General features: G+C 62.8%; 56 protein-coding genes (2 of these 56 only partly in view). 33 read left to right on the plus strand and 23 right to left on the minus strand.

The annotated features are described in order from the left end of the window. Both ACBG85_RS12145 and ACBG85_RS12150 read right to left on the minus strand, forming a co-directional pair. Positions 1–1,035 carry the 5' portion of an amidohydrolase gene (locus tag ACBG85_RS12145; protein WP_372027569.1) on the minus strand. Its footprint begins 180 nt before the window's first position, so the window shows 1,035 of its 1,215 coding nt (coding positions 1–1,035); the start codon lies at positions 1,033–1,035; its stop codon lies beyond the left edge, outside the window. 52 nt (positions 1,036–1,087) lie between these two features. Then, positions 1,088–2,431, minus strand: a complete 1,344-nt coding sequence (locus ACBG85_RS12150) for a DUF3100 domain-containing protein (protein ID WP_047271328.1) — start codon at positions 2,429–2,431, stop codon at positions 1,088–1,090. Positions 2,432–2,579: 148 nt separating this feature from the next. Here ACBG85_RS12150 and ACBG85_RS12155 point away from each other — a divergent pair, with 148 nt between their 5' ends. After that, entirely contained in the window at positions 2,580–3,566 is a 987-nt protein-coding gene (locus ACBG85_RS12155; RefSeq protein ID WP_042924454.1) for an Lrp/AsnC family transcriptional regulator, read from the plus strand. Between the two features lie 36 nt (positions 3,567–3,602). On the opposite strand, the gene ACBG85_RS12160 is transcribed toward ACBG85_RS12155, so the two are convergent. From ACBG85_RS12160 to ppk2, 4 genes are read right to left on the minus strand one after another with little or no spacing between them, the layout of a single operon-like run. Continuing rightward, a complete protein-coding gene (locus ACBG85_RS12160; RefSeq protein ID WP_372027571.1) occupies positions 3,603–4,568 on the minus strand; it encodes an endonuclease/exonuclease/phosphatase family protein in 966 nt (321 codons plus the stop codon). Between the two features lie 48 nt (positions 4,569–4,616). Continuing rightward, complete coding sequence (locus ACBG85_RS12165) at positions 4,617–6,311, minus strand: SulP family inorganic anion transporter (protein ID WP_003942720.1); 1,695 nt, start codon at positions 6,309–6,311, stop codon at positions 4,617–4,619. A gap of 17 nt (positions 6,312–6,328) precedes the next feature. Beyond that, positions 6,329–9,070: a cation-translocating P-type ATPase gene (locus ACBG85_RS12170; protein ID WP_372027573.1), complete on the minus strand. Its 2,742-nt coding sequence runs from the start codon at positions 9,068–9,070 to the stop codon at positions 6,329–6,331. Between the two features lie 27 nt (positions 9,071–9,097). Further along, a complete protein-coding gene (gene ppk2 / locus ACBG85_RS12175; protein WP_372027847.1) occupies positions 9,098–9,928 on the minus strand; it encodes a polyphosphate kinase 2 in 831 nt (276 codons plus the stop codon). A gap of 191 nt (positions 9,929–10,119) precedes the next feature. Here ppk2 and ACBG85_RS12180 point away from each other — a divergent pair, with 191 nt between their 5' ends. Further along, a complete protein-coding gene (locus ACBG85_RS12180) occupies positions 10,120–10,371 on the plus strand; it encodes a three-helix bundle dimerization domain-containing protein (protein WP_007734945.1) in 252 nt (83 codons plus the stop codon). Between the two features lie 133 nt (positions 10,372–10,504). Beyond that, positions 10,505–10,882, plus strand: coding sequence for an SHOCT domain-containing protein (locus tag ACBG85_RS12185; RefSeq protein WP_007734948.1), 378 nt, complete (start codon positions 10,505–10,507; stop codon positions 10,880–10,882). Here ACBG85_RS12185 and ACBG85_RS12190 read toward each other — a convergent pair. Together ACBG85_RS12190 and ACBG85_RS12195 are read right to left on the minus strand one after the other, a co-directional pair. Continuing rightward, positions 10,860–12,305, minus strand: coding sequence for a hypothetical protein (locus ACBG85_RS12190; RefSeq protein ID WP_070161885.1), 1,446 nt, complete (start codon positions 12,303–12,305; stop codon positions 10,860–10,862). The genes ACBG85_RS12185 and ACBG85_RS12190 overlap by 23 nt on opposite strands. 75 nt (positions 12,306–12,380) lie before the next feature. Then, entirely contained in the window at positions 12,381–12,779 is a 399-nt protein-coding gene (locus ACBG85_RS12195) for a membrane protein (protein WP_003942678.1), read from the minus strand. A gap of 162 nt (positions 12,780–12,941) precedes the next feature. Here ACBG85_RS12195 and ACBG85_RS12200 point away from each other — a divergent pair, with 162 nt between their 5' ends. Beyond that, complete coding sequence (locus ACBG85_RS12200) at positions 12,942–13,535, plus strand: GNAT family N-acetyltransferase (protein ID WP_372027576.1); 594 nt, start codon at positions 12,942–12,944, stop codon at positions 13,533–13,535. A gap of 17 nt (positions 13,536–13,552) precedes the next feature. Here the strand turns inward: ACBG85_RS12200 and ACBG85_RS12205 are convergent, their stop codons facing one another. The 4 genes from ACBG85_RS12205 to ACBG85_RS12220 form a co-directional block, all read right to left on the minus strand. After that, complete coding sequence (locus tag ACBG85_RS12205; protein ID WP_232508949.1) at positions 13,553–14,629, minus strand: ABC transporter substrate-binding protein; 1,077 nt, start codon at positions 14,627–14,629, stop codon at positions 13,553–13,555. A gap of 142 nt (positions 14,630–14,771) precedes the next feature. Further along, complete coding sequence (locus tag ACBG85_RS12210; RefSeq protein WP_372027578.1) at positions 14,772–15,608, minus strand: AraC family transcriptional regulator; 837 nt, start codon at positions 15,606–15,608, stop codon at positions 14,772–14,774. A gap of 55 nt (positions 15,609–15,663) precedes the next feature. After that, entirely contained in the window at positions 15,664–15,990 is a 327-nt protein-coding gene (locus ACBG85_RS12215; protein WP_003942819.1) for a multidrug efflux SMR transporter, read from the minus strand. After that, positions 15,987–16,337: a multidrug efflux SMR transporter gene (locus tag ACBG85_RS12220; protein ID WP_116058157.1), complete on the minus strand. Its 351-nt coding sequence runs from the start codon at positions 16,335–16,337 to the stop codon at positions 15,987–15,989. Before ACBG85_RS12220 ends, ACBG85_RS12215 begins: the two co-directional genes overlap by 4 nt. A 53-nt stretch (positions 16,338–16,390) precedes the next feature. Between ACBG85_RS12220 and ACBG85_RS12225 the strand changes: the two genes are divergently transcribed. From ACBG85_RS12225 to ACBG85_RS12245, 5 genes are all read left to right on the plus strand, one after another. Continuing rightward, positions 16,391–17,110, plus strand: a complete 720-nt coding sequence (locus ACBG85_RS12225; RefSeq protein WP_372027580.1) for a transglutaminase domain-containing protein — start codon at positions 16,391–16,393, stop codon at positions 17,108–17,110. A 29-nt stretch (positions 17,111–17,139) separates the two neighbouring features. Then, positions 17,140–17,997 (plus strand): type I methionyl aminopeptidase, encoded by an 858-nt coding sequence (map, locus tag ACBG85_RS12230; protein WP_007734970.1) that lies wholly within the window; start codon positions 17,140–17,142, stop codon positions 17,995–17,997. 8 nt (positions 17,998–18,005) lie between these two features. Further along, positions 18,006–19,517 carry a cobyric acid synthase gene (locus ACBG85_RS12235; RefSeq protein WP_030535634.1) on the plus strand — a complete coding sequence of 504 codons (1,512 nt, stop codon included), beginning with the start codon at positions 18,006–18,008 and terminating at the stop codon, positions 19,515–19,517. 84 nt (positions 19,518–19,601) lie between these two features. Beyond that, entirely contained in the window at positions 19,602–20,171 is a 570-nt protein-coding gene (locus ACBG85_RS12240) for an RNA polymerase sigma factor (protein WP_075832990.1), read from the plus strand. Positions 20,172–20,247: 76 nt separating this feature from the next. Continuing rightward, a complete protein-coding gene (locus ACBG85_RS12245) occupies positions 20,248–21,081 on the plus strand; it encodes a GAF and ANTAR domain-containing protein (RefSeq protein ID WP_054188597.1) in 834 nt (277 codons plus the stop codon). On the opposite strand, the gene ACBG85_RS12250 is transcribed toward ACBG85_RS12245, so the two are convergent. Beyond that, positions 21,078–21,503, minus strand: coding sequence for a DUF6069 family protein (locus ACBG85_RS12250; protein ID WP_372027583.1), 426 nt, complete (start codon positions 21,501–21,503; stop codon positions 21,078–21,080). The genes ACBG85_RS12245 and ACBG85_RS12250 overlap by 4 nt on opposite strands. An 88-nt stretch (positions 21,504–21,591) precedes the next feature. Next, complete coding sequence (locus ACBG85_RS12255; RefSeq protein WP_251014480.1) at positions 21,592–22,461, minus strand: PhzF family phenazine biosynthesis protein; 870 nt, start codon at positions 22,459–22,461, stop codon at positions 21,592–21,594. Between the two features lie 121 nt (positions 22,462–22,582). Between ACBG85_RS12255 and ACBG85_RS12260 the strand changes: the two genes are divergently transcribed. Both ACBG85_RS12260 and ACBG85_RS12265 read left to right on the plus strand, forming a co-directional pair. Beyond that, complete coding sequence (locus ACBG85_RS12260; protein ID WP_372027585.1) at positions 22,583–23,044, plus strand: PPOX class F420-dependent oxidoreductase; 462 nt, start codon at positions 22,583–22,585, stop codon at positions 23,042–23,044. Positions 23,045–23,253: 209 nt separating this feature from the next. Next, positions 23,254–23,799 (plus strand): alpha/beta fold hydrolase, encoded by a 546-nt coding sequence (locus ACBG85_RS12265; RefSeq protein ID WP_003942671.1) that lies wholly within the window; start codon positions 23,254–23,256, stop codon positions 23,797–23,799. Positions 23,800–23,876: 77 nt separating this feature from the next. Here the strand turns inward: ACBG85_RS12265 and mtr are convergent, their stop codons facing one another. Together mtr and ACBG85_RS12275 are read right to left on the minus strand one after the other, a co-directional pair. Then, entirely contained in the window at positions 23,877–25,253 is a 1,377-nt protein-coding gene (gene mtr, locus ACBG85_RS12270) for a mycothione reductase (protein WP_042925811.1), read from the minus strand. Next, complete coding sequence (locus ACBG85_RS12275; RefSeq protein WP_003942674.1) at positions 25,250–26,299, minus strand: alpha/beta hydrolase; 1,050 nt, start codon at positions 26,297–26,299, stop codon at positions 25,250–25,252. The genes mtr and ACBG85_RS12275 overlap by 4 nt, the downstream gene beginning before the upstream one ends. Positions 26,300–26,445: 146 nt before the next feature. Here ACBG85_RS12275 and mqo point away from each other — a divergent pair, with 146 nt between their 5' ends. The 10 genes from mqo to ACBG85_RS12325 all read left to right on the plus strand — a co-directional run bounded on the left by mqo (position 26,446) and on the right by ACBG85_RS12325 (position 37,845). After that, positions 26,446–27,984, plus strand: a complete 1,539-nt coding sequence (mqo, locus tag ACBG85_RS12280; protein WP_003942820.1) for a malate dehydrogenase (quinone) — start codon at positions 26,446–26,448, stop codon at positions 27,982–27,984. An 11-nt stretch (positions 27,985–27,995) separates the two neighbouring features. Beyond that, complete coding sequence (locus tag ACBG85_RS12285) at positions 27,996–28,472, plus strand: GNAT family N-acetyltransferase (protein WP_003942808.1); 477 nt, start codon at positions 27,996–27,998, stop codon at positions 28,470–28,472. A 224-nt stretch (positions 28,473–28,696) separates the two neighbouring features. Next, complete coding sequence (locus ACBG85_RS12290) at positions 28,697–30,658, plus strand: magnesium chelatase subunit D family protein (protein WP_372027588.1); 1,962 nt, start codon at positions 28,697–28,699, stop codon at positions 30,656–30,658. Between the two features lie 21 nt (positions 30,659–30,679). Beyond that, on the plus strand, positions 30,680–31,294 hold the full coding sequence (gene cobO / locus ACBG85_RS12295; protein WP_003942784.1) for a cob(I)yrinic acid a,c-diamide adenosyltransferase: 615 nt from the start codon (positions 30,680–30,682) through the stop codon (positions 31,292–31,294). Next, positions 31,288–32,664, plus strand: coding sequence for a cobyrinate a,c-diamide synthase (locus ACBG85_RS12300; protein WP_064444481.1), 1,377 nt, complete (start codon positions 31,288–31,290; stop codon positions 32,662–32,664). Before cobO ends, ACBG85_RS12300 begins: the two co-directional genes overlap by 7 nt. A 13-nt stretch (positions 32,665–32,677) precedes the next feature. Then, positions 32,678–33,061: a cobalamin biosynthesis protein gene (locus ACBG85_RS12305; protein WP_372027591.1), complete on the plus strand. Its 384-nt coding sequence runs from the start codon at positions 32,678–32,680 to the stop codon at positions 33,059–33,061. Then, complete coding sequence (gene cobA, locus ACBG85_RS12310; RefSeq protein ID WP_372027593.1) at positions 33,058–34,284, plus strand: uroporphyrinogen-III C-methyltransferase; 1,227 nt, start codon at positions 33,058–33,060, stop codon at positions 34,282–34,284. The genes ACBG85_RS12305 and cobA overlap by 4 nt, the downstream gene beginning before the upstream one ends. 11 nt (positions 34,285–34,295) lie before the next feature. Beyond that, positions 34,296–35,792, plus strand: coding sequence for an MFS transporter (locus ACBG85_RS12315; RefSeq protein WP_372027595.1), 1,497 nt, complete (start codon positions 34,296–34,298; stop codon positions 35,790–35,792). 80 nt (positions 35,793–35,872) lie between these two features. Continuing rightward, positions 35,873–36,301 (plus strand): CBS domain-containing protein, encoded by a 429-nt coding sequence (locus tag ACBG85_RS12320; RefSeq protein ID WP_007735005.1) that lies wholly within the window; start codon positions 35,873–35,875, stop codon positions 36,299–36,301. Between the two features lie 35 nt (positions 36,302–36,336). Then, positions 36,337–37,845: a YdiU family protein gene (locus tag ACBG85_RS12325; protein ID WP_270007936.1), complete on the plus strand. Its 1,509-nt coding sequence runs from the start codon at positions 36,337–36,339 to the stop codon at positions 37,843–37,845. A 12-nt stretch (positions 37,846–37,857) separates the two neighbouring features. Here ACBG85_RS12325 and yaaA read toward each other — a convergent pair whose 3' ends face one another. Continuing rightward, positions 37,858–38,601: a peroxide stress protein YaaA gene (yaaA, locus tag ACBG85_RS12330; RefSeq protein WP_081557746.1), complete on the minus strand. Its 744-nt coding sequence runs from the start codon at positions 38,599–38,601 to the stop codon at positions 37,858–37,860. A 55-nt stretch (positions 38,602–38,656) separates the two neighbouring features. On the opposite strand from yaaA, the gene ACBG85_RS12335 reads away from it, so the two are divergent. The 5 genes from ACBG85_RS12335 to ACBG85_RS12355 all read left to right on the plus strand — a co-directional run bounded on the left by ACBG85_RS12335 (position 38,657) and on the right by ACBG85_RS12355 (position 44,400). After that, the gene (locus ACBG85_RS12335; protein ID WP_030535623.1) at positions 38,657–40,402 is read left to right on the plus strand and encodes a proline--tRNA ligase; all 1,746 of its coding nucleotides are present in this window, start codon (positions 38,657–38,659) and stop codon (positions 40,400–40,402) included. Positions 40,403–40,481: 79 nt separating this feature from the next. Further along, positions 40,482–41,153: an O-methyltransferase gene (locus ACBG85_RS12340; RefSeq protein ID WP_020969392.1), complete on the plus strand. Its 672-nt coding sequence runs from the start codon at positions 40,482–40,484 to the stop codon at positions 41,151–41,153. 22 nt (positions 41,154–41,175) lie between these two features. Continuing rightward, entirely contained in the window at positions 41,176–41,835 is a 660-nt protein-coding gene (locus ACBG85_RS12345) for a rhomboid-like protein (protein ID WP_208690654.1), read from the plus strand. Between the two features lie 58 nt (positions 41,836–41,893). Further along, entirely contained in the window at positions 41,894–43,624 is a 1,731-nt protein-coding gene (locus tag ACBG85_RS12350; RefSeq protein ID WP_063316560.1) for an acyl-CoA dehydrogenase family protein, read from the plus strand. After that, the gene (locus ACBG85_RS12355) at positions 43,621–44,400 is read left to right on the plus strand and encodes a nuclear transport factor 2 family protein (protein ID WP_372027597.1); all 780 of its coding nucleotides are present in this window, start codon (positions 43,621–43,623) and stop codon (positions 44,398–44,400) included. The genes ACBG85_RS12350 and ACBG85_RS12355 overlap by 4 nt, the downstream gene beginning before the upstream one ends. A gap of 75 nt (positions 44,401–44,475) precedes the next feature. Here the strand turns inward: ACBG85_RS12355 and ACBG85_RS12360 are convergent, their stop codons facing one another. After that, positions 44,476–44,901: a pyridoxamine 5'-phosphate oxidase family protein gene (locus ACBG85_RS12360; protein WP_003942732.1), complete on the minus strand. Its 426-nt coding sequence runs from the start codon at positions 44,899–44,901 to the stop codon at positions 44,476–44,478. Positions 44,902–45,060: 159 nt separating this feature from the next. Between ACBG85_RS12360 and ACBG85_RS12365 the strand changes: the two genes are divergently transcribed. Together ACBG85_RS12365 and ACBG85_RS12370 are read left to right on the plus strand one after the other, a co-directional pair. Continuing rightward, entirely contained in the window at positions 45,061–46,356 is a 1,296-nt protein-coding gene (locus tag ACBG85_RS12365; protein WP_372027599.1) for an MFS transporter, read from the plus strand. 91 nt (positions 46,357–46,447) lie between these two features. Next, positions 46,448–47,404 (plus strand): DMT family transporter, encoded by a 957-nt coding sequence (locus tag ACBG85_RS12370; protein WP_372027850.1) that lies wholly within the window; start codon positions 46,448–46,450, stop codon positions 47,402–47,404. On the opposite strand, the gene ACBG85_RS12375 is transcribed toward ACBG85_RS12370, so the two are convergent. The 3 genes from ACBG85_RS12375 to ACBG85_RS12385 form a co-directional block, all read right to left on the minus strand. Further along, positions 47,366–48,199: an SDR family NAD(P)-dependent oxidoreductase gene (locus ACBG85_RS12375; RefSeq protein WP_003942723.1), complete on the minus strand. Its 834-nt coding sequence runs from the start codon at positions 48,197–48,199 to the stop codon at positions 47,366–47,368. The two genes, ACBG85_RS12370 and ACBG85_RS12375, sit on opposite strands and share 39 nt — an antisense overlap. After that, positions 48,196–48,693, minus strand: a complete 498-nt coding sequence (locus tag ACBG85_RS12380) for a nuclear transport factor 2 family protein (RefSeq protein WP_081557749.1) — start codon at positions 48,691–48,693, stop codon at positions 48,196–48,198. Before ACBG85_RS12380 ends, ACBG85_RS12375 begins: the two co-directional genes overlap by 4 nt. Positions 48,694–48,786: 93 nt before the next feature. Next, complete coding sequence (locus tag ACBG85_RS12385; protein WP_372027601.1) at positions 48,787–49,422, minus strand: TetR/AcrR family transcriptional regulator; 636 nt, start codon at positions 49,420–49,422, stop codon at positions 48,787–48,789. 83 nt (positions 49,423–49,505) lie between these two features. Between ACBG85_RS12385 and ACBG85_RS12390 the strand changes: the two genes are divergently transcribed. Continuing rightward, entirely contained in the window at positions 49,506–50,930 is a 1,425-nt protein-coding gene (locus tag ACBG85_RS12390) for an MFS transporter (RefSeq protein ID WP_372027603.1), read from the plus strand. Between the two features lie 51 nt (positions 50,931–50,981). Here ACBG85_RS12390 and ACBG85_RS12395 read toward each other — a convergent pair whose 3' ends face one another. Both ACBG85_RS12395 and ACBG85_RS12400 read right to left on the minus strand, forming a co-directional pair. After that, on the minus strand, positions 50,982–51,437 hold the full coding sequence (locus ACBG85_RS12395; RefSeq protein WP_058226297.1) for a ferritin-like domain-containing protein: 456 nt from the start codon (positions 51,435–51,437) through the stop codon (positions 50,982–50,984). Next, positions 51,434–51,883, minus strand: a complete 450-nt coding sequence (locus ACBG85_RS12400; RefSeq protein WP_058226296.1) for a hypothetical protein — start codon at positions 51,881–51,883, stop codon at positions 51,434–51,436. Before ACBG85_RS12400 ends, ACBG85_RS12395 begins: the two co-directional genes overlap by 4 nt. A gap of 271 nt (positions 51,884–52,154) precedes the next feature. On the opposite strand from ACBG85_RS12400, the gene rimP reads away from it, so the two are divergent. The 4 genes from rimP to infB form a co-directional block, all read left to right on the plus strand. Further along, positions 52,155–52,775: a ribosome maturation factor RimP gene (gene rimP / locus ACBG85_RS12405; RefSeq protein ID WP_003942795.1), complete on the plus strand. Its 621-nt coding sequence runs from the start codon at positions 52,155–52,157 to the stop codon at positions 52,773–52,775. Continuing rightward, positions 52,772–53,803 (plus strand): transcription termination factor NusA, encoded by a 1,032-nt coding sequence (gene nusA, locus ACBG85_RS12410; protein ID WP_003942738.1) that lies wholly within the window; start codon positions 52,772–52,774, stop codon positions 53,801–53,803. The genes rimP and nusA overlap by 4 nt, the downstream gene beginning before the upstream one ends. A gap of 44 nt (positions 53,804–53,847) precedes the next feature. Continuing rightward, positions 53,848–54,198 (plus strand): YlxR family protein, encoded by a 351-nt coding sequence (locus ACBG85_RS12415; RefSeq protein ID WP_019748063.1) that lies wholly within the window; start codon positions 53,848–53,850, stop codon positions 54,196–54,198. Between the two features lie 108 nt (positions 54,199–54,306). Beyond that, positions 54,307–57,228, plus strand: the 5' portion of a protein-coding gene (gene infB / locus ACBG85_RS12420; protein ID WP_058038656.1) for a translation initiation factor IF-2. The gene runs 33 nt beyond the window's last position; the window shows 2,922 of its 2,955 coding nt (coding positions 1–2,922); its start codon is at positions 54,307–54,309; its stop codon lies off the right edge, out of view.

Here is a 57,228-nt window from a genome sequence, read left to right on the forward strand (position 1 = left end):
AGGAACTCCGGTAACGCCGCGTAACGCGATCATCGGGTGGATCGAGGGAACCACCTTCGACACATTGCCCATGTCTGTCGAGCCGCCGGTCAGGGGAGTTCGGGCGGCCGCGGTGCGGCCCAGGCTCGCGATCTCCTCGTCCCAGATCGTCGCCAGCACGCGATGTTGAACAAGCTCCTCGTAGCGCGGTTCGGCGCGTTCGGTCGACCAGGAGCAGTCGCTGGCCACAGCTGCGCCCTCGAAGCAGGAGAGCATACGACGCTTGGCGTCCAACAGCACGTCGAGTTCTGCGGCCCGAACTTCCGCTCGCACCAACGTCGAGGCCGGAATGATGTTTGTTGCTTCGCCGCCGTGCTCGACATAGGCGTTGAGCCTGACGTCGGACGGAAGTTGTTGACGGAGAAGTCCGATGGCGACCAAGGCGATCGTGGCGGCGTCGCCTGCGTTGATGCCCTTGTGTGGCGCAGCGGCCGCGTGTGCGGCTCTTCCGGTGTAGGTCACGTCGAACCGGTCGACTGCCTGCGTTCCGGTGACGGTGCAGCTGACGTCTTCACCTGCAGCGCCGTGGACCATGATCGACATCGTCGCGCCCTCCCATGCGCCACGTTCGAGCAGCAAGACTTTCCCGCCGCCATGTTCTTCGGCCGGCGTACCGAGAAGGACGACGGTCAGACCGTGTTCCTCCGCGACCTCTCCGAGCGCGATCGCTGCTCCCAGTCCGGCAGCGGCGATGACATTGTGTCCACACGCATGACCGATGTCGGGAAGGGCGTCGTACTCGGCGCAGACGACGACGCGGAAGGGGCCGGAGCCCCGCACCGCTTCGAATGCCGTCTCGAGGCCGTAGGCGGCGCGAGTAACCGTGAAGCCGGCTTCCTGTGCGGCGTCCGCCAAGAGGGCGGATGCCCGATGCTCTTCGAATGCCAGCTCTGGGTGAGCATGGATCGTGTGGCTGACATCGATGAGGCGTGATGCCCACTTCTCGATCGTGCTCGAAACCGAGTCTGTGCGGGTGCGGGTGTCAGCGATGGACATGGGTATTGGTTCCTTTCAACATCTTTGGTTCTCAGCGTTTTCGGGTGCAGTTCTAGTGCCAGAGGCCCAGCGCGAACTCCGCGACGACCACGGAAAGTAGGTAAGAGGCGAGGATCGCGACGATTCCGACGGGCACGATCTTCCAGCCGATCGTCTTGAGCAAGGGAAGGTCCTTGCCGAGGCTGAGACCTGCGACAGTCAAGGTGAGGGTGCAGATCGAGAGAAAGTCGACAGTCCCGACGGTGCTCGAGACGAAATCACCGATGGGGGACCACGGTGTTGTCGCCAAGGCACCGATGGTGATGATTGCGATCATTGCCGCGATCTTGCCGCGGGTCAGGCGGGCCACGCCGACGCCCAGGAGCAACAATCCGGTGAGGATCAAGTAACCGACGATGATCGATCGAGATACGCCACCCGCTGCGATCGAAGAGACGATGACCCCACCGACGAACAGAATCGGAACGATGGTGGTCAGCGGCACGGTGACGCTCGGCGCAACCGCTCGTGGGGCAGTGTCGGCTTTCCGTTCGCTGGTCGTCTTCGAGCGCTTGGTGAGTGCGCCGTAGATTCGATCAGCAAGGGGGAGTGCGACATACATGCCGACATACACGCCGAGGAGGCCGGTGATGATGTTGGATGTGGCCGCCACGGCGAGTACCTGGTCGGCCATCTCGGGGTGCGCCGAAACGACGCTGGCGGCAGCGGCAGCCATCATCGAGCCGGATCCGACGCCGGCACCCATCGCCAACGCGAGGGGGTCGAAGATGTTGAAGGATGTAGCCAGTGACGCAATCAGGCTGATCAGCACGGCACCGAACAGAGTGCCGAAGACGTACATCGACAGGACTCCACGGTACTGGTCGGAATCGGGGCCGTAGCGTTCGCTGACCATCGCGAAGGAACCCTCGCGGTCGATGGAGAAGGTTGCTCCGACGGTGGCCGGCCCCATCCGAAGGAGTACCGCCAGCGGGAGTGCGAGAGCGATAGTGCCGAACAAGTGCCCCAATTCCTGCAGTAGCAGTGCGGGGCCCGCCTCGAACAACAATTGGATGTTCGGGCCGATGGTGAAAGACAACCTTGCACAAAGCAAGAGAACAGCCAGGCCCATGATTGCCGAGGCTGCAGCCTGAAGGTCGAGGCCGAGTGGTTTCCACTTCTGGCTCGAGACGACACCGCCGACAATCAGTCCCCACACCATGGGCAGGATCGTGATGGCGGCAGCGCCGACGGGAATCACTGCGGGGCCGATCAGTTGCGCGCCTGCCGCAAGCCCGAGGAGCAGAATCACCACGATCCACAGGCGTGGCGACCGCATGGCAAAAACGACTTTTTGCGTCGCGGTTTGATCGCTGACTGGGGAATCGTCATGCGAGACAGGGAATGCTTCGGTCATGTCGGTGTCTTTCTCGAGGGGGCGAACGAACGCAAGAAGTAAGGGTTCTCGAGGCTCAGGATTTGGTGGACTATTGATGTGATGAAGTTAGGATCGACGCGTTTCGATCCTGTTTCGGTGCAGCATTCTTTTGAAAGTGAGGTCCTCGGTGCAGGATCAGATGCTCAAGGACGACGATCTTCGGCTGTTGAACGCACTGCAGATCAGGCCGCGAGCGTCGTGGTCCGAGCTTTCACGCGCGATCGGTTCCGACCCGGTCACCCTGACCAGGCGTTGGGAGCGTCTGCACTCGCAAGGCATAGCGTGGATCGCTGCGTACCGTGGTGGACCCATCGTGTCGGCGACCGCACTTCTCGAGATCGAATGCGCACCGGCACAGACCATGAGCGTTGCCGAACAGATCGCGCACGATCCCGAAGTTCTCACAGTCGATCTCACAACCGGCAATCGGGATCTGCTCGTCACGCTCACCTGCACTGACCTCGATCAATTGTCCAGGTACGTGTTGGAGCGAACACAATCCCTGCCGATGATCACCGCGATGCGAACTCAGATCGTGTCCTCGGCGAACTCCGACGCGAGGAACTGGCGTCTACGTGCTCTCGATGCGGAAGAAATTGCCGCGCTCGAGTCGGCCCCGGCGGGAAAGATTCGTGGTGTACGCGCCGGCGAAGAGGAACAGTCGCAGCTGTTCGACATTCTTTCTCGCGAACCACGTGTCACCGTCTCGGCACTCGCTGCGGCCCTCGGAGTCACGCCGGCTCGCGCTGGGGCGCTCCTTTCTCACGAGCTGTCGACGGGGCGACTGGTCGTCCGCACGGAGATTGCTCGGCCCTACTCCGGTTGGCCGGTCTACGCCTGGTACTTCTTACGTCTCGACGGGCGAAAGGAGGCAATTGCTCAGCGTCTTTCGCACCTGCGTGAGGCGAGGCTTGTTGCTTCTACGATCGGCAGCTACGACATCGCATTGGCGGTGTGGCTGCGCTCGATCGACGACGTGCAGCGTCTGGAAGGTTATCTCGCCGAGCAGTTTCCGGGCGTATCCGTGGTGGACCGGTCGATCGTCCTGCGTACGCCGCATCACCTGCATCGGACGATCGATGTGTCGGGTCGAAGCATGCCGAAGCACGGGTGATCCGCAACTCGTTCGCTCGGGTCGGGTGCTCTCCGACTAGTTGGGGATCGCCACGTCGACGATCAAGCCGAAGTGATCGGAACCTTCGATCTCGATCCGCTCGAGTGACTTCGCCTGTCCGCCCCGCAGAAGTACATGGTCGATGCCGACGATCGCGGGAAATTTCTTGTCCGCCGGATAGGTGCGCACGATGCCTACTCCCAATTGGTCTGCGGCATCGGAGTAGCCGACATCGAGGAGGTCACGGAATTGCTTGTGCGTGAATGTGGTGTTGAAGTCGCCACTGACGATGACGGTTTCCTCGGCGGCAGCAGCGTCGAGCGCGTTTCGCAAAGTGCTCAGCTCGGCAGTCCACACGTCGGGCGGGGTCACGTACGCCGGTCCGGGGTGAACCGCCAGGAGGGTGAACGGAGTCGAGAAGCCGACTTCGGCAACAAGATTGGTCGGTCCGAATCCGTTCAATTCCCGAGTTTCCGTCAGCGGATAACGGCTGTAAATACCGGCGCCACCCCCGCCGGCCTCGTCCGGTACCAAGTAGTGATGCGGCAGCAGTTGCTCGAGTCCTTGATCTCTGAGAGAGCCTTCGAGTGATGTGGTCAGTTCCTGAACCGTCAGGACGTCGACTGCCTTCTCGCGCACCGTCGCAGTCAAACTGGCGGGATCTGCCTGCCCGAAGAGAAGGTTTGCTTGCATTACGCGCAGAGTCGGCCCGTCGATTTCGGAACTGTTTGCCACATACAGTGGACTGATCACCGACGCGCCCACCGCAATCAGTACCACCGAGATCGCCAGCAGGATCCAGCGGCGAAAGACCAGGCATATCAGGGACGCTGCGAGTGTGACCGCAAGCAGTATCGGGACGAAGGAGGCCACGGCGATCAACGGGTTGATCGGCTTGGTGGAGTACAACGCGATCAGCGAGACAACGCCGACGGCGATACCGCCCACGCCGGCGACCTGAGCGATACGGCGTGCCGGAACATTGTCCGTCGTGAGTCCCATACCAAACGGTACCCAATGCAGCCACGGCTCCCGACTGCCTGGAGTTTGTCAGTCGCCGGTTCGGGTGCGGAATGCGTTCACGGCGGCTTCGACGGTCGGGTAGAAGTGCGTCGAATCGAATCGATCCCCGACTCCGAATCGGATGAGTCGATCCTTGATCGGACCTTTCATCTCTGCGAATGCCAACCGAATTCCTTTGCCTTCGAGGAATGTATCCAGATCGACGAGTTCGTCGACTGCCGTTGTGTCGAGTCCGGTGATCGGTTCGGCGGCTATAACCACCCAGTCGACCGGATCTGGCGCCTTGGCGACGACGGAGCGAACGTACTCGTCGAAGATCTCGCCGTTCGCGAAAAACAGTGGCGCGTCAAACCTCACCAACACCAGGCCGGGGATGCGATGCCCATCTGGATGGCGTTCGATGTCGTGGAATCCGGCGGGTTCGCCCGTCTCGACGAGTTCGGTTCGATGTGGCTGCCATACCTGCGCGATGACCGCTGCGAAGGACAGTCCGATCGCTACAAGGATGCCTTGTAGCACACCGACCAGGGCGACGCCCAGAAACGCCGCGACGGCGAGGCCGAATTCCACGGTGCTCATGCGCCACATGCGGACCATGCCGCCCACGTCGATCAGTGCACACGCGGCGACGATGACGACGGCGGCCAGTGTTGCATCGGGCAGATATGCCGTGAGTCCGGGAGCGACGAGGACGAACACCAGGACCGCGAGCGCCCCGACGACGCCGGCCAATTGTGTGTGCGCCCCACTCTGTTCGGCTACCGGAGTTCGTGACCCGCTCGCCGAGATCGGAAACCCGCCGAACAGCCCGCCGGCCACGTTCGCGACACCGATCGCCTTCATTTCGGTACTGCCGTTCACGTCCTCGCCGTGGCGGGCGGCGAAGGTGCGCGAGAGAACGCCGGTGTCGGCGAAGGCAATCAATGCGATACCGGCGGCGGGCCCGATCAGATGGCCGACGTCCTGCCAGGTGACTCCACCGACGGAAGGGAGGGGGAGTCCTTCCGGTAGTGCGCCGACCATGCCGATGTCATCGGTGAGACCGGCGGCAGCGGACAAGACTATGGCCGCGACAACGGCCACCAGAACGCCGGGAACAACAGGTACCCAGAGCCGGAAGGCGACTATGACGACTAGCGAACCGACACCGATGGCGGCAGCGAGGGGGTCGACGTCGCCACCCACCAGGGCCTTTGAGATCCCGCCAATTTCACCGAGTAGACCGGACGCGTCGACGGAGAATCCGAGCAGCTTGGGAATCTGACCAACTACGACGACGAGTGCAATGGCGTTGAGGTAGCCGAGGCGGATCGGTTTCGAGAGGAGTTCGGTCACGAAGCCGAGACGAAGGAATCCGCCGATCACGAGGATGAGTCCGACAAGAATGGCGAGAACACCGGCTAGTGCAAGCGCATTCTCCGAATCGCCGACCACTGCCAGCGGTATGACCGCGGCGGCAATCAGCGGCGCCAGTGACGAATCAGGTCCGAGTACAAGGATTTTCGAGGGCCCGACTACCGCGTAGGCGAGCAAAGGCACGATGGTGGCGTACAGCCCGGCGTACGCAGGCAACCCGGCGGCCTCGGCGTAGCCCATGCCTGCCGGGATGAGCAGGGCAGTCAAGACGAGTCCGGCAGTGACGTCTGTTCGCAACCACTCGCGGCGATACCCACGGGCAGTCGCGACGCCCGGTAGCCGACCTAGACTCTCCGCCCACATCATCGTTTGATTGTCCTCCCTCAGTGGAGCGAACGGGCGCGCTCGGGGGCAACCGCGGTGGTCGCAGGGAGGGGCGCAGGTGCCTGTGCGAGGCGGCGGCGTCGAATTGCCTTGTCCAACTCGACGACAACCGGGATGATCAGCGACCAACCCAGGCAGGCGAGCCACTGGGCGCCGGTCAGTGAGGTTGTCATGAGGAGGTCCTGGAGGACGCCCGCCTCGACGGCGAATACGGTCACGACCGTGGGGATCGTCAAGATCTTGATGGCACCGAGAACCGGTGGAACCACGCCGGACTCGGGATCACGCCGCATGGTAAGCCCCGCGAGAATCGAACCGAGAGAGAGCACTACGAATGCTGTGGTCATGGGAACATTCGCCTCGGAAGTACTCATTTCACCGGGTGCGAGAAGCATCGCCGCGAGTGTCACGGCAAATTGCAGGACACCGTACGCGAGCCACTGAGCGACTGCGCTTCGATGTGCGATCGGCATCTTGGGATCGCGCGGAGGCTTGTTCATCAGATCCGGTGGCGGCGGGTCGAGCATGATCACGGCGACGGGGAACAGTGTGATGAAGAAGTGCTGGAACAGCACCATCAGTGGCGTCAGTGCCACACCCTCGTTGATGTTGAAGATGCTCGCAGCGAGGAAGAGGAGAACCAAGGAGAAGAGTTTCGACATCTGGTAGCGGATGTACGAGACGATTTTTCCGTAGATGTTGCGGCCCAGAGTGATCGCGGTGATGAGGGTGCCGAAGTTGTCGTCGGTGAGCACCATCTTGCCCGCCTGTTTGGTCACCTCACTGCCCGAGCCCATGGCGACGCCGATGTCTGCCTTCTTCAACGCGGCGGCGTCGTTGACCGCGTCTCCGGTCATCGCGACGACGGCGCCACCGCTCTGCATGACATCGACCAAGCGAAGTTTGTCCTGCGGAGTGACGCGGCCGAACACGTGCAGGTTCGGCAACGCGGTCGACAGTTCTTCATCGGTCATCGCTTGCAACTCGCCGCCGCCCACCGAGCCCGGGCCGAGTCCGAGTTCGGCACCGATCGCTGCGGCGGTGATGGCATGGTCGCCGGTGATCATGCGGACCTCGATGCCGGCCCGGTGTGCGGTTCGCACCGAATCGACCGCCTCCGGACGCAGCGGGTCGATGATGCCTGCCATACCGACAAACGTCAGGTCCTCGACAAAGGACATGGGGTCGGCCACGACAGCGTCTTCCCGTCCGTCGAGGCGTCTGACCGCGAATGCCAGCACCCGAAGACCCTTTTCGGACATCGACTGATTTGCTGCCGTGAGTTCGTCTCGGACTTCCTCGATCGGGACCTGCCGACGGCCGGGGAGAAAGGCCGAAGAACACCGAGCGAGGACGACATCGGGTCCGCCCTTGACCAATCCGACGAACTGACTTACGCCGTCGACTTCGAGATGGTGGTACGTGGCCATGAACTTGTACGCGGAATCGAACGGAACCGTCGCCACCCGCGGGTAGGTCCGTCTGGTCAGTGGGGCGTCGGCACCGATCTTTGCCGCGAGCACCACGAGCGCGGCCTCGGTCGGGTCGCCGACAACTTCCCCGGAATCGGAAACCGTTGCATCGCTGTCGAGACACAGTCCGTATGCGAGAAGGGTGAAGTCGGGCGGCGCCTCGCCGGCAACCTGCGTGATCCTTCCCGCTTTGGCGTAGCCTTCGCCGTCGACCGTGTACCAACGGCCGTGGACGTACAGCGATCGGACGGTCATCTGGTTCATGGTCAGCGTGCCGGTCTTGTCCGAGTTGATTGCACTGGTCGCGCCGAGTGTTTCGACGTCGGTCAGGTTCTTCACGACGGCCTTGGCGTCGGCCAGTTGACGGGCACCGTAGGCCAGCATCGCCTGGACGAATGTTGGCAGGCCGGTCGGAATCGCGGACACTCCCATTGCGATACCAAGGAGCAGAAGCGTAGTCAGATCCTGCCCACGAAGGAGCCCGATGACGACGATGACGATCACTGCCGTCCACGCGATGATTCCGAGAAGTTTGGTGAGAGAGTCCAATTCACGTTGAAGTGGCGACTTGCCAGGGGCGACCGCCGACAACATCGACGCGATCCGGCCTATCTGCGTCTGCATCCCGGTCTCGGTGACCACCATGGTCGCCGTGCCGCGGGTGACCGAGGTGTTCTGGAAGACCAGATTGCTGCGGTCTCCGAGCGGAATATCCGCGTTGTTCAGCGTATTCGGGTCCTTCGGTATCGGCGCGCTTTCCCCGGTCAATGCGGCTTCCTGCGTCTCCAGGGTGGTGGTGGCGAGCAACCGTCCGTCGGCAGCGATGATGTCTCCTGCCTCGACTTGGACGATGTCACCCGGCACCAGTTCGGTAGCGTCGAGTTGAATCAGGTTCCCGTCACGAATGACCCGTGCTTGGGGCGTCTGCATCTTGGCGAGGGCGTCGACGCTGGCCCGTGCCTTCAACTCCTGTCGAGTTCCGAGGACGATGTTGAGCACGACGAGCACCGCCACCACGATTGCTGTCGGCACTTCACCGATGGCGATGCTGACCGCGGCCACGGCGACGAGCATCAAGTTCATCGGATCTTTCAGCTGCAACAGCGCGATCGACCACGTCGACGGCGGTGGCGTCGAGGTGATTTCGTTCGACCCGTAGCGTCGTCGCCGTTGGTCGGCCTCATCCGACTGCAGTCCGCGCTCCGGGTCCGACTGCAGTACGGACACGACTGATTCGCCACTCTGCGCATGCCACGGCGTGGGGCTCATGACCGCACATCCTTTCCTTGGCGATCGTCAATACCGGGTCGGAATCCAGTGCAGCGGTTGTTTGGGAGTCTGGTAGCCGTGAGCCTTCTGCCGTTTCGGCAGGGTGATGTCCGTGGATTGCACGGGCTCGTAGGGGATCTGACTCAGAATGTGGCTGATGATGTTGAGTCGTCCGCGTTTCTTGTCATTGTTGTTTGCGACATACCATGGCGCCCAGCCGGTGTCGGTGAAGCGAAACATCTCGTCGCGGGCACGCGAGTAGTCGTACCAATGACTGAACGACTTCAGATCGAGATTCGACAGCTTCCAGATCTTTCGAGGGTCGTCGATCCGGCTCTGCAGACGTAAGAGCTGCTGTTCTTCGCTGACCTCGAGCCAGTACTTGAGCAGAATGACTCCCGATTCGACGATCGCGCGTTCGACGGTCGGAATGAGCTGGAGAAATTGATGTGCTTGTTCTTCGGTGCAAAAGCCCATTACTCGTTCTACACCGGCACGGTTGTACCAACTTCGGTCGAAGATGACGATCTCACCGCCAGCCGGAAGATGCGGGACGTAGCGCTGGACATACATCTGCGAATGCTCTCGCTCGGTCGGGGCGGGTAACGCAACGACCCGGAACACTCGCGGACTCACTCGCTCGGTGATGGCTTTGATGACACCGCCCTTCCCCGCGGTATCTCGACCTTCGAATACGATGCAGACCTTGGCTCCAGACGATTTGACCCACTCCTGCAAAGCCACGAGTTCGCCGTGCAACGGCTTGAGTTTGCGGCGGTACACCTTGTTCTTCATCGGCTTTTCTGCCACGGGCGGCGCGTCGTCGGTAAGGGTTGACGGGGTGCCGTCGTGAAGAATCCGAGCGTTCTTTCCCACTTCCACTCCCTGGCATCATGAGTGCAACGCGAGCGCGCGGGGAACCGTCCGCCCTTATGTGTATGCCCCATATTCGGTGAACCTATTCTCTTCGCAATCGAGACCCGAATCGTGTTGTTTTCGAACCCTTTCCGAGTCTTGACGTGCTCGGCTGGACGGACGACCATTAATGGATGACTGGCGACGAAGAGTTGCTCCACGTCGAGCGGGTGATCACTCGCCTCATTTCCCGCTATCCCGCCGTTCCTCCACCGGAGATCGAAAACAGAGTGCGAACAATTCACCAGCGTTTTGCGGGATGTCGGATCCGCGACTTCGTGCCTCTTCTGGTCGAAAAAGCGGCCAGACAAGAGATCTCGGATCGGAGAATCGTGATTCCGATAATGGATGAGCGGTCGGCGAGTCTGAACTCTCTCGAGCTGTAGCCGGAACGGGGATCGTCGGCGCATACTGAAATGACCTTGGACCAGGGAGTTCTGGCCGAATGCAGGAGCTCAGGCGCGGAACGTCAGCCTCCCGAACTCCTGATGTGTAAAATCGAGTACAGGGAGCGTTGACATGGAAGGCTTCTGGGAATTCTTCTGGTTCATCTTCGTCTGCTTTGCCTTTGTGGCGTACTTGAGCGTGTTGTTCTCGATCATCACCGACTTGTTCCGTGATCACGAGACTTCGGGCTGGGCCAAGGCGTTGTGGATGATATTCCTCTTCGTCATTCCATTCCTGTCCGCGATGATCTACGTGGTCGTCAAGAATGACGGAATGACGAGGCGGTCGATGGAAGCCGCTCAAGAGCACATACACGCGCAGAGTGATTACATTCGAAAGGTCGCCGGGAAATCGCCGACTCAGCAGATCGCCGACGCCAGAGAGCTTCTCGACTCAGGCGCGATCAACGAAGAGGAATTCCAGGCCATCAAGGCAAAGGCGCTGGCGTAGTTTTCGTATCTTCTGCCCCGGGCCTGGCGTCGTCGGTTCCGCCGTCGCCAGGCCCGGCGTCCTGCGCGGCGGCGCGTGCGGGACGAACCAATACTTCCAGTGCGACGAGAGCAACGAGCGCAATGACGACGATCCAACCAACGACCAATCCGGTGGGGTAGCGCCAGAAGAGCAGCAACAGGGCGGCGATGCCGATGATGGCACAGCGCAGTGGGACACGAAGCTGATTGGCCCACCGCTCCACCTGATTCGGCGTTCGGCCGCTTGCAGAATGCCGGACGAAGTCCAACGCCTGCCCGTAGCCTCGACGAACGGCGATCGCCGACGACGACCCACCGATCAGGTAGGCGCCGAGCCCCACCACCACACCGAGGACCGCAACCGCGCGAAGGCTCGTCCGAAGCGGAACCAGAACTGTGTCGATGACAGCGGTGGCGGCGTCTGGCGAGAGGATATCGGTAGGGACACTGTCGAGGTAGATTGCGCGCCCGATCAGAATTCCGATCGCAAGAACAAGCATTCCCAACGCAATCGACAGTCCGACCAGGGACAGCGTACGAAGCCTGCGACCGGTTGGCGCAACGGCGACAGCGGCTGCTGCGCAAGCAATTCCCAACCACGGCAGCACCGCCGAGACCTTGTCGAGTGCCGAGACGGCTCGCTGCGCCTTCACCAGCTCGGGGGACTGGAAGAGAACAAACTCCTTGTCCACGGACGGGATTTTGTCTGCGAAAGCGAAGCCGCGGTCGGTCAGCGCCGTTTTCACCCGGTCGATGATCGTGCTCAGTGAAATGCTGACCGTTCCGCTCTGGTCGACCTCGACCGAGTCGGGTCCGTAGTTTCCGGTCATGACGGCGACGAGGGAGTTGTGCGCCGCTCGGTTCGCCTGAATCCAAAGGTCTTCGAACTGCTGCGTCCGAACGAGCGAGGCCACTGTGTCGTGGACGAAACTCTTCGCCTGGCCGGCGATCACCGGTGCCAAACCCACCAACGCCTGGTCCACGCGAGGCGCGTTGGCTTCGAGATTCGACACATCCGTCAATGCCGTGAGTGCCTCGGTGGTGAGCCCTTCGACGTCGACGCGATCGAAGATCTCGTCCGTGACTTGATTCGTGATCTCCGCTTGCACGGCTGGATTCTCACCCAGTGGCGCTACCGTGCTGACGTAGCGGTCCGTGTCGAGGATCTGACTACGTACGAAGCGGGTGGTTACCGACAAGACTGCGAGCAGTGCGACCAGCACCAGCAGGATTGTCACCGCGGTCCACCGCAGCCCATGTCGAGGTGGTCGGGAGACTTTCTCGACGGTCGTTTCGCGGGCGCTGGGAGTCTGCTCGCGAAGTGTTGCTACCTCTTCGCGCAACCGGGCTAGTTCGGCACGTTCGTCCTCCTGGAGTGGTCCGTCGCTCGTGCCGTTTGCCATGATGGTCCTCCCGGGACGGAAACTACTGGCGCACAGTTGAAATGCTGAACTGCGAAGATTATTCGGCGGGTGACCTCAGATGACCTCGGGATTCCAGGTCGCGACGGCCCAGATGACGAATACGTCGAGTGCGATGATGATGATCGACCACCACGGCGAGTGGGGTAGCCACAGGAAATTCGCGAGGATCGACAGAGAACAGATGACTATCGCGCCTACCCGTGCCCACGTCGCGCCGGTGAAGAGCATGATTCCGACAGCGGTGACGAGCACGCCGAGTACGAGGTGAATCCATCCCCAGGAGGTGAGGTCGAATTGGTACGCGTATTCAGGGCCGACGACCGTCACGTCGTCCTCCGATATCGCCGAGATGCCTTGGAGGATTTCGAGCACGCCGACTGTGATGAGGAGAACGGCTCCGCCCAGCGCGCTTCCTTTTGCCACACCCTGCTTTACCAGTGAATCCTCGGACATGACCGCCCCTAGATTTCAAGCGCGAAATAGCCTGGCATATTTCCCTGTCCCGACCTTTTACGGTGGTGAAGTAGCCCGTCGGAGGGCAAATCAAACATTGAGCGCTGCACAGCATTGCGATATTCATTCGCCTACGAATTCGAAAGAACCTACCGTGACGGCATGGATATGGCGGACGTAGGTGTGGCGATGAGGCCTGCACCGGGTGTGATCCGGACGGACCGACTGGTGCTCCGTACCTACCGCCCAGGCGATCACCGGGATCTTCTCACCTTCTACGGGCGCAGCGACGTATGCCGATATTTGCTCAACGAACCCTGGAGTCTCGCGGAGGCTCGGGAGGCCGTGCAGACCAGAATGTCTCTCCGCGACCTGGCATCGGGCGCGGTGGCACTTGTTGTCGAGTACGGGGGCCGGGTTGTCGGAAGCGTGAGTGCTTGGCGAGTCGAAGAATCTGATTGCACAGCCGAAGTCGAGCACACCGCCGAACTCGGGTGGGCATTTTCGCCCGAGTTCGGCGGCCGAGGATTCGCGACGGAAGCAGTGACCGCTCTGATCGACCTCGCGTTCGCGACACCCCGATTGCGCCGCGTGGTCGCGCGAATGGATTCGAGAAACGAATCCTCGGCGCGACTCGCGCAGCGGATCGGTATGAGGCGAGAGGGACATTTTCGGCAGAACGCGTGGATCAAGAACGAGTGGACCGACACCGTGGTTTTCGCGACACTTCGCGGTGAGTGGCCTTCAGTTGCTTGATCAGACCGAGCGGGCTGCTATTTTGCGACCAGTTCGGTCAACTGTGGCACGAGTTCGTCGGTCGCCCACGGAACACTCAGAAGGCTGACGTACATTGTCGCTGCAGTCAGGCGATTGTCGGTGATCCACAGGTCCTTGCCGTTGGCGATGACCGGCCACCGCGAGAACAGAGTGTTGGCCAATGTGCTGTCGACTTCCGACTGATCGCTTGCCCAACCGAGATACACGTCGGTGTTGATCGTGTCGAGCTTTTCCATACTGATGCCGAAAAGGAACGAGTCGCCGGCGAAGTTCTTGGCGCCGTTCACCACGTCGGGAGCGACTGTGAGCCCGAGGTTTTCGACAAACTTGACGCGCGGATCGTCCGGACCGTAGATGGCGGTTTCGGTTTCTCCTTCACGGATGTAGGAACCGAAGGCGAAAGTGACTCCGTTGAATTCGGGATGACTCGCCTTCGATTCCTGGACCGATTCCTCAACCGACTTGATCAGCGCCGCGGTTTGAGCGGGACGCCCGAGTGCCTTGCCGACATCGGTGGCGAGGTTTTGCCACGAGCTGGGCTGATACGGCTTGGTGTCGTACGGGAGGGTCGGGGCGATCGAGCTCAGGCGCTGGTAATCCTGCTCGGAGAAGCCCGAGTACGGGGCAAGAATCAGATCAGGCGCGGCATTGAGAATCTGCTCGAACAGTAGCTCGCCGCTGTCGGAGTAGTACGGCGCAGGCGTGGGCAGCGTCTGGCCCGACTTTTCGAGTTCGGCGCGGGTCCACGGCAGGAACCCGTCGGCGTCGCCGGCCCAAGAGTCCTTCTGCATCGCGATCGGAGTGACACCCAGGGCGATGACCGTGTCTGCCGCTGCGGAATCGAGGGTGAGGATCCGTGTCGGCTCCTTGTCGATGGTGGTCCCGCCGAAAGCGTGCTTGATCGTCACGGGATAGGCGCCGTCCTCGACGGCGGATGCCGATGAATTGTTTTCCTGGGCGTCCGATGACGACTGTGTGCAGGCGGTCAGAGGCAGTGCCGCCGCCAGCATGAGCGCAACAACGATTCGTCGCCTCCGCTGGGGACGAATTCTCTGACGGGCAGATCTGAACACGCGAAACTCCTCGGGATTGATCAGGGAAGTGCTTGCACGACTCAGCGCAGTACGCGCATGAGAGCAGGCTTACCTAAGTTAATGTAGGGCGCGTGCGTGTAGCGAAGGGGCCAGCCGATGTCGACAACAGGTCAGGCTCGAGTCAGTTGACAGCGGCGAGCGCATTGCCGGGGGTGTAGCCGACCGTCTTGCGAAAAGCGGCGATGAAGGAACTCGACGTCCCGTAACCGACACGGCGGCTGACGGCGTTCACACTCATTCCGGTCCCGAGCATGCCGAGGGCCGTGCTCATACGAACCAGAGTGCGCCACTGCGCAAAGCTCAAGGCGAGTTCCGCGGCAAAAATCCGGGTGACCGTACGTCGGCTGAGATTGAGAACGTGAGCCCACTGATCGAGTGATCGATCGTCGGCGGGATCCGACAGCACTTTGTCGACGAGCATCCGTAGCCGCGGATCTCGGGGGATCGGTACGTCGAAGTGAGGTGCTGATGCCGGCGTGAGGAGATCGACACAAACCTGCTGTGCCCGAAGGCGTTGTTCTGCAGGCATTCCGGTGTGGGCGAGGTGTATCAGCAGTGCCCGGGCTGCCTCACTCAGTGTCACGATGCACGGTTCGTTCCAGGCGGGGGTCCACAGCTCGGGAGTGAAGAGCGTGGCGCGGAATGCGACGTGGGGATTTGCCTGACCTTCGTGGAGGACCCCGCGGGGGATCCACAGGCCGACGCCGGGCGTGACGGTCCAGAGTTGATTGTCGATGATCATGTTGACGACACCGCGGTCGGACCAGATCAGTTCGTGCTCGACGTGAGCGTGTTGTGGCCACCGGGTGATGTGATCGGTCTCGACGATGTACGTCGTGAGTTTGAATGGCGCCGGGACGGCGCGCGCCATCGGGGTGTGGCGGTCGGATTCCCGTAAGTGGGAATCGTCGTCCAGCTGTGGACCGTCGTCGATTTCACGAAGGGCAGGGATCAGCACCGTGGACTACCTCCAGAGCAAAGTTAGGTAAACCTTACACTGATGTGTGCAGCGATCAGTGACTCGCACCGAGTTCGATGAGAAGCACGCCTGCCGCGATGAGGCCGATCCCGACCATCATGAGCCTGGTCAGCGGTTCGCGAAAGAGAATGCGAGATGCGATTGCCGTCAACGCCACTCCGCATGCAGTCCAGATTCCGTAGGCGACGCCGATGGTAAGGCCCGCGTCGAGCGCGAGCGTGAGGAAAGCGAAAGCCGCGAGGTACCCCACGGTGACAACCGCGAGCCATCGTTTGTCGCTGCCGTCCTGCGACGCCATCCGTAGTGACAACGTCGCGGTGACCTCGGAAATAATTGCAGCGATCAGAAATACGAAGGTCATGCCGGGTCCACCGGCCCGCTGTCGGCAGCAACCTGGGAACCGAGTTCAACGCACAGCACTCCGCCGATGACCAGGGCAATGCCGACGCCCATGGTGGCTGTCAGGGGGTCGCCGAAAAGGGAAGTCGCGAACACCGCGGTCAGGACAACTCCGGTTGCGCCCCAGATTCCGTATGCAACACCGAGTCCCATGCCCTCCCGCAGGACGAACGACAACGCGGTGAATGCTGCGAGATATCCGCCGACGACCACGACGTACCAGGCGGGGTGATCGAGGGCCGCGCGCAGAGACAGAGTCGCAGACACCTCGGTGAGGATCGCGGTGATCAACAGCAGCCATTTCTTCACGGTTCGGATTCTGTCAGGCTCCACCGATTCCGGTCGCGCACTACGGTCGAGACATGACGTGCGTACTGCTCGGCGGAATCCGCGAAGGTGACATCCGCCACGATGTGTCTGTTGGCGATATAACCGCGACGCCGATTCTCGACTGGGGCCACGACGACGTGGCCCGCCTCTACGAGGACATTGCAGAAGGTGCGATCCAGTCGGCGCAGGAGTTCCTGGTGTCGGCGCATCGCAGCGTCGCTGCAAATATTCGGCCGGTGTACGGCCTCGACGACCGGCAACCCGTCTCGGTGACATTGAGTCGAGAGCGCGGATCCTGCAGTCAGAGACTGGCCATCGTCGAAGCGTTGGCTCGCCGCCGAGGTATCGCCACCCGAGTACGCGGTCTCGTACTACGCGGGGAATTCTGGTACCCGAGATTTCGGCGTCTACATGCGGTGATTCCGAAGTCAGTGCTGCTGGCGTGGCCGGAATTTCTGGTCGACGGACGCTGGCAGGACATCTCCGAGATCGTTTCACCTGCGGTGGTCTCAGCGCTCGAACCGTTCACGAACACCGGCGAGGAGACACTGTTCGACGCGATCGGACGCGCTCCGATCAGTTGGGGCAAGTCTGTTTCGTGTGATTGCTTGGACTTCTCCGAATTCGTCGACCGCGATCTGGGCACCTTCGAATCTCGCGACGGGCTCTTCGAGGAATTCGGACAGACGATGTCGACCCCCGTCAGAATTCTCGTCGACCCGGTTTTCCGGAACTGGAGTGCATCCGGCTGACGCGCGACGCGAGGTCTAGGCTGTTCTGCATGTCTGTGCGTACCCCATTGGTCCCTGGAACCGTCTCTCCCGTCCTCGCTGTGCCCTCGAAGATCGAGCGGCCTGAGTACGCGTGGAAGCCGACCGCCAAAGAGGGCAACGAGCCCTGGGTTCAGACGCCGGAAACGATCGAGGCGATGCGCATCGCCAGCAAGATCGCTGCAGGCGCGCTGCAGGAAGCCGGCAAGGCTGTCGCTCCCGGTGTCACGACCGACGAACTCGACCGCATCGCACACGAGTTCATGCTCGACCACGGTGCATACCCGTCGACGTTGGGCTACAAGAGCTTTCCCAAGTCGTGCTGCACGTCTCTCAACGAGGTGATCTGCCACGGAATCCCCGACTCGACTGTGATCCAGGACGGCGACATCGTCAATATCGACGTCACCGCGTACATCAACGGGGTACACGGCGACACCAATGCGACATTCCTCGCCGGTGACGTGTCCGAAGAGAACCGCTTGCTCGTCGAGCGCACACACGAGGCAACGATGCGGGCCATCAAAGCCGTCAAGCCCGGCCGCGCGCTCAACGTGATCGGACGTGTCATCGAGTCCTACGCCCATCGGTTCGGGTACGGCGTCGTCCGGGACTTCACCGGACACGGAATCGGCGAGACCTTCCACAACGGCCTCGTGATCCTGCACTACGACGAGCCCGCGGTCGAGACGATCATCGAACCGGGCATGGTCTTCACGATCGAACCGATGATCAACCTCGGTGGTATCGACTACGAGATCTGGGAGGACGGTTGGACCGTCGTCACCAAGGACCGTAAGTGGACGGCGCAGTTCGAGCACACCTTGGTGGTCACCGAGACCGGTGCAGAGATTCTCACCCTGCCTTGAGTTCGGAGATGCGCGGCGCTCTGCTGGTAGCCGGCACTACTTCCGACGCAGGCAAGAGCGTTCTTGTGGCCGGATTGTGTCGCATGTTGGCGCGTCGAGGCGTCCGAGTGGCGCCGTTCAAGGCGCAGAACATGTCGAACAACTCCGTGGTCACGCTGGACGGCGGAGAGATCGGCCGTGCGCAGGCACTTCAGGCGCGTGCATGCGGTCTGGAGCCGAGTGTTCGATTCAATCCGGTGCTGCTCAAGCCTGGAAGTGACCGCACGTCGCAATTGGTTGTTCGGGGCAAGGCGATGACCACAGTGGGTGCTCGCGACTACATGCAGCATCGGCAGTGGCTTCGCGCCGTCGTGGCCGAAGATCTCGAATCGCTTCGATCCGAGTTCGACGTCGTGATCTGTGAAGGCGCCGGTTCACCGGCCGAAATCAACTTGCGCGCAACGGATCTTGCCAACATGGGATTGGCTGAGGCTGCGCGGATTCCGGTCGTCGTCGTCGGTGACATCGATCGCGGCGGCGTCCTGGCCCATCTGTTCGGGACCGTTGCTGTGCTCTCGCCCAGCGACCAGGCATTGATCGCGGGATTTGTGATCAACAAATTCCGCGGTGACGTTGCACTGTTGGAACCCGGACTGGAACAACTGCGCAGCCTCACCGGTCGACCCACTCTCGGAGTGATCCCGTTTGCCGACGATCTTTGGCTCGACGCCGAGGATTCGCTTGGCGTCACCGGCAATGCCCCGGTAGGGCGCCCGGGCCCACCCGTCGGTTCGGCCTGGCTCACCGTTGCTGCGGTTCGGCTCCCGCGCATCTCCAACTCCACGGACGTCGAGGCACTGGCATGTGAACCGGGCGTGGCAGTTTCGTGGGTGACCGATCCGTCGCGAATTCGCGACGCGGACCTCGTGGTGATCCCCGGTAGTAAGTCCACCGTAAGTGACCTCGAGTGGTTGCGAAGTACCGGCCTGGCCGACGAGATCGTCGCGCGAGCAGGTCGCGGGCAAGCAGTCCTGGGAATCTGCGGCGGTTACCAGATGCTGGGTAATTCCATCGTCGACGACGTCGAATCAGGATCAGGGACCACCGCGGGACTGGGTCTGCTGGACCTCGATGTCGAGTTCGCTCCGGACAAGGTGCTGGCGCAGATGACCGGTACGGCAGACGGTATCTCGGTGTCCGGGTACGAGATTCATCACGGACGCGTCGTGCGCAACGGGGACCGCCCATTGCTGGCGGACTCGAGCGGTATGCCGGAAGGCAGTGTGCGAGGGCCTGTTCGAGGGACACACTGGCACGGTCTCCTGGAAAGTGACGACTTTCGGCGCAGCCTGCTGCGTGAGCTCGCGGTTCCCGGTTTTGTTGCTGCACCCGACACCGCGGTTGCCGCGGTGCGAGAACAACAACTCGACCTTCTCGCTGATCTCGTCGAGCAGCACCTCGATCAGGATCTACTCGAGAAACTGATCAACGGTGGGGCGCCTATCGGGCTCCCCGTCATTGCTTCCGCACTCGAAGCCTGAGAGCGCTCCCGCGGGTGTCGACGTGGACGCGGTAGAATAGCCAGGCCTCACTCCCGCGACGGCTCCCTAGTAGGAGTGTGCGCGGTGACAGATCAATTCGACGGCTTGCTGACCGACTTCAGTGACGAGGTGCTGGTCGACTCGGCAATGCTCGGCGATCACGCGGCCTTCGACGTCATCGTCCGTCGATACGGCCCGCACTTGTATCGATTTGCCCGTCGACTGCTCGCGAGCGAGAGTGACGTCGACGACATCGTCCAGGAAACCTGCGTCGCTGCGTGGCGCCAACTTCCGGGGTTTCAGCGGCGCTCGAGCACCAAGACCTGGTTGTTCGCGATCTGTTCTCGCAAGATCTCGGATTTCTATCGAAAAGTCGGCTCCTGCGCCGCCGATATGGACGAACTCCGGGAAGAAGCTGATCCCCGTTTGCGTGATCCGAGCGAAGAAGTCTGCGGCACAGCATTTCTCGATGCCCTGGAATCCGAACTCGATCGCCTGCCACTGCGTCAGCGTGCTGCCTGGGTCTTGCGAGAAGTGGAGGGCATGACGTATCCGGAGATCGCTGTTGTCCTGGAACTGAGTCCGGACGCGGTTCGTGGCCAGCACACTCGGGCGAGGCGGAATCTCGGTGTCGCACTCGATCGATGGCGATGACGACTCGGCGGTTTGCCGGGTTCTGTCACCGAACTCACTCTCCTTGGTGCCCGTGAAACTGGAAGAATGCTTCGTCGTGGATACCGCTTTCGACCCCAGAGGCTTCGACCCGAGAACCGAGGATTCGGTGCCGTCGGTACTGCCGGACGATGCGACGGCAACGGGTGCTGACGTCGCCGTCGAGGCTGCGGAAACTCGGCTGACGGCACGTGCGGTCAGAGAGTTGCTGGCAGCGCTCGGGGGAAGTATCGGCGACGAGGACGAACTCGTGGTTCTGCTCCAGCGCGCCGTCGAAATCGCGAACGACGCCATCGACGGCGCCGACAGCATCGGCGTCACCATCGATCTTGCCGGGCAGACCTACACCGCCGTTCATACCGATTCGCGGACCCTGCGCGTCGACATCGAGCAATACGACGCCGGCGACGGACCATGTCTGCACGCGGCTCGAACCGGTGAAACCGTAGTCGTCGATGCCGAGACCAGCGCAGAACGCTGGCCGCGGTTCGCGGCTGCCGCGAAGGACGAAGGGATCAAGTCCTTTCTCGCGGCGCCGCTCTTCACGCCGGATCAGCGACTCGGTTCGTTCAACCTTTACGGACGTGCCCCAGCGGCCTTCGACAGCGTCGATGCGGAAGTCATGGAGATTCTCACGACAACAGTCTCACGCGCGATCGGAGACTTCTCCCGTTTCAAATCTGCCAAGGCGGTAGCTGACGCCTTGCAACGCGCGCTCGAGACTCGGGCGCCGATCGAACAGGCCAAAGGCATGCTGATGGCCATCCATCGGATCGATGCCGACACCGCATTTCACATGCTGCGCAGGCAGTCTCAGACCACGAACACCAAGTTGCGTGACGTGGCAGCCGAGATCGTCGAGACGTATTCCGCGCCGCCCACCGCGGTCTAGTTCGACGGAGACCGACGTACGGCCTCGAGCGCGACGACCACGCTCGCGGCGACAACCACGTGCATCAGCGCGAGCGTGACCGTGCTGGCGGCGTCGAAGTCCGCGGCAATGGTCAAAGCGATGGTGCCGAGCGCCACGACTGCACCCACGATCTGGGCGATGCGGATGATCGGCTCCCACTTCAGTGAGATCAACATTGCGACCGACAAACCGACCAGCAGTGGCACCACCGTCAATGTGATGACCCCACCAGGCGCGACGCTCGCCGGCTTTCCCTGATCTGTCATCTCGAAGGATCCGCCCAATGCGAGGCCGATCAACCACAGGATCAGATTGACGACGAGAGCAATTACCGTGGCGCCGAGTACGGCACGTGGCTTGGTGAGGTGGAGGTTGTGTGCGGTTGACGTGATTGCAGACATGGTGTTCTCCCGGCTCGATGCGATGGTCTTGTGACGTCGCTCTGGTGAATAGACCCGCCGGCGGGGAGAAACTCATCGCTGAGGTTGACTATTGCCCGTCGACGACGGGCACTGCGGTGCCGGTGACCGAGATACCGCCGTCGACTGGGATGTCGACTTCGAGCACACTGGGACGCCCGACGTGTCGGCCCTGGTGGATGGTGATCCGCCGCGGAGTGGCCGCGGGTTCGAGTTTGCGCAGGTAACCGCCGGTCGATGCCGCTGCGGACCCGGTTGCGGGATCCTCGACGATGTTTCCCACCGGAAACAGATTTCGGGCTTCGAAGGTGTTGTCGTCGAGGGGATGCAGGATCGTCACCGTGCCGGCCCACCCCTGCGCGTCCATCAGAATTCGCATTGCGGATGGATCGAAGGTGAACTCGTCGAATGTCGACTGATCACGAAGTACGACGATCGGGTGCGTGTTGCCGGCGTACGAGAGCATTGCGGGATACCGCGCGTCGAGCGCAGACGAATCGACGCCGATGAGCCCGAGCAGTGCTGTCAGTACAGCATGATCGATCGGCGAGACCGATGGTTCGACGCTGGTGAAGGTCGCGGTGGACGTTCCGTCCTCGTCGGTCGCCGTGTCGATGGATACCGGTCCGATCGGTGTTTCGAATGTGAAGGTTCCGTCACCGTCTCGCTCGGTGAGAGCGATGGCCGTCGCAATAGTGGCATGACCGCAGAACGGTACTTCGGCGATAGGGGAGAAGTACCGGATCCGGCTGTGGCGCGGGTTGCCTCCGAGTACCGGTTCGATGAGGAACGCCGTCTCGGCATACCCGACTTCGGCTGCAACAGATTGTAATTCGGAGTCGTCGAGTCCACGCGCGTCGAGCACTACGCCGGCCGGATTACCGCCGGCCGGATCCGAACTGAACGCAGTCAGCCGGAGGATGTCGCGAGAAGTTGCCATGTCGACCATCTTTGTCCGCTGTCGTCCATCGCGGGAAGAGACATCGCGCGATTGCGGTCCGCGATCTTCGAACTGGACTGCCTCCGGAACAAACCGGCCGCACGGCGTCGTTGGTGCAGACATGAGCAATGACACAGACACCGACGACGCGTTGTTCGCACTCGTGGCCGAGGGAAAACAAGGTGTGCTGGCAACCGTAAAGCGTGACGGCCGCCCACAGTTGTCCAACATCATTTACCGCTGGGACGTCGAGTCGAAGACGGCTTCCGTGTCCATCACGGCCGATCGCGCCAAGAGCCGTAATGCCCTACGCGATCCGCGGGTTTCCCTCCACGTCAGCGCGCCCGACTTCTGGAGCTACGCCGTGATCGAAGGACTTGCTGTGGTGACACCCGCAGCGGCCGATCCTCACGACGAAGTGTCGGACGCACTGGTCGAGCTGTACCGGGACATCAGCGGCCAGGAGCATCCCGATTGGGAGGAGTACCGCGAAGCGATGGTGGCAGAGCGTCGGCAGATCCTCACGGTGCGTGCTGATCACGTCTACGGAATGACGAGGCTCCCCAAACCGTCCGGTACCTAGACCCGCGCCCCACTGGAGTTCGGCCCACCCCCACTTTCGAGCGAACGGTACGCCCGTCGCCTCAGATGCGCCGAAAGCCACTTTCGCTCCGAGTGGAGGCGGTACAGAGCGAACAATTCGGGCTCGTAGCGGCGCGTGAATGTATGAGTGGTCATACTTCTGTCGACTCCAGGGTCCTCCACAGTGTGGATCGCGTACCGTTTCCAGACATGGAATTGACTCGAGTAGCGGTGGGCAGTGGTTCGTGCACCGTTCGGATCGACGGGCCGGTCAGCAAGCATGCGGTACTCCTGCTCCCCGGCAAGGGCGACCCCGTCGACTTGTACGACGATGTGTGCGAGCGACTGCACCATTCGGATCTGCGGACCGTCGCGGTGGAATCGATCGAGAATCTCGACGAGACCTCGGCAGTGGTACTTCTGGACGAGTTGAACATCGCCTGGGTGAACCTGGTCGGTCACCGGGAGGGCGCCGATCTCGCGTGGCTGTTGGCTGCACGTCAGTTCGGCCGCTTCGCGAGTTTGATCGCCGTGGACCGTGGACATCCGTCGGCCAGCGATATTGCCGGCGTACCGCCGGTCGAGGTTCCGACCACCGTAGTCGTGGGCAGTGGAGGTCGGGCCATCGCCGACGCCAGCGGTCGTTTCGTGTACTCCGACTTCCGCGTGACGGAACTTCCGGGTGTCGACGACGTCGTCAAGTCGGCACCGGCCGAACTCGCAACCGAGATCGTGCTGCGTACCAGCCCCTGGTGAAACTCTGACCTACGAAAAGGCGGGCATTCCCATTGCGAGGAGTGCCCGCCTTTTCGGCGTCATAAGGGCTGCGGGGCTCAGATGTCGAGGCCGAGCAGCGCGTTCTCGACCACTTCGGCCAAGGCCGGGTGGATCCAGTACTGGCCGCGCGCCATGTCCTGAGCTGACAAACCGAAGCTCATCGCCTGAATGAGCGGCTGGATCACCGTCGGAGCCTGCGTACCCATGACGTGGGCACCGAGAATGCGTCCGGTGCCGCGCTCGGCGATCACCTTGCAGATGCCCTCCTGATCCTCCATCGCCCAGCCGTAAGCGACGTCGCCGTAAGCCTGCACCTTGACCGTGATGTCGAGTCCGGCGTCGCGAGCCTGCTTCTCCGTCATTCCGACGTCGGCGATCTGCGGGTCGGTGAACACGGCTGCCGGTACGAAGCGGTGATCGGTGCTGCGAAGCCCGGACGTGTCCTTCCACGCGTCCTGGAGCAGGTTGTGTTGAACAACGCGCGCTTCATGGTTGGCGACGTGCTTGAGCTGGTACGGCGAGGAGACGTCACCGAGTGCGAAGACGCCCTCTGCGGTGGTGCGTTGGTACTCGTCGACCACGATCGAGCCCTTGTCGTCGAGTTCGACGCCGGCCTTGTCGAGACCGAGTAGGTCACCGTTCGGCTGACGACCCACCGCGACGAGGAGAACGTCACCGGAAACGACTGTGCCATTTGCCAGTTCGACGGCGATGTTGTCGCCATCGCCGCGTACCGACGTGAGGGGGGAGCCCAGATGGACGTCCCACTTCTGTTCGGCCAGCTCGGTGAAGCGCTCGGAGATCTCGTCGTCGAGGTGCCGCAGCAGTCGCTGGCTGCGACCGATGATCGACACGCGAGAACCCAACGCGGAGAACACGTGTGCGAACTCGGTGGCGATGAATCCGGAGCCGACGATCACGAGGTGCTCGGGAAGTTCGGGCAGTCGCATGATGTCTTCGTTGGTGTAGTACTTCACACCACTCGACGCGATCTCGTCCGGGATGATCGGACGCGAACCGGCTGCGATGACCACCTGGTCAGCGGTGATCGTCTCGCCGGTTCCGGTGTCGATCGTCTTGTCGCCGGTGAACGTGGCGTGGCCGCGGTAGACGGTGGTGTTGGGACTGTCTTCGCTGCGGTACCGCTCACCACCTGCAGAAATGGGATCGATGCGGCCGAAGACGCGCTTGACGATGTCGGACCAACGAACGCCGTCGAGCGTGGCGTCGACGCCGTACTTCTCGGCAGTGGTGACGGTGCGTGCCACCTCGGCGGCGTAGACGAACATCTTGGTCGGGATACACCCGACATTGAGGCACGTTCCGCCGAAGGTGCCCTCTTCGAGGATTGCGATCTTCTTACCGTCGAACCGCTCGTCGGGCAGCGAGTTTCCGGATCCGCTGCCGATGATTGCAAGGTCGTAGTGCGTCACTGCGCGATCTCCTGTGTGTTGCTTGCTGTGCTTGCCGAACTTTCTGCGGCCGGGGTGAGGTGGCCGTCGAGCCACTCCAGCCACAGGTCGAGTTCGGAAAAGGCTGTGGCCAAGGGCTTCTCGGTCGAAAGGAACACGTCGTGACGGGCGCCGTCGATCGGGACGATGGTGGTGCGATCGCCGAGGCAACCGGCCCAACGTGCGATCTGCTTGACGTCGAGCACGGAATCGGCGAGGTCGACGCTCGGGTTGTACGCCTTCGCGAACTGCGACTTCTTCGAGCGCAGAATCAGCGCGGGCACTCCGATGTCTAGGCCGCGGTGAAGTTTTGCGTGACCCGCTCGGACGGCCCGCATCCAGCCGAAGGTAACGGGGCAGCCTGCCAGTGGCTTCCAGTCGAGGTTGTAATCCCAGACGCCGTTGGCCGAAACATGAAGACTGGAACCGTAAGTCGGTAGCCCAGTTCCCGGGATCACCGTCTTCGCCGATACCCGTCCGAGCGCATCGATCGCCGTAGTACCGACGTTGCGCACCACTGAGGGACCCTGAAGGTCGAACCAGGGGCTGTTGAGTACCAGCCCGCAGATTCCGGCGCCGTCGCTGCCACCGGGCTTGCGCTGCAAACGGTTCAGCCAGAGCGGAACGATCAGACCGCCGGTGGAGTGCGCCATGAGCAGCACCTCGCTGCCCTCGGTCTCGCTGCGGACGATGCGCAGCGCTTCGTTCAGTTCGGCGTCGTAGAGCGCAAGGTCGGAGACGTAATGAGCTGTGTGCCCCGGTTTGAGGGAGCGGCCGCACTTACGCAGGTCGAGTGCGAAGAAGGCGTAACCCTGCTCGGCAAAGTGCTCGGCGAGGTGCTTCTGGAAGAAGTAATCGGTGAAGCCGTGCACGTACAAAACGGCACGGTGTGTCTTCACCGCCTCCTTCTGCGGTTGGTAGCGGACCAGTGTTGCGTCCACCTCGCCTTCGCCGTCCGGATCCGTTCCGAGCGGGATCGTCAGCTGCTGATATCCGTCACCGAGGACGTCTGGAACCCAAGTAGTCACAAATCACAATCTAATCGTCGTTTCGAGTGCGCGTTGTAGAGCACAATTGGGGGTGGTGAACCGCGCGTGTACGCACGGGTAACCTATTCGGCGTAACACAGCAGGCGGATGCGCGCACGGCTAATGACAAGGAAGTCGATTCTCCAGTGTCGAATCAGAACGCGGTAGAGACGAAGACGGATGTAGTGCTCGTGGGCGCAGGCATCATGAGCGCCACGCTGGGTGCATTGCTGCGCCAGCTGCAGCCCGATTGGTCGATCTCGACCTTCGAGCGGCTCGATGCCGTCGCAGCCGAGAGCAGCGACCCCTGGAACAACGCGGGAACCGGTCACTCAGCCCTGTGTGAGCTCAATTACACACCTGAGAACTCGGACGGCACGGTCGACATCAAGAAGGCCGTCAACGTCAACGAGCAGTTCCAGGTGTCACGCCAGTTCTGGGCACACGCGGTAGAGCAGGGCGTCCTGACACAGCCCAAGGAATTCATCAACCCCATCGCGCACGTGAGCTTCGTTCACGGTGAGGCCAACGCCAAGTACCTCCGTGCTCGTTACGACGCACTTGCCGGCCACACGCTCTTCCGCGGTATGGAGTACATCGACGATCCGGCCGAGTTCAGCAAGCGTTTGCCGCTCATGGCCAAGGGACGCGACTTCTCCGATCCCATCGCCCTGAACTGGAGCCAGGACGGCACCGACGTCGATTTCGGAGCGCTCACCAAGCAGCTCATCGGCTACATCGGCAAGACCGGCGGCAAGATGTACTTCGGCCACGAGGTCACCAACCTGACCCAGAACTCAGACAAGTCCTGGACCGTCAAGGTCACCAACCGTCGCACCGGTGAAAAGCGCACCGTTCGCTCGCGCTTCGTGTTCGTCGGTGCCGGTGGCGGCGCCCTGCACCTGCTGCAGAAGTCGGGCATCAAGGAAGCCAAGGGCTTCGGTGGCTTCCCGGTCAGCGGTGCCTTCCTGCGATGCACCAACCCCGAACTCATCGACCAGCACAGCGCCAAGGTCTACGGCAAGGCTGCCGTCGGCGCCCCGCCCATGTCGGTGCCTCACCTGGACACCCGTGTCATCGGCAACAAGCCGGGTCTGCTGTTCGGTCCCTACGCTGGTTGGTCGCCGAAGTTCCTCAAGCAGGGTCGCGTCACGGACCTGCCCGGCTCGGTCAAGCCGAACAACATCCTCTCGATGCTCGGTGTCGGTGTCAGCGAGCTCGGCCTGGTCAAGTACCTGGTCAGCGAGCTTGCCAAGAACGAAGCCGGTCGCATCTGGGATCTGCGTGAGTTCGCGCCCAAGGCGCAGGCCCAGGACTGGGAACTCATCACCGCGGGCCAGCGCGTCCAGGTGATCCGCCGTGCCAAGGGCAAGGGTGGTGTCCTCGAATTCGGTACCGCTGTGGTCGCCGCTGAGGACGGTTCCATCGCCGGCCTGCTCGGTGCTTCGCCCGGTGCGTCCACGGCCGTCCCGGCGATGCTGGACGTACTCGAGCGCTGCTTCCCGACCGAGTTCCAGGGTTGGAAGGGCAAGCTCCGCGAGATGGTTCCGTCCATCGGCGTCAAGCTCACCGACAACGAAGGCCTGTTCAACCAGGTCTGGGATTGGTCCTCGAAGGTTCTCGAGCTCGATTCCGCCGGTGCTTCCGAATCGGCTCCGGTCGCGGATACCGCCGCGACTGTGTGATAGTCCAACCCATGACGGCAACAGCAGCTTTGAAGCGTTCATGGGCACTCGATCTCGACAACAAGACGTTCTACGAGTTGTTGAAGCTTCGAGTGGAGGTCTTTGTCGTCGAGCAGGCTTGCCCGTATCCCGAGTTGGACGGGCGGGACCTGCTGACGGAAACACGCCACTTTTGGCTCGAGCAGGACGGCCAGGTGGTGTGCACGCTCCGGCTGCTCGAAGAGCACGACGACGGAAACAAGAGCTTCCGAATCGGACGCCTGTGCACGTCGCGTCAGGCTCGCGGCCAGGGCCACACGACCCGTCTCCTGCAGGCCGCACTGGCCGAGGTCGGCGAAGCGCCGTGTCGGATCAACGCCCAGACCTACTTGGTCGAGATGTACGCCAAGCACGGATTCAAGGCTGACGGCGAAGAGTTCATCGAAGACGGCATCCCGCACACCCCGATGCGTCGTGGTGGGGGAGAGCCTTTCGTGGCCGTCAGCTAGTTTGTCGGAGAATTGACCCTGGTCGGCTCGTGGGAAAGCGAGCCGACTAGGGTTTTTTCGATACCGAATGTTCGCGGGGAAGTCCTGTTCGATCCAGGCGCGGTCCCGCCACTGTGAAAGATCTCTCCTCTACCGATAAACCGGGAGATCTCAGCCAGGTTGCCGCGACATTCGAGTGCAGCCAAATTCTCGGCGAGGAAACCGAGAGGTGGAGGGATATCGACGTGCGAAGTGAAGAAGATCGACCAGTGGCGGGCTTCCCGTTCAGTGCTGTGGTCGGCCAGGATCAATTGCGATTGGCGCTGATCCTGTGTGCGGTGCATCCAGGGATCGGCGGGGTCCTGGTTCGCGGTGAGAAGGGAACTGCCAAGTCGACGGTCGTGCGCGCGCTGACTGCGCTGCTGCCCGCGGTCGACGACGCCGGAACGACACGACCGGCCCGCTTGGTCGAACTGCCCGTGGGCGCCACCGAAGACCGGGTGATCGGTTCGATCGACTTGGAGAAGGTTCTGCGTGACGGTGAGCGCGCATTCCAACCTGGACTGCTCGCCGCTGCTCACCAGGGTGTTCTGTACGTCGACGAGGTGAATCTGCTTCACGACCACCTGGTCGACGTGCTTCTCGACGCCGCGGCGATGGGTCGGGTTCACATCGAGCGTGACGGCATCTCCCATTCGCATCCGGCCAAGTTCGTACTCGTCGGCACGATGAATCCCGAAGAGGGAGAACTGCGTCCGCAACTTCTGGACCGTTTCGGTCTGGCTGTCGACGTCGCCGCTTCCCGCGACGTCGACATTCGCATGGAAGTGGTGCGTCGCCGACTCGACTACGAGCGTGACCCCGAGGCATTTGTCGCTCGGTACGTATCCGCCGATGAGGAGTTGGCGGCCGAAATCCTCACGGCGCGTGAGAAATTGGACTCGGTCGAGCTGAGCAACCGCGAGCTGCGTCGTATCGCCTCGCTGTGTGCGTCGTTCGACGTCGACGGTATGCGCGCGGACTTGGTGCTGGCGCGCACCGCGACGGCCCACGCTGCCTGGCGCGGCGACAGTGAAGTCACTGCGGAGGACGTACGAGTAGCGGCGGAACTGACGCTGCCGCATCGCCGCCGCCGCGATCCGTTCGACGAGCCCGGCTTGGATCAGCAGCAGTTGGACGATGCGCTCGAGCAGGCCGACCAGGATGCTCAGTCGCAGGTAGAGGACGACGCGCGCGACGGAGAGCCCGAACCTCCCGAAAATCACGAAGACCGTGGCCCGGAAGATGGCGGCTCCGATGACGGCGGTCCCGGACACGGAGGGCCGGACGACGACGGGCCTGACGACGACGGCCCGGACGACCCTGACGGACCTGGTGGGGGAGTACGCGCCACCGATCGCCCCTCGGCTCCACCGGCCGGCGAATTCAAGGCCAAGCTCCTCGAAGTTCCGGGAGTCGGTGAAGGTGCACCGGGACGACGCTCGCGGTCCATGTCGTCCCGTGGACGAGTTGTGCGGTCCACGCGGGAGCGTGGGCACGGATTGCATCTGACGAGCACGGTCTTTGCCGCAGCCGAGTCTCAAGTTGCCCGTGGTCGCACTGCTGGACGGTTGCGGCTGGCACCCGCTGATCTCCGCGGCGCGATACGTGAAGGGCGAGAAGGCAATCTGATCGTCTTCGTTGTCGACGCGTCGGGGTCGATGGCAGCACGCGACCGCCTCTCCGCGGTCACCGGTGCGGTTGTCTCGTTGCTCCGCGACGCCTATCAGCGCCGCGACAAGGTCGCCGTCATCACCGTCCGTGGTCGTGAAGCGGAGCTCGTACTGCCGCCGACATCTTCGGTGGACATCGCTGTCCGTCGCTTGCAGTCGATGCGTACCGGCGGCAAATCCCCACTCGCAGAGGGATTCCTGCGTGCTCGCGAAGTGGTTCTGCGTGAACGACTTCGTGACCCGCAGCGTCGCGCCCTCGTCGTCACACTCACCGACGGCCGGGCAACCGGCGGCAAGGATGCGCTGCACCGCGCCCGCGTCGCCGCGCATCTTCTCGCCGACGCGTCCGTCGCGTCCATCGTCGTCGACTGCGAGACCGGCCTCGTGCGTCTGGGGCTGGCGGCCGAGTTGGCGCGAGAACTACGTGGCGGATACGTCCGCCTCGCCGAATTGTCAGCGCAGCAGGTCGCGGGTGTCGTCCGCGCCGCAGCCTAGATCCCAGCTCAGGAGTTCACGATGCCCAAGGGTGTTCCCGAGACAGTTCCCGACGACGGTCTGACCACGCGTCAGCGTCGTAACGCGCCGGTACTTGCCGTGCACACCGGCCCGGGAAAGGGTAAGTCCACCGCCGCTTTCGGCATGGCGCTGCGTGCCTGGAATCAGGGGTTCGACATCGGCGTGTTCCAGTTCGTGAAGAGTGCCAAGTGGAAGGTCGGAGAGGAAGCCGCGTTCCGCGCGCTCGGAAACCTGCACGACGAAACCGGCGTCGGTGGGCCGGTGCAGTGGCACAAGATGGGCGAAGGTTGGTCATGGACACGCAAGGCCGGTAGCGAGGAAGATCATGCTGCTGCCGCTGCGGAGGGTTGGCAGGAGATCGCGAGAAGGCTTGCGAGCGAGGAACATCGATTCTATGTCCTCGACGAGTTCACCTATCCGCTCAAGTGGGGCTGGGTCGACGTCGACGAGGTCGTGCAGACACTGCGCGATCGTCCGGGCAACCAGCACGTTGTCATCACGGGACGCGACGCCCCGCAGGCGTTGATCGACGCCGCCGACCTCGTGACCGAGATGACCAAGATCAAGCACCCGATGGATGCCGGCCGAAAGGGCCAACGGGGCATCGAATGGTAAGTCCTTCCACTCCGGCCGTGGTGATCGCCGCTCCTGCCTCGGGTAGCGGAAAGACCACGGTGGCAACGGGATTGATCGGCGCGCTGCGACGGTCCGGTAGCAGCGTTGCACCCTTCAAGGTGGGGCCGGACTACATCGACCCGGGTTATCACGGACTCGCGGCAGGGCGGCCCGGACGCAACCTCGACACTGTTCTGGTGGGCCCGGATCGCATCGGACCGCTCTACCGGCATGGAACCGCTGGTTGCGACATCGCCGTGGTCGAAGGCGTCATGGGTCTGTTCGACGGGAAGATCGACGAGGCAAACTCGCAGCCGTCGGCGGAGGGATCGACGGCGCAGGTCGCGTCGATCCTCGGTTCGCCGGTAGTGCTCGTGATCGACGCCCGTGGGCACAGTCAGAGTCTGGCCGCTGTACTCCACGGCTTCGCGACCTACGACGCAGGTGTGCGCATCGGCGGCGTCATTCTCAATCGCGTCGGGAGCGCTCGTCACGAGCAGGTGTTGCGTCATGCGTGCGACAAGGTCGGCGTCGCAGTGCTCGGAGTTGTGCCACGGTTGACGGAACTCGAAGTTCCCTCCCGGCACCTCGGCCTGATTCCGGCGGCCGAGCACGGCGCCGCCGCTGTGGCCGCAGTGGACGCGATGTCCGACTTGATTGCCTCGCACGTCGATCTGGGTGCTGTTCGCGCACTGGCCGCCTCGAACGTGAGTGCAGCTGCATGGGATCCGGTTGCCGAGGTCGGCGCACACGCAGAGTCTCGGCCTGTGGTTGCCATGGCGGGTGGCCCGGCCTTCACCTTCGGCTATGCCGAGCACCGGGAGCTGTTGACTGCCGCCGGCGCGGACGTGCAGGTGTTCGACCCGTTGCGGGACGAGCTTCCTGCGGGAACTGCCGCTCTGGTCCTTCCCGGTGGCTTCCCGGAAGAACACGCGGTAGACCTTGCGGCCAATACCGTTCTGCTGCAGCAGGTTCGCGATCTGGCGGACGGCGGTGCACCGATCCACGCCGAGTGTGCGGGCCTGCTCTACCTCGCTCGCAGCTTGGACGGTCACAGCATGGCCGGTGTGGTCGGAGTGGATGCGACGTTCGGGAAACGCCTGACCCTCGGGTATCGCGAAGCAGTCGCGATCAGCGACTCCAGCCTCTTCGACGCAGGCTCCCGCGTCACCGGTCACGAGTTCCACCGAACGTCTCTCGTCTCGGCAGACGCGGACGGTTGCGGAAGTGCGTGGGGGTGGCGGCCCTGGGACGGCGGCAGTGTCCGCGAAGGGTTTGTTCGCGGTGGCGTCCACGCGTCGTATCTGCACACTCATCCGGTGGGGCAGCCCGAATCGATCGCGAAGTTCGTCGATGCCGCACGGCGATGACCTCTGTATAGGCGTGGGATTCACGACGAGTGTCACCGCGAAGGACATCGTCGCTGCGGTGAAGGCTGTGCCCGCGGCGCAAGGGAAGATCGTGGTACTCGCCACTGTGGCGGCAAAAGCTGAGTCTTCGGCTCTTCTGACAGCGGCCCATGAACTGAACGTCCCGATTGTGAGTTTCGCCTCGGACGTACTTGCGCGAGTTCAAGTTCCGTCACCATCGCCTCGCGTCGAGAACGCCGTCGGAACGGCAAGCGTCGCGGAAGCGGCTGCGATCCTCGCGTCCGGGGGCGGCCGACTTGTGCTGGCCAAGACTGCCAGGGATGGAGTGACCGTGGCCGCGGCCCGTAAAGTTCCCTCCAGCTTGACCAATTCTGACAACGAAACGGAGTGCGAGTGAGCGAGTCCACCGCAGACGAGACCAACTACCTGGTCGGCCTCAACCTGACCGATCGACGCGTGGTCGTGTTCGGTGGCGGCACTGTGGCTCAGCGCCGACTCGGACTGCTGGTCGCCTCTGGTGCCCGCGTTCACGTCATCAGTCGCGCGTTCACTCCAGCCGTCGAAGGTATGGCCACTGCCGGTCAGATCACGGTCGAAGAGCGTCCGTACGCCGACGGCGACCTCGAAGGTGCGTGGTACGCCATCGCCTCGACCGACGAGCCGGAAACCAATGCGGCGATCGTCGCCGAAGCGGAGCGTCGCCACATCTTCTGCGTGCGCGCCGACAACGCGAAGCACGGCACCGCCGTCACTCCCGCCAGCGCTGAGTACGACGGTATGAGCATCGGAATTCTGGCGGGCGGCGATCACCGTCGTTCGGCAGCAGTCCGCACCGCCGTCGTCGAAGGTCTTCAGTCGGGCGTGCTCGCCGATACGGCCGAGCCTGCCGCTGCGGGTGTTGCTCTCGTCGGTGGTGGCCCCGGTGATCCCGATCTGATCACCGTGCGCGGACGCCGTTTGCTCGCCCGCGCCGACGTCGTCGTGGCCGACCGATTGGCTCCGCCGGAGTTGCTCGCCGAACTGGGTCCGGACGTAGAGGTGATCGACGCCGCGAAGATCCCGTACGGCCGTGCCATGGCTCAGGAGGCCATCAACGCCGCGCTGATCGACAACGCGAAGGCAGGCAAGTTCGTGGTCCGCCTCAAGGGCGGGGACCCGTACGTCTTCGGACGGGGATACGAAGAACTCGAAGCGTGTGCCGCTGCCGGCGTTCCGGTGACCGTAGTGCCCGGAATCACGAGCGCGATCTCGGTCCCGTCGGCCGCAGGCATCCCGGTCACCCACCGCGGCGTCACCCACGAGTTCGTCGTCGTCAGTGGGCACGTGGCTCCGGATCATCCGGATTCGCTGGTCGACTGGTCGGCGCTGGCCAAGTTGCGCGGCACGATCGTGCTGCTCATGGCGGTCGAGCGCATCGATCAGTTCTCGAAGGCACTCGTCGACGGTGGACGCCCGGCAACCACGCCGGTCACCGTCATCCAAGAGGGTACGCTGCGCACCCAGCGTGAACTTCGGGCCGATCTGGCGACCGTTGCTCAGCGCGTCAAGGACGAGGAGATCAAGCCTCCGGCGATCATCGTGATCGGGCCGGTCGCGGGCTTTTCCGTCGACGCTGGGTAACGTGAAGTCTTGTGTCTGATTCCCCAACATCTGAAACCGCTTCGGCGAATGCCCCGGTAGCGACTCGAGTCATCGGGCTCGCCATCACCGTCCTGAGTGGTTTGCAGATGATGGTGGTGCTCGACGGCACCGTCGCGAACCTCGCGCTGGCGCCATTGCAGGCAGACCTCGGGCTGAGCGACAGTGGTCGCAACTGGGTGTTGACCTCGTACGCGCTTGCGTTTGGTGGGCTCATGCTCCTCGGTGGTCGGCTCGGCGACGCGTTCGGACGCAAGAAGATGTTCATCGCGGGAGTCTCGCTGTTCACGGTGGCGTCGTTGCTCTGTGGACTCGCCCTGAACGAGGGCATGTTGATCGCAGCGCGGGCGCTTCAAGGTGTCGGCGCAGCCGTGGCGTCGCCCACTGCCTTCGCCCTTGTTGCCACGACTTTCGCCGCGGGTCCGGCTCGTAATCAGGCCATCGCGATTTTTGCCGCCATGACGGGCGTCGGATCGATCGCCGGTCTGATCATCGGCGGCGCATTGACCGAGGTGTCGTGGCGTCTGATCTTCCTCATCAACGTCCCGATCGGCATCGCGCTCGTCGGCATGGCGTTCCGCGCCCTTCGCGAGACGAATCAGACGCGTCTGGCTTTGGATGTCCCCGGCGCGATCCTCGCGACCCTCGGTTGTACCGGTGTTGTTTTTGCTCTCACCGAAGGCCCGGAAATGGGATGGGGGAGCATCGCCGTCATCGGTGCATTGGCGGCCGGATTGGTCGCCCTCGCCGCCTTCCTCTTTGTCGAGCGAACTGCAGACAACCCGCTCTTGCCCTTCTCGTTGTTCGCCGATCGCAACCGTGTCGCGACGTTCCTCGCCATCTTCTTCGTCGGTGGCGCGATGTTCAGCATGACGGCCTTTGTCGCACTGTTCGTGCAGGACATCATGCAGTATTCGCCGTTGCGTGCCGGTATCGCGTTCATTCCGTTCGCGTTCGGATTGGGCGCCGCCGCGTCGGTTGCTTCCAAGCTCGCCGTGAAGGTTCAACCCCGCTGGCTGGTCCTCACCGGCGTCGTGATCATGATCGTCGGACTCCTCTACGGCTCTACTCTCGATTCCGACTCCACCTACCTGGCCAACTTGTTCGTGCCCGTGATCGGGATCGGATTCGGTATCGGCCTCGCGATGGTGCCCTTGCCACTGTGCGCGATCGCCGGTGTCCCGGAGACCGAGATCGGCCCGCTGACCGCAATCTCCCAAGTTGCCCAGACGCTCGGTGGACCATTGGCGCTGTCGGTGATCGGTGCAATGGCGACGTCCAAGACGCTCTCGCTCGGCGGCACTTCGGGCAAGGCAGCGGACATGAATCCGGCGCAATTGATTGCACTCGGAGAGGGGTACACCTTCGCACTTGTGGGCTGCGCGGTCTGCGCCGTGTTCGCCGGTATCGCGGCGCTGTGCATCAGGTTCACACCTTCTCAGGTAGCCCAGGCACAGGCTGCGGAGAAGGCAGCTCAGGGAATCGCCTGATCAGTCCTGTTTTTCCGCTTCGCTAGCCGATACGATCGTTGCAGGACGTGCCGAGAGTCTCGACGGATCGGGGTGCCGTGATGCGGATCGCGGACATATTGCGAAACAAGGGCAACAGCATCGTCACGATCGACGCCCACACGACGGTCAACGGGCTGCTGTGCGATCTTGCCCGCCACAACATCGGAGCCATGGTGGTGGTCGACGACGACGCGGTGGTCGGCATCATCTCCGAACGCGATGTCGTTCGACGCCTGCACGAGCGTGGCCCGGACCTTCTCGGGATCCAGGTTTCCGAGGTCATGACCGCTCTGATGTACACGTGCGTTCCGGCAGACGCGGTGGACAGCATTGCCGCGATCATGACCGAGCGTCGAATCCGGCATCTGCCGGTGATCGAGGACGGCAACCTCCTCGGCATCGTCAGTATCGGTGACGTGGTGAAGAGCCGCATCGACGAGCTCAAGAGCGAACGCGATCAGCTCGAGTCGTACATCGATCAGGGCTGATCGATAGGTTGTCGCACGGTGACTACTCTCGTGTGATGGCCGCATTCCAGGAATCGACAGCAGACACGGTCACCATCGTGGCCGGCCTCGAGAGCACGTTCGCCGACGAACTTGGCGCTCTGACGGTGCCGTGGCAAGGTGCTGCCGCCCCTGACCCGCAGTTGCTCGTGGTGAACGAGCAGCTGGCTGCGTCGTTGAGATTGGACGTAGCAGCGCTGCGAAGTGTGGACGGGATCGGCGTCCTGTCCGGGTCGACGGTGCCGGTCGGGGCCACACCGGTGGCGATGGCGTATGCGGGTCATCAGTTCGGTGGGTACGCACCGATTCTCGGGGACGGTCGGGCGTTGTTACTCGGCGAACTCGTCAGCAGTGCCGGGCAGCGAGTGGACTTGCATCTGAAAGGCTCCGGGCGCACACCGTTCTCTCGGGGCGGCGACGGGTACGCGGTTGTCGGGCCGATGCTGCGCGAATATCTGGTCAGTGAGGCGATGTATGCCCTCGGTGTCCCCACTACGCGCGCGCTGTCTGTCGTGGCGACGGGACGGGACGTTCGCCGCAACGGCGCAGAACCCGGTGCCGTGCTTGCACGGATCGCGTCGAGTCACCTACGCGTTGGGACCTTCGAGTTCGCGGCCCGGCAGGGCGAGGTCTTGCAGCCGCTCACCGACTACGCGATCGCCCGGCACTACCCGGAGCTGACCGAACTTCCGTCAACGGGTACACACAATCGCTATCTGAGGTTCCTCGAGGCGGTCGTCGAGGCGCAGGCGTCACTGGTGGCGAGGTGGATGCTCATCGGTTTCGTGCACGGGGTCATGAACACCGACAACACGACAATTTCGGGAGAGACCATCGATTACGGTCCGTGCGCCTTCCTCGACGCATTCGATCCGGCGGCAGTGTTCAGCTCGATCGACCACGGGGGCCGCTATGCGTTCGGCAATCAGCCCGCTGTACTGAAGTGGAATCTTGCGCGCTTGGCAGAAACACTGTTGCCGCTGATCGATTCCGCACCCGACAATGCGATTTCCGCGGCGTCGGCAGTTCTCGAGACCTTCGACGAGCGCTACGAGGGACACTATGCTGCCGGTTTCGCGGAAAAGCTCGGTCTGGCCCAGCCGTTTGTCGATCGGGCGCTCGTCGACGATCTGCTGACGTTGTTGGCGGAACACGGTGCTGATTGGACGGGCAGTTTCCGCGCACTCGCCGACGAATTGCGTGGAAATTCGGCGCCCCTCGACGACCTCGTGCCACGGGACCACATCGCGTCCTGGTTGCAGCGGTGGCACAGGGCCCTGACGGACCAGGGGCGTGGGGCCGCGGAGACCGCGAGCGCGATGGATCGCGTCAACCCGCTGTACATTCCGCGTAATCATCGGCTCGACGCTGCCCTGCGCGCCGCGACCGACGGCGACCTCGCTCCATTCGAGAAGCTGCTGGAGGTTGTCACGCATCCATTCGACCGACGCGACGAGTGGGCTGACTACACCGAGGCGGCTCCGCGGTCTTTCAGCGAGACGTTCCAAACCTTCTGCGGCACTTGACAGACGAAGCCATCAATCCGTCAGGATGATCAGTTCACGCTCCGACGCGATTTCCACCCGCAGGCCGGCCTTCGACGCCACCCGCGCGACACCCTTGATGTCGGTCGGTTCGGCGCGCGAGACCACCAGCGCACGGGCGAGCAGACCCTTGTGGTGCTTGTTGAAATGACTGACCACCGTGCGACTGCCGTCCGGCTTCTCGGTGAGGACCGTTGCGATCAAGGCGTCCGGAACAGGTCCGAGGTCTTGGTAGGTACCCGATCGTAGATCGATGACAAGGCCGTCGGCTTCGGCGGCCAGGGCCTTCGGCAGCTCCGGCTTCCACAGCGAGCGCAGCGTCCCCATCCCCGGCAGCTTGGACCCGCCAGAGAGGCGGTAGGCGGGGATCAGATCTCCTGCGCGGACAGCACCGAACAGAGCGGAACCAATGGCGATCCGATCGAGCGCCTTCGCCTTCTGGGCGCGGGTGAACGACTTTGCGTCGAGGGCGTCGAAGAGCACGCCGGTGTAGCGCTGTAGTGCGGGCCGCGTCGCGGACACCCACAGCTTGGCATTGCGCTCCACTTCGTCTGCTTGCGTCGGGCCGAGCCCGAGCGCTGAGCACGACGCCTCGACGTCAGCGGCCAGATCGACCAGCGTCTGAACCAGCAATTCGCGCGTTTCGGTCAACTGGGGCATCGACAGTTCGGCCAGATCGAGGGGCGCATCCTTGCCGCCGTCGGACTTGGTTTCTGAGGGAGGCAGCAGTACAAGCACGCTGTAACCGTACCGAGGCCCGCTCGGCCGACTGCGGCGACTATCCTTACACCTCGTGATTACCCGTCTGTCCCACCTGTTCCTGCGTACCCTGCGTGACGATCCCTCGGACGCCGAAGTTGCCAGCCACAAATTGCTGGTTCGTGCCGGCTACGTGCGTCGTATCGCTCCAGGCGTCTACTCGTGGTTGCCGCTGGGATTGCGGGTGCTGCGCGAGGTAGAGCGTGTCGTCCGTGAAGAAATGAATGCAATTGGCGGACAGGAAATCCTGCTGCCTGCGCTGCTCCCGCGCGATCCCTACGAAGCGTCGAATCGCTGGACCGAGTACGGCCCCAACCTGTTCCGCCTCAAGGACCGCAAGGGCAACGACTACATGCTCGGCCCGACCCACGAGGAGCTCTTTGCTCTGACGGTCAAGGGTGAGTACAACTCCTACAAGGACTTCCCGGTCACCCTGTACCAGGTGCAGACCAAGTACCGCGACGAAGAGCGTCCGCGTGCCGGCATTCTGCGTGGCCGCGAGTTCCTCATGAAGGATTCCTACTCCTTCGACCTGACCGACGAAGGCCTGACGGAGTCGTACCAGGCGCATCGCGGCGCCTACGAGAAGATCTTCACGCGTCTGGGCGTCAAGTACGTCATCGTCTCGGCCACCTCCGGTGCGATGGGCGGCAGCGCGTCCGAGGAGTTCCTTGCCGAGAGCGAGATCGGCGAAGACACCTACGTCCGCTGCCTCGAATCCGGCTACGCCGCCAACGTCGAGGCCGTCAAGACTGTTGTTCCCGATTCGATTCCGTTCGACGGGCTGCCCGAAGCCAAGGTGTACGACACCGCGAACACACCCACCATCGACACCCTGGTGGACTGGGCGAACCGCGCTGATCTCGGCCGTACCGTCACCGCCGCCGACACTCTCAAGAACATCATGGTCAAGACCCGCCTGCCCGGCGGCGAGTGGGAACTGCTCGGTATCGGCATCCCCGGCGACCGTGAGGTCGACGAAAAGCGCCTCGAGGCTTCGCTGGAGCCGGCCGAGTTCGTGATGATCACCGAGACCGACTTCAAGAACAACCCGTTCCTGGCCAAGGGTTATATCGGCCCGAAGGCGCTGCAGGCCAACGGCGTTCGCTACCTTGTCGACCCGCGTGTCGTCGACGGCACCAGCTGGATCACCGGCGCCGACGAAGACGGCAAGCACGTGGTCGGCCTCGTTGCCGGTCGGGACTTCACCCCCGACGGAACCATCGAAGCCGCCGAGGTTCGTGACGGTGACGCCTCTCCGGATGGAGCCGGCACGCTGGTCTCGGCTCGCGGTATCGAGATCGGGCACGTCTTCCAGCTCGGCCGTAAGTACACCGACGTCTTCACCGTCGATGTCCTCGCCGAGAACGGCAAGCCCGTCCGCCCGACCATGGGTTCGTACGGCGTCGGCGTCTCGCGTCTGGTGGCCGTCATTGCCGAGCAGCATCACGACGAAAAGGGCCTGCGCTGGCCTGCCGAGGTTTCACCGGCCGACGTCTACCTCGTCATCGCGAACAAGGACGAGACCGCGCGCGAAGGCGCCGAAGGCCTCGCCGCGCAACTCGACCGTGCCGGACTCGAAGTAATCCTCGACGACCGCAAGGCATCGCCGGGCGTGAAGTTCAAGGACTCCGAGCTGATCGGCGTTCCGCTGATCGTTGTCGTCGGACGCGGTTGGGCCGACGGCAAGGTCGAAATTCGCGACCGCTTCACTGGCGAGAGCCGTGAGATCGACGCCGACTCGGCGATCGAGGAGATCATCAGCGCAGTTCGCGGCTGATTCGAATAGTCGTCCGGGCCGCCGCAGCCACCTTCCGAGGTGTCTGCGGCGGCCCTTCTTTTCTGCCACAATCGTGGCTATGGAACGCGAACCGGATTGGGCAGAAGTCGACGGCTATCTCGTTTCCACGTTGGTAGGTGAAGATCCGGTTCTCGACGCGGCACTCGCCGCCAACTCCGAGGCCGGTCTCCCGCCCATCGACGTGGCGCCGAACCAGGGCAAGCTCCTCAATCTTCTGGCGCGAATGTGCCTGGCGCGCAATGTTCTCGAGATCGGAACGCTCGGCGGATACAGCACGATCTGGCTCGCTCGCGCGGTCGGCCCCTCGGGCCAGGTCATCACGCTGGAATTCGATCCCACCCATGCGGATGTCGCTCGGGCGAATATCGAGCGCGCCGGCTTGGCTGACCGTGTCGACGTCCGCGTCGGGGCCGCGCTCGACAGCCTCCCGTCGATCGCGAAGGAAGAGTTGGGACCTTTCGACTTGGTCTTCATCGACGCCGACAAGGAGAACAACACCGAGTACGTGCGGTGGGCGTTGGCCCTTTCGCATCCCGGAACCGTCATCATCGTGGACAACGTGGTGCGTGGGGGACATGTGTCCAACCCGGATATCGACGACGAGCGCGTCAAAGCGAGTCGAGCGGTGTTGGAGATGATCGCGGCCGAGCCGAAACTCGACGGCACCGCCATTCAAACCGTGGGTTCGAAGGGATGGGACGGGTTTGCCGTTGCAGTAGTGAACGAGTGAGCGCAGACTCGAAGCGGTGAGGATGCTGGGGGCAGCAAAGGCGGCATGGCGATGGGTGCGCAGTGCTCCCGGTACCTACGTCTGGTTGCTGGCCCTGCTGTTCACCACGCTCTTCCTTCGGCATCTGCCCGACAATGTCGAGGAGCGTTTTCTCGGCAAGCGCTCGACCAATCTGCATCACCTGGCCGAAGACCCGCTACGAGTCCTGTTCTCGAGTGCCTTCTGGCTCGAAGGTGGCGGTTGGTTGGGATACCTGGTTCTCTTCACCATCTTTCATGCAACGGCTGAGCGTTGGCTCGGGACATGGCGGTGGCTGTGTGTTGTCGTCATCGCCCACGTCGGAGCCACGTACATCAGCGAAGGTGTTCTGTACGAAGGTATTCGGCACGGATACGTGGCGGAGTCGGCGGTCAACACTCTCGACGTGGGAGTGAGCTACGGTCTGGCCGGCATCATGGGGATTCTGGTGTACCGCATCGTCGATCCGTGGCGATACATCTATCTCGCGGGGCTGTTGCTCTTCTACGGTGTACCTCTGATTTTCGCCACCAATTTCACCGCCATCGGCCACATGTCTGCGTTGTTGCTCGGATTGGCGTGCTATCCGATCACGCGTGCTCGGTCCGGCACGTGGAATCCGATGGACCTGTGGCATTCGCGAAGAATCGCAGGTCTTCCATGAATCGCACCGCGGAAAGTTACCCGCTGGTAGTTTAGCGTCATCGACGAAAGGTAATGACGTGTCTGGCACCGATGGATTGCTCTTCAACCCCCATACTTACGACCCCGCTCAGTTCGATCCGGAGACCCGCCGTTTGCTGCGAGCCACCATCGAATGGTTCGAGAGCCGCGGCAAGAAGCAACTGCTTCAGGACGACCTCGACGCCGTGTGGGTCTCCGACTTTCTCGAATTCGTCGGCAGGGAGAAGTTGTTCGCGACGTTCCAGACTCCGGCGGCATTCGCCGACGGTGACGAGAACCGTCGTTGGGACGGTGCCCGCAACGCGGCCTTGAGTGAGATCTTCGGTTTTTACGGACTCGCTTACTGGTACGCCTGGCAGGTCACGATCCTCGGACTCGGACCGATCTGGATGAGTGACAACGACGCTGCGAAGAAGCGTGCAGCGCAGGAACTTGCCGACGGTGGTGTCATGGCGTTCGGGCTGTCCGAGCGCGACCACGGCGCCGACGTGTACTCCACCGACATGCTCCTCACTCCCACCGACGGCGACGTCGCCTTCCGCGCGAGCGGCGAGAAGTACTACATCGGAAACGGCAACGTAGCCGGAATGGTGTCTGTGTTCGGGCGTCGTACCGACGTCGAGGGCCCCGAAGGCTACGTGTTCTTTGTCGCCGACAGTGCACATCCGAACTATCAGCTCGTGGACAACGTCCTGCGCGGGCAGATGTATGTCAGCAATTTCCGCCTCGACGATTACCCGGTGCGCGAGGAAGACATTCTGCACACCGGCGTCGCCGCATTCGAGGCCGCGCTCAACACGGTCAACGTCGGAAAGTTCAACCTCTGCACCGGCTCCATCGGCATCACCGAGCATGCGTTCTTCGAGGCAATCACTCACGCGCAGAATCGAATTCTGTACGGCAATCCCGTCACGGATTTCGCCCACGTTCGCGCCGCCTTCGTCGACGCGTACTCACGTCTGATCGCGATGAAGCAGTTCAGTGCGCGGGCGGTCGACTACTTCCGCAGCGCCAGCCTCGAGGACCGTCGCTACCTGCTGTTCAATCCCATGACCAAGGCCAAGGTCACCTCCGAAGGTGAGAAGGTGGTCGGGTTGCTGCACGATGTGATCGCAGCCAAGGGATACGAGAAGTCCACGTACTTCCGCGAGGCAGCGCAGATGATCGGCACGCTGCCCAAGCTCGAGGGCACCGTCCACGTCAACGTCGGCCTGATTCTCAAGTTCTTGCCGAACTATCTGTTCAACTCGGCGCAGTTCCCGGAGATCGTCACGCGCGACGACGCCGCCGACGACGAGTTCTTCTGGAACCAGGGGCCTACCCGCGGCGCTGCGAAGATTCAGTTCCACGAGTGGAAGCCCGTCTACGAGAAGCACTCTTCGATTCCGAACGTCGCCCGTTTTTACGAGCAGGCGATCGCGCTCACCGAATTGCTCACTGCTGCAGCGCCGGACGCGCAGCAGCAGAAGGACCTCGATTTCATGCTCAACGTCGGGCACCTGTTCTCTCTCGTCGTCTACGGTCATCTGATTCTCGAACAGGCCGAGATCAGCGGGCTCGACGCCGACGTTGTCGATCAGATCTTCGACTTCCAGATTCGTGACTTCTCGGGATACGCGATCGCGCTGCACGGAAAGCCGTCGTCGACACCCGAGCAGCAGAAATGGGCCCTGGCCGCGGTGCGGAAGCCTGTTGTCGACAGTGAACGCTTCGACCGGGTGTGGCAGCAGGTCAAGGCGTACGACGGTGCATACGAGATGCGCGCATGACCGCGCCGGTGACGCGCGAGCAGTTGATGGCCGTCGTGGAGGGATCCCCGAAAGCCGTCGGCGCGCATGACCGCTCGACCTGGGTGGCCCTGTTTGCCGGCGACGGACAGGTCAACGACCCTGTAGGTTCACGTCCGCACAACGGTCAGGCGGCGATCGAGAGTTTCTACGACACGTTCATCGCCCCCAATTCGATCACCTTCCATGTCGAGCGCGACATCGTGTGCGGCCGGACGGTGTGGCGCGATCTGAGCCTCGCTACCGAGATGTCGACCGGAGTCGTTCTCGACGTTCCGATGCACTTGCGCTACGACTTGGTGGGGGAGCCCGATTCCTTGCGGATCGGAACCCTCTATGCGCATTGGGAATTGGCGACGATGTTGAGCCAGCTCGCGACTGCTGGTGTGGCGGGGGTGAAGGCGGCCGCGAAGTTGACGCCGCAGTTGCTCTCGAACCAGGGGATCGGCGGGGCGCTCGGGTTCTCGCGCGGCATCTTCGGCGTCGGAGACAAAGGCAAGAAGGCAGCGTCGCGGTTCCTCGATGCGGCCGCTGTCGGCCGAACGCCGTCGGTACCCGTCGAGCTTCCTGCGGGGACGCAGTTGTCCAACGCTGATGTCAACGCTCTGCTCACCGGCGTGACGAAGAGCAAGATGCTGGTTGCCGGTCGCACCGTGACGGCGAGCGTCATCGTGTGCGGGGAACCTGCCATCGCATTGTTCGGCTTCGAGGCGAGCGGTCATCGACTCAATCGGGTGCGTTTCTTCACCGAGAGCTGACATAGAGCCCTCCACATGCAGGTCAGGCTCGGCGCGCCACTCCGGCGCGCCGAGCCTTCGTTTTTCTGAGAATTGTCAGATCGCCCCGAGATCCGCAGACAGCCAGTGCTGCGGATTCATGTAGATCGCTACCTGTTCGCCCAACTGCGATCGCGCGAATTCGAGATACCCGTCGACCTTGTCCGGAGCCAGGTAACGCCGCGAGACTTCGACCAGCATCTCGTCGGTGCCCGGAACGATCTTGTCGACGGATCCGCTGACGCTGACGTAACGGATTGTCGGATCGAGCCTTTCGGCCATCAACGAGAAATGCCCGGCCGACTCGATGAGTCGTGCCTTTCGCGAATCCTTGCCCGTGAGGATCCATGGTTTGCCACCGGGTGAGTACAGGTACCAGATCGGGACGGTCAACGGACCGCGCTCGGTGCCGTCCGCCACGGACAGCGCCCCGATGTGGGGTTCGGCCAGGAACTGTTCACGCTCATTTTCGGAGAGTGCCATTCCTCGAGATTACCGCGACGTTTGACATGGCGTTGTGACTCCGTACACAATCGATGTGCTCATTATGAACAGGCGTTCGCAATGCGAACACGTTTCGATCCGAACTACTGGATCCCAACCGGTCGCGAACGCCCACAAGCAGTGAATGTCGAGGATCCGATGACCGCACCGCATACGCAGTCGAGTTCAATCACCGGTTCGCCTGGGGCGCGTGCCGCAATGTGGGTAGCACCGTTGTGTTGGATCGCTGTGCTTCTGGACGGATTCGACCTGGTCGTACTCGGCGCGGTCATTCCTTCGCTTCTCGACTACGACGCGTGGGGTTTGAGTACCGGCACGATCACGATGATCTCGACCTTCGGGCTCATCGGCATGACCATCGGCGCCCTCGTCATCGGCACTCTCACCGACGTCATCGGTCGACGCCGCGCGCTGCTGTACGCCGTTGCCGCATTCTCGATTCTGACTCTGTTGTGCGCAATTGCGCCCAATCCGTTCATCTTCGGGCTGCTGCGCTTCCTTGCCGGTGTGGGGCTGGGTGGCGCCCTACCGACGGCATTGGCTCTGGTCAACGAATTCTCGAAGAAACAAGGCGGTGGATCTGCGTCGACCATGCTGATGACCGGCTACCACGTCGGCGCCGTTGCCACCGCAGCGCTGGCGCTCGTCGTGATCGAACCTTTCGGTTGGCGAGCGATGTTCGTTGTCGGCGCACTTCCTGCCGTCGCCCTGATTCCACTCATGTTGCGGTATCTGCCGGAATCCCCGTCGTACCTTCTCGCTCACGGAAAGCGTGCCGAAGCCGAGGAAATCGCTGCCCGTTACGGAGTCGAACTCGAGGTTGCGCCCACGTCCGAAGTTGAGCGCGCCGAAGCCGCCAATCCCGTTCGCGCACTGTTCTCTTCGAAGTTCCTGCGCAACAGCATCGCCATCTGGATCACCAGTTTCATGGGCTTGCTGCTCGTCTACGGATTGAACACATGGCTTCCGACGATCATGCGTGAGGCCGGTTACAACCTCGGGGCGTCGTTGACGTTCCTTCTGATCCTCAATGCCGGCGCCGTCGTCGGGCTGTTGATCGCCGGGGGCGTCGCGAACAAGATCGGCCCACGGACTGCAGCCATCGTGTGGTTCGCCGGAGCTGCACTGTTCCTGGCGCTTCTGAGTGTGAAGGTGTCGTTCGGAATCTACGTGATGGTCTTCCTCGCCGGATGCTTCGTATTCAGTGCGCAGGTACTGGTCTACGCCTTCACGAGCGCCAATCACCCACCTCAGATTCGCGCGACCGCGCTCGGATGGTCGGCAGGTGTCGGCCGGGTCGGTGCGATCTGTGGCCCGATCCTGGGCGGAGTCCTCCTGGGTGCGGGTTACGCCGTGCCGTGGGGCTTCTACGCTTTCGCGCTCGTCGGACTGCTCGGAGCAATTTCGATCTCCTGCACACGGGTGCGCATCTGAAATACCAGTTTCGCTGGTTGGCGTGCTACTGCTATCGTAAAACATGAGTATGAAGAGTAGCGCTATCGTCGCGCCGCAGGAACCGCTACCGATGCCATCGTCTCGATCCGGTTTGTGGTGGGGCTTGCTCGGTGTGCTGGCGTTCTCGTTCACCGTTCCGCTCACGAGGGTCGCCGTCGCGGATCTCGACCCCCTGTTCGTCGGTGCGGGCCGCGCTGTCGTTGCCGGGGCCCTTGCGATTGTGATGCTGTCGGTTACTCGCGCGACGCTTCCGACGCTTCGGCAGTGGTTTCGCATCGCACTCGTGACTGTTGGTGCGGTACTGGGGTTTTCACTGTTCACCACGTTTGCGTTGCAGACATCGCCGGCGAGTCACGCGGCAGTCGTGATCGGGCTACTCCCCGCTGCGACCGCGGTATTTGCCGTCGTCCGAGGAAAAGAGCGTCCCAGTAAGGGATTCTGGTGGGCAAGCGCCGCCGGCGCGGTATCGGTCGTAGGGTTCGTGGCGATTGCAAACGGCGGACTCGGCTCGTTTCATCTCGCTGATCTTCTTCTGTTCGCCGCGGTGGTGTGTGCAGCGCTGGCATATTCGGAAGGTGCGTTGCTGGCCCGCGAGATCGGGTCGTGGCAGACGATTGCCTGGGCATTGATTCTCGGACTGCCGGTCACGATTGCGTTGACGGTGGCGTCCATGGCCCAGGCTCCGGTCTCTGCCGATGTGAATTCGTGGCTTTCGTTTGCCTACCTGGGATGCGTGAGTATGTTTCTCGGGTTCTTTCCTTGGTACCGGGGTCTGGCGATCGGTCCCATTTCCACTGTGAGCCAAACACAGTTGGTTCAACCGGTGCTCAGCATTGCCTGGTCGGCGCTGATCCTCGGTGAGGCGTTGTCACCCTCGATCGTGGCCGGCGGTGTCGTCGTCATCGGGTGTGCCTGGCTTGCCCTGAAGGCTCGAGTGGCAGCGCCGCGTGCTGTGCCGGCACGCGACGCGACCACTGCTACTGATGATTCAGAAAAGCGGGCCGCCACCGAAGGCACTGCGGTGTGACGCCGGTTGTTTCCCGTTGGCGTCGGTGATTCCGTACTCGACGGCCGTCTCGGCGGTGATCAGTGTGTGACCGCTGCGCGCGTTCACTTCTGGATCGTTGGCCAATGCAGTGATGACTTGGCCGACGAATTCCGGGGTTTCGGCCTCGGCCAGTGAGAAGCCTTCGAAGCTCTCGATCCCACTCGCCTCCATGCGTTCGTTGCGGATCAACCCGAGCCAGAAGGAAAGTGCGGTGACGCCGGTCCCCTTCAATTCGACAGCCATGTCCGCGGCCATCTTGTCCAAACCTGCCTTCGACATCCCGTACAGCACAGAGTGCAGGTACCCGCGGGTGCCGAACGACGAGATGTTGCCGATCACTCCACTGCCCCGGGGAACCATCAACTTCGCCGCTTCCACCGAAGCAACGTAGTGGGCGCGCAGTCCGATTCCGATCAGCGAATCCCAATCGTCGATCGGCCTCTTCCAGAACGGATCGGCGAAGCCTGCATAACCCGCCGGGTTTGCCCAGACGTTGTTGACCAGAAGATCGAGGCGGCCTGACTGTTCCTCGGCGATGCGTGCAAACAGGTCGACGATCTGTTGATCGTCGGCGTGATCGCACTGCACGGCAATGCCGTGACCACCGCGCTCGGTGATCTCGGCTGCGGTGCGATCGAGTGGGCCGTCGTCGCCGACGGTTCCTCGGGCCGTCACGTACACCGTCCATCCGTCGCTTCCCAGCGCGAGGGCAATGCCCTTGCCGACGCTCCGGCTGGCACCGGTTACGAGCGCAACTTTTCCGTTCGTCGTCATCGCGGCCCACCCAACGAACCCTCGGCGATGTCAGCGTCCGGGGACAGGGGAGTGGTGATCGACCACGTCTCCGTGAAATGGCATTGACTCATTTTCCACATACCGTCCTCGATCACGTACTTGTCGTCGTATTCGCCGGTCATCAACTTCTCGGTGCGCCCGACGGTGTCGATCTGGCGGAACTGCAGAGCCCATCGCCCCACCGCCGACGTCTCCGAGGTCAGCGTGATGTCGGGATGCAATCCGTGATGCATGTCGAGGACCGCGTACCGGCCGTCGACCTTGCGAAGAGCGATCTTCTCGAAGATGTCCGCCATCGGCCCCGCGTCGTCGAAGGCGCCGAGGCGGCCGTAGTCGATCGACGCTCCGGAACGGATGAAGCTGTTGCGGAACCGAACTGGATCCTTGGCGTCACATGCTCGCCAGTAGCCGTGCTTGAGCTTCTTGATTTCCTCGATCTGTTCGAGCGCGTCGAGGCGTTGTGCGAGATCCAACGTCGGTCCTTTTCGTCTGGGTTTCCCGGAGACATGTCGGATCGACTGTAGGGTGTCCTCAGTCACATGTGTGTAGTTTTTCCCAGTGACCGGTCAGGAATCGGTGTCGGTTTCGCGCGAGGATTCGTCGCCGGTGAGCGTGATCGCAGTCGAGTCGCTGAAGACGCTGCCCCAGAGCTCGCCGAGGGCTGGATCTTCTTCGGCGTGTTCGGGCGCCATCATTGCGAGCAGATTGTTGATCAGCATCCCGTTCGCGATGAACAAACGCGCTTGCTCGGGTGTGCAACCGGTGCGCTCGCGCAGCAAGGTGTAGATGCCGGACATGGCGTTCCGGGAGACGGCGGCGACATCATCGGTGCTGGTGGCGAAGCCGTGCAACATGACAAGCAGTAGATCTCGGTCGAGAACCAGCTCGCCGTAGGCGGATCCGAGTTCGGCCCAGAACTGCGGATTGCTCGGATCGATCGTGACCGTATCCAATTTGTCGTTGAAGGTGCGGACGATTTCGTCGAGCGCGCGCGTGAACACTGCGTGGAACAAATCTGCCTTGGTTCCGAACATGCGCACGACGTAGGGCTGCGAGACACCGGCTTCCTTGGCGACGGCGTCCGTACTGGTCCCCGAGTATCCACCCTTTGCGAATGCTCGCGTTGCCGCGGCAAGGACCAACGCGCGACGTTCCGGTGCGCTCATCCTGCGGGTACGTGGTTCAGCTGCACCGATCGACATGTTGACACGTTATCACCGGATAGCTTAGTTTCGACTTAAGTAATCATTCGATGCCTTAAGGCACCTTCACTCGAGGAATCACGATGACCGTTTTGACGAAGTCCGGATCGGACGCCGCATCCGGGTCGGAAAGCAGTGGAGGACGTAAGGTTCCGATCGCGATAGCGATGGTTGCTGCCTCTCTGCCCATGTTCATGGCCACCCTCGACAACCTCGTGATGACGAGCGCGCTGCCGGTGATCGAGAAGGAGCTGAATGCGTCCGTCGGGCAACTTCAGTGGTTCATGAATGCGTACACGCTCTGCTTTGCGACGCTGATGCTTTCGGCGACGACGCTCGGCGATCGGTGGGGGCGCCGCAAGATGTTCGTGTTCGGGATCGGGCTGTTCACGGCGGCGTCGATTGCTTCGGCGTTGTCGACGACACCAAGCCTGCTCATCGCGGCCCGAGCCTTTCAGGGCGCCGGCGCTGCCGCGATCATGCCGCTCTCACTCACTCTCCTCGTGGCAGCGGTACCGGAAGCCAAGCGTGCCATGGCAATCGGCGTGTGGGGTGGCGTCTCCGGCCTGGGGATCGCGATGGGTCCGGTGGTCGGTGGAGCGGTAGTCGACGGGTTCTCGTGGCAGGGGATCTTCTGGATCAACGTGCCGGTTGCGATCGTCGCTGTTCCTCTCGCGATGTATGCGTTGCGTGAATCGACCGGTCGCACACAGCCTCTCGACCTTCCCGGTGTCGCACTCGCCGGACTCGGTGTGTTCCTGGCGGTGTGGGGGATCGTTCACGGCAACGACGACGGCTGGGGATCGCTTGGAGTAGTTGCGTCGTTGGTCGGTTCCGCAGTCGCGTTGGCACTGTTCGTGCTTCGCGAGATGAAGACCTCGCATCCGGTCATGCCCCTACGTCTGTTCCGCTCACGCAGCTTCTCGATGGCGAACGTCATCGGCTTGACCTTCTCGATCGGAATCTTCGGGGCGGTGTTCCTGCTCTCGCAGTACCTCCAGATCGTGATGGGCTACAGCCCGTTCCAAGCAGGCCTGCGGACGCTTCCGTGGACGGCAGCGCCGATGATCTTCGCGCCTCTCGCCGGTTTTCTGGCGCCGAAGGTCGGGCTCCGTTCGCTTCTGCTGACCGGTCTGTTGCTCCAGGCCGGAGCATTGTTCTGGTTGGCAGCGTTGATCGGTCCCGACGTGACGTACGGGTCGCTGGTTCCGGCTCTACTGATGGCGGGAATCGGTATGGGCCTGACCTTCGCGCCGAGCTCGACGGCGGTACTCGTCGACATGGACGAGCCTGATCACGGAACGGCCAGTTCGACCAACTCGACGCTTCGTGAGATCGGTGTTGCACTGGGAATCGCGGTTCTCACTGCAGTCTTCCTTGCCGCCGGCGGTGCCCTCACGCCCCTCGGTTACGGAGATGCGCTGACACCTGCACTGCGCGTCGGCGGTTGCTTCGTGTTGGTGGCCGTGGTCGCGGCGTGGTTCGTGCCCTCGCATCGCAAGAGCTGAGCCGCTGTGCGCCTTTATTAACCGCCGGGGGTTAATAAAGGCGCACAGCAGTTACGAAGCCGGGTCCCCCGGGAACGCTGAGGTGGCCGGAGCGGTTCCCAGCGCGGACCGCCATCCGGCGCCGCGGATTGCCGCATCGGTCAGGCCGTCGATTCCGAATGTGCGGAGTTGGTCGGTATCGACCTGTTCGACGAATGCCCGGTAGGTCACCGCGGTGTCGGATTCGATCTGTGCTGCCAGTTGTGCCGCGGTAACGGCGTCCGTCACCGGAAACGGGATCTCGTACGCTGCCGCGGCTGTCGGCGGGGTCACGCCCGCGTCGGTCGACAGGGCAACCAGCGCATCACGTCGTGCGCGGTGCGCTGCTGTGTGCGTGGCAACCTCGTTGACACGGGCAGGATTCGAAAACGCGGCAACCACTCCGTAAGCGAAGATCGCGGCATTCTCTGATTCGATTGCGGTCAGCAAGGCAGAACTCTCGGATCGACGGGTGTGCGAAATGATCACGGAAGCAACACCGCAACCTGAGTCGAGCACGACGCGCTGATCGAACCGAGCAGGCCCGCGCGATAGCCGGACATCGTCCGAGCGAGATCCGCGGCACTGCGCGCCGAATCGGCCAGCGAGGTACTCAAGGTTTCGACGCCCGTAGGAGCGTTTGCGACCGAGGTCGACGGGGGCGCTGTGGTCGTAGCGGCGCCGCTGCCCGCTGCTCGCGCAATCTCGGCGTCGAGTTCGATTGCATGCGCTGTGCGTTCGGCGCTGATCGTGGTCAGTGATGCCGACTTGTCCGGTGCGAGTGCGATGGCGGCGGTTGCGGCTGCCGCGTCGGAGCGGGCTCGATCGGCCTGGGCCGTCAGCTGGTCGACTTCTGCAGCCGCCTCCGCTGTGCCGTTGTCGGTGCAGGCGGACAACGAGAAGGCAGCAGCGCCCAACGCTGCTGTTCCCGTCATCTTGAGCGCACTCCGCCGGGAGAGTGGGGTAGTAGTCATGGGCGTCAGCACCAGTCCATCGTGCCAGGTGGTCGGCCGATCGTTCGAATCCGCGGCACGTGTTCAAGTGTGACGTGCGTCGGGCACTCTGGTCACGGAGACGCGCAATGAGCGGTACTCTTGGATGCTTGCAGCATGTGGCACCTGGTGTCTTTTCATGCTCGCAGCCGCCCACGTCGACAGTCGACACAAGTCGGACAATCGACGACAACTGAAATGAGGAGTTCGCGAGATGCCGGTGCCATCCAGGGAGAGGGTGATCGAGCTGATCTCCGAACTCGTGCACGCCCAGGGTTATGACGTCGAAGACGTTGTCGTGACCAGTGCGGGCAAGCACAGCGCGGTGCGCATCATGGTCGACAGCGATGCCGGGATCGAGCTCGATGCCGCCGCGGAGATCAGCAGACTCGTTTCGGAACTTTTCGACACCCTCGAGGAAATCGGTGAAACGCCGTACACCCTCGAGGTGACCTCTCCGGGAATCGATCGCCCACTGACGCTCGATCGTCACTGGCGTCGGGCTCGCGGACGTAAAGCGCGAATCGATCTGGCCGGCGAGACCGTGGTGGGCCGTATCGGAACGTTGAACGACGATTCCGTGGCAGTTGTCATCGGTGGCCGTGGCGGACTGACCGTGCGCGAGATTGCACTGGGCGACGTTCAGAAGGCTGTAGTTCAGGTGGAGTTCTCGAAGCCCAGTGAGGCGGAGTTGGAACTCGCGGGCGGCATCCCGGAGGGGCGCGCAGTTCCCTCCGATGCGGTTGACCTCACCGAGGACTCGGGCGTGGACAGTGTCGAAGACGACGAAGCAGAATTAGAAGACGTAGAAAACGAAGAAGGGTTCGACAAGTGAATATCGACATTGCAGCGTTGCGAGCGATCGAAGCCGAAAAAGGTGTCTCGATCGAAACTGTGATCGCCACGATCCAGACCGCGCTGCTGACGGCGTACCGCCACACCGAGGGGCACAAGCAGAACGCTCGGATCGATGTCAACATAAAGACCGGTTCGGTGCGAGTGATGGCGCACGACACCGATGCCGACGGCAACATGATCGGTGAGGAGTGGGACGACACTCCCGAGGGATTCGGACGCATCGCGGCCACCACCGCGCGCCAGGTCATCCTGCAGCGTCTGCGCGACGCCGAGCACGAGCGCAGTTTCGGTGAGTTCTCGACCCATGAGGGTGAAATCGTCGGCGGTGTCATTCAGCGTGACACGCGTGCGAATTCCCGCGGAATGGTCGTCGTCCGAATCGGCAGCGAATCCAATGGCGCCGAAGGATTGTTGCCGCCTGCAGAACAGGTTCCCGGCGAGAACTACGAGCACGGTGAGCGCATCAAGTGCTATGTCGTCGGGGTTGCTCGCGGAGCCCGCGGCCCACAGATCACCCTCTCGCGGACCCACCCGAACCTGGTTCGCAAGTTGTTCGCACTCGAGGTTCCAGAGATTGCGGACGGCAGCGTCGAGATCATCAACGTCGCGCGCGAAGCGGGGCATCGTTCCAAGATCGCCGTCGCCTCACGTGTGCAGGGGCTCAACGCAAAGGGTGCATGCATCGGCCCGATGGGTCAGCGCGTCCGCAACGTCATGAGCGAACTCGCGGGGGAGAAGATCGACATCATCGACTTCGACGAAGATCCCGCGACGTTTGTGGGCAACGCACTTTCCCCGTCGAAAGTGGTCTCCGTCACTGTCGTCGATCCCGAGGCTCGTGCGGCCCGTGTCATCGTGCCCGATTTCCAGCTTTCGTTGGCCATCGGAAAAGAGGGTCAAAATGCCCGCCTGGCTGCGCGGTTGACGGGTTGGCGTATCGACATTCGTAGCGATGCGGCACCCGTTGGCGACGCGTCCGACCGGCCCGCCACGTCCAACGGATAACGGTGGAATGCAGTGATCGAGACGGTTCGGCGGTAGAGTGGACAATGGTTCGACGTGAGTCCTCGGATTCGGCGCGCGTGAAACCCGGTTCGCCGGTAAGAACGTGTGTGGGATGCAGGGAACAAGGGTCGGCTGTCGATCTGTTGAGGGTCGTGGTTGGTGAGCAGGGGCCGGAGGGTTCCCCGCTCGTCCCCGACGTATCGCGAAGACTCCCCGGTCGAGGTGCATGGCTGCACCTGGATCCGAGTTGTCTGAGCCTGGCAGAGCGGCGCCGAGCATTCAGCAGAGCACTGCGAGTGTCCGGAAATCTGGACACGTCCGCTGTCGACCAGCTGGTCGACGCAGTTCACACAAAAGCAGTACCTCTCGAGAAGAACAGGCACAAGCACTCATGAGCACACCGTGAAGCACCAACGATGAACGTCCATCGGCGATAACCCGAGGTCGTGCGGGACCCACATCTGTGGGATGCCTCCTGCTCGACCTCATCAGTGAGGAGAGCAGTGGCAGGCAAGGCCCGCGTGCACGAGTTGGCTAAAGAACTCGGTGTCACCAGCAAGGAACTACTCGCAACGCTCAAGGAGCAAGGCGAGTTCGTGAAGTCTGCGTCATCCACAGTGGAGGCGCCCGTCGCCCGTCGTCTGCGGGAGTCATTCCCGTCGGCAGGCGGAGCAGAAACCAAGTCCGAGACCGGCGCAGCCGCTCCGGCGGCTCGCCCCGCGGCAAAGCCCGGCGCACCGTCGCCGTCGGCTGCAAAGCCTGGCGCACCGCGTCCCGGCCCCAAGCCGGCCGCACCCGCACCGGCTGCTCCCGCAGCTCCGGCCCCGGCAGCCCCCGCGGCTCCCGCAGCCGCTGCTCCGGCAGCACCGTCAGCGCCGTCAGCGCCGGTCCCCACCCCGACGTTCAACGCTCCGAAACCAGCACAGCCGGCACGTCCGGCTCCGGCTGCTCCCGCAGCGTCGGCACCGGCAGCCCCCGCGGCTCCGGCCGCACCGTCCACCGGCGCAAAGCCCGGCGGACCGCGTCCGGGACCGAAGGCACCTCGCGTCGGTAACAACCCGTACTCCTCGGCACCCGCCGAGCGTCCGGCACCTCGTCCGGCTCCCGGCGCACCGCGTCCGGGCGCAGGTCAGGGCGGTTCTCGTCCGGCTCCGGGTCAGGGCGGTCCCCGTCCGGCTCCCGGTCAGGGTGGACCTCGTCCGGCTCCGGGTCAGGGCGGTCCCCGTCCGGCTCCCGGTCAGGGTGGACCCCGTCCGCCTGCAGGTCAGGGCGGACCCCGTCCCAGCCCCGGCTCCATGCCTCCTCGCCCGAACCCGGGTGCAATGCCTGCTCGTTCCGCTCGTCCCGCGCCCGGTGGCGGCGGACGTCCGGGTCGTCCCGGTGGCGCTCCCGGTGGTCGTCCGGGTGGCGGCGGCGGTGGATACCGCGGCGGCGGCGCTCCCGGCGCCGGTGCTGGTGCAGGTGCTCCCGGTGGAGCAGCTCCGGCCGGTGGATTCCGCGGTCGTCCCGGCGGCGGTGGCCGTCCCGGTCAGCGCGGCGCAGCGGCAGGTGCATTCGGTCGTCCCGGGGGAGCAGTTCGCCGTGGACGCAAGTCGAAGCGGGCGAAGCGCGCCGAGTACGAAAGCATGCAGGCTCCCGCAGTCGGCGGCGTCAGGCTGCCACGCGGCAACGGTGAGACCATCCGTCTCGCTCGCGGCGCATCGCTGTCGGACTTCGCGGACAAGATCGATGCGAACCCCGCAGCACTCGTGCAGGCGTTGTTCAACCTCGGTGAGATGGTCACGGCAACTCAGTCGGTCAACGACGAGACGCTGGAGCTGCTCGGCGGCGAAATGAACTACGTCGTGCAGGTCGTCAGCCCGGAGGACGAGGACCGCGAGCTGCTCGACAGCTTCGACCTCACCTACGGCGAGGACGCCGGCGGAGAAGAGGACCTCGAGTCCCGTCCGCCTGTGGTCACCGTCATGGGCCACGTCGACCACGGTAAGACCCGTCTGCTCGACGTGATCCGTAAGGCGAATGTCCGTGAGGGCGAAGCCGGCGGCATCACGCAGCACATCGGTGCCTACCAGGTGCTGACCGAGCTCGAGGGCAACGAGCGTCTCGTGACGTTCATCGACACCCCCGGTCACGAGGCCTTCACGGCCATGCGTGCTCGTGGTGCCAAGGCCACCGACCTCGCGATCCTTGTTGTCGCAGCCGACGACGGCGTCATGCCGCAGACGGTGGAAGCGATCAACCACGCCCAGGCGGCCGACGTGCCGATCGTGGTCGCGGTGAACAAGATCGACAAGGAAGGCGCGAACCCGGACAAGATCCGGCAGCAGCTCACCGAGTACGGACTGGTGGCCGAGGAGTACGGCGGAGACACCATGTTCGTCGACATCTCGGCGAAGCAGGGTCTCAACATCGACGCACTGCTCGAAGCAGTGCTGTTGACGGCCGACGCTTCCCTGGATCTGCGGGCCAACCCGGACATGGACGCTCAGGGTGTTGCCATCGAGGCGCACCTCGACCGTGGCCGCGGCCCCGTCGCTACCGTGCTCATTCAGCGCGGAACGCTGCGGGTCGGCGACTCGATCGTTGCCGGCGATGCTTACGGCCGCGTCCGCCGCATGGTGGACGAGCACGGTCAGGACGTCCACGAGGCACTGCCTTCACGTCCGGTCCAGGTCATCGGCTTCACGTCGGTCCCCGGTGCAGGCGACAACCTGCTCGTGGTCGACGAGGACCGTATCGCTCGTCAGATCGCGGACCGTCGCAACGCACGTAAGCGCAACGCGCTTGCAGCGAAGAGTCGTAAGCGCATCAGCCTCGACGATCTCGATGCAGCTCTGAAGGAACATTCACAGCTGAACTTGATCCTCAAGGGTGACAACTCGGGAACCGTGGAGGCCCTCGAAGAGGCTCTCCTCGGAATTCCGATCGACGACGAGGTGCAGTTGCGCGTCATCGACCGCGGTGTCGGTGGCATCACGGAGACCAACGTCAACCTGGCTGCTGCGTCCAACGCGATCATCATCGGCTTCAACGTCCGCGCCGAAGGCAAGGCAACGGAGCTGGCGAACCGCGAGGGCGTCGACATTCGCTACTACTCGGTGATCTACCAGGCCATCGACGAGGTCGAGAAGGCACTCAAGGGTCTGCTCAAGCCGGTGTACGAAGAGGTCGAGCTGGGCAAGGCAGAGATCCGCGCCATGTTCCGTTCGTCCAAGATCGGCAACATTGCCGGTTGCTTGGTCACCTCAGGCAGCATCCGTCGCAACGCCAAGGCACGTCTCATCCGCGACAGCAAGGTCATCGCCGAGACGGTCACCATCTCCTCGCTCAAGCGGGAGAAGGAAGACGCTACCGAGGTTCGCGAAGGCTACGAATGTGGTTTGACCGTCACCTATTCCGATATCAAGATCGGTGACGTTCTCGAG

Origin of the sequence: Rhodococcus sp. NyZ502, assembly GCF_041464245.1 — a bacterium.
GTDB classification, from domain to species: domain Bacteria; phylum Actinomycetota; class Actinomycetes; order Mycobacteriales; family Mycobacteriaceae; genus Rhodococcus_F; species Rhodococcus_F qingshengii.

Bases quoted from the DNA above. Each gene is read 5' to 3' on its own strand.
- map (WP_007734970.1), top strand. From the start codon at position 17,140: ATGTCTGTGCGTACCCCATTGGTCCCTGGAACCGTCTCTCCCGTCCTC.
- ACBG85_RS12345 (WP_208690654.1), top strand. From the start codon at position 41,176: ATGCTGGGGGCAGCAAAGGCGGCATGGCGATGGGTGCGCAGTGCTCCC.
- ACBG85_RS12160 (WP_372027571.1), bottom strand. From the start codon at position 4,568: ATGGGACTCACGACGGACAATGTTCCGGCACGCCGTATCGCTCAGGTC.
- ACBG85_RS12300 (WP_064444481.1), top strand. From the start codon at position 31,288: ATGGTAAGTCCTTCCACTCCGGCCGTGGTGATCGCCGCTCCTGCCTCG.
- ACBG85_RS12185 (WP_007734948.1), top strand. From the start codon at position 10,505: ATGGAAGGCTTCTGGGAATTCTTCTGGTTCATCTTCGTCTGCTTTGCC.
- ACBG85_RS12340 (WP_020969392.1), top strand. From the start codon at position 40,482: ATGGAACGCGAACCGGATTGGGCAGAAGTCGACGGCTATCTCGTTTCC.
- ACBG85_RS12165 (WP_003942720.1), bottom strand. From the start codon at position 6,311: ATGATGTGGGCGGAGAGTCTAGGTCGGCTACCGGGCGTCGCGACTGCC.
- ACBG85_RS12260 (WP_372027585.1), top strand. From the start codon at position 22,583: ATGAGCAATGACACAGACACCGACGACGCGTTGTTCGCACTCGTGGCC.
- ACBG85_RS12200 (WP_372027576.1), top strand. From the start codon at position 12,942: ATGGATATGGCGGACGTAGGTGTGGCGATGAGGCCTGCACCGGGTGTG.
- ACBG85_RS12355 (WP_372027597.1), top strand. From the start codon at position 43,621: ATGACCGCGCCGGTGACGCGCGAGCAGTTGATGGCCGTCGTGGAGGGA.
- ACBG85_RS12215 (WP_003942819.1), bottom strand. From the start codon at position 15,990: ATGACCTTCGTATTTCTGATCGCTGCAATTATTTCCGAGGTCACCGCG.
- ACBG85_RS12170 (WP_372027573.1), bottom strand. From the start codon at position 9,070: ATGAGCCCCACGCCGTGGCATGCGCAGAGTGGCGAATCAGTCGTGTCC.
- ACBG85_RS12235 (WP_030535634.1), top strand. From the start codon at position 18,006: ATGCGCGGCGCTCTGCTGGTAGCCGGCACTACTTCCGACGCAGGCAAG.
- ACBG85_RS12360 (WP_003942732.1), bottom strand. From the start codon at position 44,901: ATGGCACTCTCCGAAAATGAGCGTGAACAGTTCCTGGCCGAACCCCAC.
- ACBG85_RS12375 (WP_003942723.1), bottom strand. From the start codon at position 48,199: ATGACGACGAACGGAAAAGTTGCGCTCGTAACCGGTGCCAGCCGGAGC.
- ACBG85_RS12255 (WP_251014480.1), bottom strand. From the start codon at position 22,461: ATGGCAACTTCTCGCGACATCCTCCGGCTGACTGCGTTCAGTTCGGAT.
- ACBG85_RS12400 (WP_058226296.1), bottom strand. From the start codon at position 51,883: ATGACGGGAACAGCAGCGTTGGGCGCTGCTGCCTTCTCGTTGTCCGCC.
- ACBG85_RS12195 (WP_003942678.1), bottom strand. From the start codon at position 12,779: ATGTCCGAGGATTCACTGGTAAAGCAGGGTGTGGCAAAAGGAAGCGCG.
- ACBG85_RS12190 (WP_070161885.1), bottom strand. From the start codon at position 12,305: ATGGCAAACGGCACGAGCGACGGACCACTCCAGGAGGACGAACGTGCC.
- ACBG85_RS12325 (WP_270007936.1), top strand. From the start codon at position 36,337: ATGGCCGCATTCCAGGAATCGACAGCAGACACGGTCACCATCGTGGCC.
- ACBG85_RS12225 (WP_372027580.1), top strand. From the start codon at position 16,391: ATGACGTGCGTACTGCTCGGCGGAATCCGCGAAGGTGACATCCGCCAC.
- rimP (WP_003942795.1), top strand. From the start codon at position 52,155: ATGCCGGTGCCATCCAGGGAGAGGGTGATCGAGCTGATCTCCGAACTC.
- ACBG85_RS12250 (WP_372027583.1), bottom strand. From the start codon at position 21,503: ATGTCTGCAATCACGTCAACCGCACACAACCTCCACCTCACCAAGCCA.
- ACBG85_RS12370 (WP_372027850.1), top strand. From the start codon at position 46,448: ATGCCATCGTCTCGATCCGGTTTGTGGTGGGGCTTGCTCGGTGTGCTG.
- ACBG85_RS12415 (WP_019748063.1), top strand. From the start codon at position 53,848: ATGGTTCGACGTGAGTCCTCGGATTCGGCGCGCGTGAAACCCGGTTCG.
- ACBG85_RS12180 (WP_007734945.1), top strand. From the start codon at position 10,120: ATGACTGGCGACGAAGAGTTGCTCCACGTCGAGCGGGTGATCACTCGC.
- ACBG85_RS12285 (WP_003942808.1), top strand. From the start codon at position 27,996: ATGACGGCAACAGCAGCTTTGAAGCGTTCATGGGCACTCGATCTCGAC.
- ACBG85_RS12150 (WP_047271328.1), bottom strand. From the start codon at position 2,431: ATGACCGAAGCATTCCCTGTCTCGCATGACGATTCCCCAGTCAGCGAT.
- cobO (WP_003942784.1), top strand. From the start codon at position 30,680: ATGCCCAAGGGTGTTCCCGAGACAGTTCCCGACGACGGTCTGACCACG.
- ACBG85_RS12320 (WP_007735005.1), top strand. From the start codon at position 35,873: ATGCGGATCGCGGACATATTGCGAAACAAGGGCAACAGCATCGTCACG.
- ACBG85_RS12265 (WP_003942671.1), top strand. From the start codon at position 23,254: ATGGAATTGACTCGAGTAGCGGTGGGCAGTGGTTCGTGCACCGTTCGG.
- ACBG85_RS12390 (WP_372027603.1), top strand. From the start codon at position 49,506: ATGACCGTTTTGACGAAGTCCGGATCGGACGCCGCATCCGGGTCGGAA.
- ACBG85_RS12385 (WP_372027601.1), bottom strand. From the start codon at position 49,422: ATGTCGATCGGTGCAGCTGAACCACGTACCCGCAGGATGAGCGCACCG.
- ACBG85_RS12365 (WP_372027599.1), top strand. From the start codon at position 45,061: ATGACCGCACCGCATACGCAGTCGAGTTCAATCACCGGTTCGCCTGGG.